This is a genomic window from Stenotrophomonas sp. FR012 (genome assembly GCF_047520565.2).
GTDB classification, from domain to species: domain Bacteria; phylum Pseudomonadota; class Gammaproteobacteria; order Xanthomonadales; family Xanthomonadaceae; genus Stenotrophomonas; species Stenotrophomonas sepilia.
The window spans coordinates 357573-412537 of sequence record NZ_JAXBQL020000002.1 but is presented as its reverse complement, the minus strand read 5'-3'; the positions used below and the strand labels follow the sequence as shown (position 1 = coordinate 412537).

The window sequence follows — 54965 nt, the reverse complement described above, 5'->3', positions numbered from 1 at the left end:
CTGGCGGCTCGCCCACCGTTGCGGGTGCCGACAGCGCCTCGGCGCAGCTGATCGCCCTGGCCGGCGGCATCAACATCGGCACCGAGGCCGGGGTGAAGAACTACTCGCAGCTGAGCAACGAGGGCGTGGTCGCGGCGGCACCGGAAGTGATCCTGGTGACCGAGCACGACCTGCAGCTGTTCGGCGGTGCCGATGGCCTGTGGAAGGCGTACCCGACGCTGAAGCAGACCCCGGCCGGGCAGGCCAACCGGGTCTGGGTGATGCCGGATGTGCAGCTGAAGTACACCAGCGTGGGTTCTGGTGCGGGCGCGCTGGCGCTGGCCAAGGCCCTGGCAGCGTTGCCGAAGGCATGAGTCCGGCGGATCGGCGCCGCCGTCGCGGGCGGGCGATGTTGATGATGGCCTTGCTGGCCCTGCTGGGGGCGGTGCTGGCGTCGTTCGCCGTGGGCCCGCTGCGGTTGCCGCCGCTGGAGGTGATGCAGGCGCTGGCGGTGAAGCTGGGCCTGCTTGATCCGCAGGCGGTCAGCAGCCGCGATCTGGCGGTGGTCTGGCAGCTGCGTATTCCGCGTGCCCTGTTGGGCGCGATGGTCGGTGCGTCGTTGGCGATGGCCGGTGCCAGCCTGCAGGGCCTGTTCGGCAATCCGTTGGCCGACCCCGGCATCGTCGGTGTCAGCCAGGGTGCTGCGCTGGGTGCAGTGGCTGCCATTGTTCTCGGCGCTGCCGGTGCCGCCGGTTGGCTGGTGCCGGTTGCCGCCTTCGTCGGTGGCGCCCTGGCCATCGGCCTGACCTATGCGCTGGCGCGGCCGGGCAAGGGCAGTGGCAATGCGACGCTGCTGCTGGTCGGTATCGCGACGGCGGCGTTCTGTTCGGCGCTGATCGGTTTTCTCACCTATATCGCAAGCGAAAGCGAACTGCAGTCGCTGGTGTTCTGGCAGATGGGCTCGCTGGCACGTGCCAACTGGGCCGATGTGGTGGCGGTGGTGCCGCTGTTTGCGATTGGCGTGTTCGCGCTGCAACGGTTGGCAACGCCGCTGGACATGCTGGCGCTGGGCGAGCGCCAGGCCCAGCACCTGGGGCTGGATGTGACCCGCACGCGGCGTCGACTGGTGGCGTTCAGCGCGCTGCTGGTGGGGGCGGCGGTGGCGTTTGCGGGCTCGATCAGCTTCGTTGGCCTGGTGGTGCCGCACGTGGCGCGCCTGCTGGTGGGTCCCGGTCATCGCTGGCTGCTGCCGTTGTCCGGCCTGCTGGGTGCACTGCTGATCGTGGTGGCGGATACGGCCGCGCGCACGCTGGATCCGCCCGCGGAGATTCCGCTGGGCCTGTTCTCGGCCGCGCTGGGTGCGCCGTTCTTCCTCTGGCTGGTGCTGCAGCAGCGCCGCAAGGCGGTGCCATGAGTGTGCTGCTGAAGCTGCACGAGGTGGTGGTGCGCCGCCAGCAACGCGAGATCCTGCACGGCATTTCCTTGGCGTTCGAACCAGGTACGGTGACCGCACTGGTGGGCCCGAACGGTGCGGGCAAGTCCACGCTGTTGGCGGTCGCGGCCGGCGACCTGCGCGCCGATGCGGGGGAGGTGAGCCTGTTGGGCATGCCGTTGGCCAGTTACAAGGCGGGGCCGCTGGCGCGCGAGCGCGCGGTGATGCCGCAGGAGCACGGCGTGCGTTTTGCCTTCAGCGTCGAAGAGGTGGTGTCGATGGGGCGATTGCCGCATCCGCCGGACCCGGTCGCCGATGACGCCCAGGTGGAAGCTGCGATCGATGCCGCTGAACTGCAGGCGTTGCGCCTGCGCGAGGTGCAGCAGCTGTCCGGTGGTGAGTCCGCCCGGACCACGTTCGCGCGCGTGCTGGCACAGGACACGCCATTGCTGCTGCTGGATGAGCCCACTGCTGCGCTGGATCTGCGCCATCAGGAGCGCACGCTGCGCAGTGTGCGTGCCTGTGCCGAAGCCGGTGCGTGCGTGATCGTGGTCCTGCACGACCTCAATCTGGCCGCAGGCTATGCCGACCGCATCGTGTTGCTGGAACAGGGTAGGGTCGCGGCCGATGGCACGCCGTTGCAGGTGCTGACCGAAGACAACCTGCGGCGCGTCTACCAGCAGGATGTGGTGGTGCTGGAGCATCCGCGGCGCGGGGTTCCGCTGGTGGTGGTGACCTGAGCGAAGGTCCACCCGGTTGCTCCGGGTATCATGGCGGCTTCGTCTTCTTCAATGGACTGACGCCATGTTCCGCACCGTTACCCGCAGCGTGCTGCTTGCCGCGATGATTGCTTCCGTTTGCGCAGCCCATGCAGCGTCGACCTCCCAGGTTTCGCTGACCAACGCGGCCGAGAATGCCTCCCTGATCGAAACCCGGCATTCCAGTGGCGACGGTGCCGCAGTGACGTCGATGAAGACGCAGTACTTTGCCAACGAGGAAATGTCGGTGAGCTGGGACGACCAGCAGGTGCTGGTGCTGTGCAGTGAAGCGGCGTACCTGCAGATTCCTGCCGCCAAGCTCAAGGCCGGAGCGTTGACTACCGAGCAGCGGCAGATGATCGTCTATCAGGCACTGATGTCCGGCCTGGGGGCTGTCGCGGGCGTTGTCGGGCCGGCAGGCGAGGTGGTGACCGTGGCGGATGACGGTAGCGAGACCCGCAGTGTTGGCGAGAACAGCTGGGCATACGGTATCGAGCGCTACGACGTGATCAGTCAGCGGCTGCCGGATGGTGCTCTTCGGGTCCGGACCCGTAAGACGGAAACCGTGAATACCACGCCGCCGGCGGGCCCGGACGACACATTCAGCACCGAGGATGATCAGGCGGCACGCCTGTCCGAGCTGGCGCCGGTGGGGAGCTGGATCGAGGTCGTGATTCATGGTGGCCCACGGCTGCCGCACGTGGACCCGGCGATTTCGTTGAAGGGCTGGATGTCGATGGGGGATGACCAGCCTGCAACAGTGGCCGAGGCGCGCAAGCTGCACGGCTGCAAGTGAGGGCTGCCAGGGGTCAGATCCCTTTGCCCCTGGCAAAGGGATCTGACCCCTATCGTTGTCGGCCTCATCGTTCCATTCATGTGCGCAATATTCACTTGCGCGCCAGATTGGCAGGTCTAGAATGCGCCCCATGAACCGGATGCCGCTCCTGAAGTTTTTCACCCTGACCCGCGCAAGCGCGGAACGGGCGTGTCTGCCTGGAGCTCCACAGGGCCGCTGAAGCGGCTATCGCTGGATCATCCACAGAGCGCCCTTCGGGGCGCTCTTTTCGTTTCTGCAGTTTCATTTCCCTAACCCGACGTACCGCAAGGAGAACGTGCCATGCACCAGATCGCCGAGACCGAACGCTAGCCGCGCACCCTGTCGCCAACCGGGGTGCGCGGCCCCCATCGTTGGCTTTGCAGGAACCTATCTCATGAACACCCAAGTCCTTTCCCGCCGTCGCAACCTTGGCATCATTGCCCACATCGACGCCGGCAAGACCACGCTGACCGAACGCCTGCTGTGGAAAAGCGGCGAGATCCATCGCGTCGGCGAAGTGCACGACGGCAATGCAACCACCGACTTCTCGGCGATCGAGCGCGAACGGGGCATCACCATTGGCGCGGCCGCCGTGCAGGCGCAGTGGGCACCGCGTGATCTGCCGCCGCATCGGCTGACCCTGATCGACACCCCCGGCCACATCGACTTCGCCATCGAAGTCGAGCGATCCCTGCGGGTACTCGACGGCGCCGTGGCGGTGTTCTCGGCCGTGGATGGCGTGCAGCCGCAGTCCGAGACGGTGTGGCGCCAGGCGCGTCGCCATCGCGTGCCGCTGATCGCTTTCGTCAACAAGATGGACCGCGTAGGCGCTTCGTTTGAGCGCGTGCTGGAGCAGCTGCAGGACAAGCTGCGCGCGCGGCCGTGGGCGCTGGGCGTGCCGTTGGGCAGCGAAAGCGGCTTCAATGGCTGGGTCGATCTGGTCGATGAGCGCGTGCTGCAGTGGCAGGAGGGCGGCGCAACCACGGTGACCCCGTGGGACGAAGCGGCGCGGGCCCAATGGCAGGCCCAGCGCGATGCGCTGGTCGAAGCTGTGGCCGATCATGACGAAGAACTGGCCGATGCCTGGCTGGAAGGTCGCGTGATCGATGCCGGGGCGCTGCGCGCGGCAATCCGCCGGGCGACGCTGGCGGGTGCAGGCGTGCCTGTGCTGGCCGGTGCTGCGTTCAAGGACAAGGGCATCGAGACGCTGCTGGATGCCGTGGTCGATTACCTGCCGTCGCCGCTGGATCGCCCTGCTGTCAGCGCCGAAAGCGATGAGGGCGAGGTGATGCTGCCGCCGGATCCGGACGGTCCACTGGCAGGCCTGCTGTTCAAGATCACCCACCAGCAGCACGGCGCGTTGAGCTTCGTGCGGCTGTACTCGGGTACCTTGAAGGTGGGCGACGCGGTGGCCAGTTCGCAGCATCCGCAAGGGCGGCGTGTCAGTCGCCTGGTGCGGGTGCAGGCCGACCAGACCCATGACATCGAGCAGGCCGTGGCCGGTGACATTGTCGCGGTACTGGGCTGGAAGGATGCGGTCAGTGGCGAGACGCTGAGCAGCCGTGCGCAGCCGCTGCGGCTGGAGAACATCCAGGCCCAGGCGCCGGTGCTGGCCTGGCGGTTGGAGCCGGCGCGTGCGGCGGACCTGATCCGGATGGCGCAGGGACTGGCCAGCCTGGCCCAGGAAGACCCCTCGTTCCGTGTGGAAACGGACCGGGAAACGGGTGAAACCCTGGTCTGGGGCATGGGCGAGCTGCACTTGGAAGTGATGGTCGAGCGCCTGCGCAGCGAATGGAAGGTCGACGTGGCCGTAGGTGCGCCACGCGTGGCCTACCAGGAGACGCCGATGCGCCCGATGACCGGTATCGTCGGGCGTCTGGTCAAGCAGACCGGTGGCCAGGGCCAGTTCGCGCACGTGGTGCTGGATGTGGCGCCGCGCGACGACGATCTTGTCGTGTTCAACGACCGCATCGTCGGTGGCGTGGTGCCGCGCAGCTTCATCGCGGCGGTGGAAAAGGGCGTGCGTGCTGCGCTGTCGGAAGGTCCGCAGGGTCATCCGGTGGTCGGCATCGAGGTCAGTCTTGTCGATGGCCAGACCCATGCCAAGGACTCTTCGGAGATGGCATTCCATCGCGCAGGCGCCGAGGCGATCAAGGCGGCGCTGGCCGAGGGTGGCACGCAGCTGCTGGAGCCGGTGATGGCGGTGACGGTGCATTCGCCGTCGGCGTCGGTGGGTGATGTGGTCGGCGACCTCAACCGGCGCCATGGCCGCATCGCCCGCATCGAGGACCAGGACGGTCGTGCCGAGGTCAGTGGTTTCGCGCCACTGGCGCAGTTGGTGGGTTACACCACCTCGCTGCGTTCGCTCAGCCAGGGGCGGGCCAGCAGTGAGGCGCACCTGCACGGCTATGAGCCAGTACGCGCGGCATAGGCAAGGTGAGGGGAGCCCGTTCGCGGGCTCCCATTTTTTTTGTCCGGGTTTCCGTATCCACGCATGGCGTGGATCTACCGGGTGACCGGGTCGCGAGCTCTGCAGTAGATCCACGCCATGCGTGGATGAGGCCGCATCGGTGCGCGAACGTTTGCATTGCGCTGCAACAAATTCGCAGAAAAAGCTGGATTAAAGTGATGCCTCACGATAAATTGCGCACCCCCCGTTGCTCGCCGCCGCCCGCACCCCTCTCATGCGTGATGACAAAGACCCCGGAACCCTGGAGCTGACCCTGCCGCGCAAGCGCGGTCGTCCGCCCAAGTTCGGGTACGCGATGAGCGATGCGCAGCGGGCGGCGCGCTATCGTGCGCGCAGGGCAGGGCAGGCCAACCATGCCGACGTGCGTTCCTGCAGTGACATGGTGCTGCTGGACAAGATCCGTGCGGCGGTCAGTGCCCGCGACACCGAGCTGGCCGGTTTCCTGGTCCACGTACTCTGGCAGCGCTACCCCCTGCAGCTGAAATAGTTCGCCGGTGGGGTGGCCGTTGTCATCGAGCTTGTTGATAATGCGGGATTCAGGTTGTTCCCGCTGGCGCGCCCGGGATGGCAGGCGCGCATGATCGAACGGTTCCCAACATGACCACCACCAGCGACACCACCACCGAAGCGGCGCCGAGCGGCGCCCCCCTGTTCTATACCCGCCCGGTGCCGCTGCAGGCCGATGTGCATGCCGATCTGCGCATCCTGCCGGGCAAGCTCGAGTTCGCCGCCGGCAACAATGCCATTCCGCTGGTGCTGGGGGAGTTCTCGCTGGCCCTGCACCACTTCCCGATCCTGTTTGCCGGCCCGAGCGCGGTTCCGATGGCTGCCGTGGGCGTGTCCGACCAGAACCTGTTCATCAAGGATGGCCTGTGGGAAGACGAGGCCTATATTCCCGCCTACCTGCGCCGCCACCCCTTCATCTTCATCGACACCGGTGCGGAGAATGATTTCCTGCTGGGCATCGACGAAAAGAGCCCACGCGTGGTCAAGGGTGGCGAAGAAGGCCAACCGCTGTTCGTTGATGGCAAGGCCACCGAGATGGTGCAGCAGGCCCTGGAATTCTGCGGCCAGTACACCCGCGAACACGAACAGACCCAGGCCTTCTCCAAGGCCCTGGTCGACAACGGCCTGCTGGTGGAGCGCAACGCCACCGTGCGTATCCCGGATGGCCGGGAGTTCAACCTCAACGGTTTCCTGGTCGTGGACGTCGAGAAGTTCGTCGCGCTGCCGGAAGCAACCGTGGTCGAGTGGCACCGCAGTGGCTGGCTGGCACTGATCCACCAGCACCTGATGTCGCTGGGTCGCTTCAATGACCTGACCCGTCGCCAGGTCGAGCGTCTGGCCGCGTGATCAAGGGGGTGGGCAGGGTTCCCGCGACGCGGGCGCCCTGTCCGGCCTGCAGTACGCCCAGCAGGCGACGTGCGTCGGTCCAGTCCGGCGTGGCGTCCTGCGCCAGATCGACCAGCTCGGCCGCGATGGCGGCGTGCTCGCATTGACCCAGCATCTGTAGCGCGCCCTGCAATCGGTGCGCGTGATGACCGAGCGCCGATGCGTCTGCATGATCGACAATCCGCTCGATCCTGCCGAGTTCATCGCAGATGTCGGCGCTGTAGGCCGCGTCCATTTCAGTCACCTGCTCAAGTGCGTCCACGCTCTCCGGCGCCGGAATGCCCAGCGCAGCGAGCAGTTCGGCGGCGCGCAGCGGCTTGGCCAGCACCGCGTCGAAACCCGAGCGGCGGCAGCGTGCGTGGTGACGTCGCCCGCTGCGGGCAGACAAGGCGATCAGACGGACCGGATGCCCGCTGCGGGCGCGCAGTTCGCGTGCCAATGCGTAGCCATCGATGCCACGCAGCCCAATGTCGATCAGCGCGGCAGGGCGGGGGTGGCGTATCTGTTCGGCCAGCGCGCTGGCCGCGTCTTCCAGGGCACATACCTCGGCGCCCCAGCGCCGCAACTGTTCGGCAATGACGTGGCGATTGAGTGCGTGGTCCTCCACCAGCAGCAGTTGCAGCCCGGCCAGTGGCGTGCCCTCCACGGGCATGTCCCGGACACTCTCGGCAGAGTCAGCAGCGCATACCGGCAGGCGCAGGATGAAGCGGCTGCCGCGACCGAGGACGCTGTGCACGGTCAGATCGCCCCCCATCGCACGTGCCAGCTCGCGTGCAATGGAAAGCCCGAGGCCACTACCGCCACGCTGATGCCCACCGCTGCCTTGATGGAAAGGCTGGAACAGTTCGGCTACCTGTGCGGGCGCGATCCCGATCCCGCTGTCGATCACCTCCATCAGCAGCTCCTGCGGCCGCGCTGCTGGAAGCAGTCGCAGGCGCAGCTCGATGCCGCCGATATCACTGAACTTCACCGCATTGGCCAGCAGATTGCTGGCAATCTGGCGTAGCGCATCAATGTCCACCAGAATGATCGGCAAAGGTTCGGCCGGGGCATCAAGATGCAGTTGCAGCCCTTTCCGTTGCGCCTGTGGCCGAATGGCCTCCAGTGCCTGCCGGCAAAGCCGGGCCGCATCACAGGCTTGTGCATGCGGCCTGAAAGCGCCGCTGGCGAGACGGGAAAAATCCAGTGCGCGATTCAACAGGCCGCGCAGGGATTGGCTGGCGCTGCTGGCAGCGGCGAGCAGATCGCGCTCGCCTTTCGGCAGTGTCGATTGTCCGAGCAGCTCGATCGATGCCAGTACCGCCTGTGCCGAATTGCGCATCTCGTGACTGATCATCCCGATGGCCTGCGCGCTGCGGCGGTGGCCCTGTACCCGCAGGTGACGGGTCATGGGCCACAGCAGCAGGGCGACCAGCAGAGGGGCCAGCAACAGCCAGCCGCGCGGGGGCGAGGCCTGCATCCAGTCCAGTGCGTTTCCCGCCGCTGCTGGCAGGGTCTGGCCTGCCCACAGGTGGAGCAGGCTCGCATGCTCCTCCAGTGTGATCTCCCGCAATGCCTGTCCGATGCGTTCAAGCAGCTGCTGGTCTTCCTGGCGGACGAGCAGGTAGAGGTCGGTGGAGAAGTCGCTGTCGAATGGCTGCAGGCGCAGGCTGCCGTTGAAATGGCGTCGAACCAGCGGGCGCAGCGTGGATTCCAGGCCAATCGCCACGTCGGCCACGCCGGATTGCACTGCCGCCAATGCTGCGTACCGATCAGGCAGGGGCTGCAGCCGGATCTGAGGGTGATGCGCGCGCAGCCAGCCGGCGTAGGGCCCGCCTTCAACCACGGCTACGACCCGGCCGTCGAGCTCGCGTATCTCCCGTGGCAGCCATTCGCCGGCGCGCCCTGCCAGCAGGGTGGCGCCACCCCGGAAGCGGCTGGACGCGGCGAGGTCGGGGCAGGGCAGCTTCTGGTGTCTCGCGCCGCCAAACACCATGACCAGGTCGGCCTCGTGATGACATACAGCGAGGATTGATGCGGCGGTCGTCGGATAGGGGTGTTCCAGGAAGCTGAGTTGGGCGTGACGCGCCACCAGGTTGGCGTAGCCATGGGCGAGCGTCGGCGGTGATGACGGATCGGCTATCGCCGCGGGCACGGGGCGTAGGGACGGAGCGGTGGAGACCCGCACGCTGCTGCCCGGCAGCCAGCGTGGTGACCGGATATCTTCCGCCGACGCGGCGGGAAGGAGAAGCAGTACCAGCAACCCCCGGATCAGCAGGCACGGACGCAATGGCGCATGGCGCCTCACGGCGACTCCAACCGTTCACGCAGCGCATAGATCTCCACATCGCTGCGCAATCCCAGCTTGCGCAGCACCGCGACCTTCTGTGTGCTGACGGTCTTGATGCTGCGGTGCCGGCGCAGCGCGATCTCCGATACGGTCAGGCCTTCCAGCAGCAGCTCCAGTACCTCCCGCTCGTTGCGGCTGAGCTCGCCACGATCGCCGGCCAGCCTGACGTCCGGCGGAATCCGGATCAGGCCTTGGAAGACGCGCACGATGGCGTCGGACAATGCCGCAAGGGGTTCGGCCTTGCTGACGAACCCACCGAGTCCGGCATCGATCAGGCTGTTGAGATTCGTGGTGGGAGAGAGCGTGGCGAAGGCCAGCATTGGTGTGCGCGGGAATTCGCGACAGAGCAGCGTAACGAGCTCGATGCCGCCCAGGTCGCCACGGGCGAGCGTGAGGTCGATGATGGCCACATCCACGGGCAAGCGGTGCAGGCTGTCGATCAGCGCACTGCTGCAACCATGGCTGGCGACGATGTCGAACCGGAGATCGCCTGACAGGTGCAGGGCGGTGCCGCGACGGACGACTTCATGGTCGTCCAGGAGCGCCAGTCGAAGCCGGCGCGGTGCAGGAAATCCATTCATGCGCGGGAGGTGGTCAGCGCCCGTGGGCGTGGCCGCCATTCTGGCGCCGCTGTCGCGTCGAACATCGAATTTGTTGCGTTTTTACGACTATTCCTAAAGATCGATGGATGAGCTCCATCGATAAGAGCTGATCCATGGGCTGGACGTATCGTCAGGTTGAAAGCCGTGTGGACGCAGTGTCCTGGTGCGCTCTCGCTGGGTACAGCTGGCCTGGGTTGCAGGGCTGCCGGCACCCTTCGAGGGGGGTATTAATGTGACGCGTCACGCTGAAGTGCCTGGTCACCCGCGAGCCGAGTGGTGGGCGGTTGGCGATCTATCGCACCGACTGAGGTACGCGCCTGAGCCTGCCGGTGTCGTAGCCCATGGCCGCGATGCGCTCCACGGCGTGCTGGTAGTCGCTGTCCGATACGTGCGGGGTACGTGCCATGTACCAGACATAGTCGCGCTTGCTGCGTGCGACGATGGTCTGGCCATAGTCGTCGTCCAGCCAGGCAATCACATACTCGGCCTGGATCGGCCAGATGAACTGCATGCCCCAGATCGCGCCATTGCCGTTCTTCTCGACCCGTCCAACCGGGTGCATGGACTTCTGCGGGGCGTCGAAACTGCCCTTGCGATAGGTGAAGGTCGTCTGGATGCGCCCGTCCGGCCGCAGCGCATAGCTCTCCACCGCGTCGAAGGCCTCGCGCTCCGGCCATGAGGGTATGTGGGCGATCACATACCAGTCGCCCATGAAGCGCGGCACGTCCACCGAGGGCGGGCGGGGCAGGGGACGGGTATCGCTGGAGCTGCAGCCGGAACCGAACAGGCTCAAGGCCAGCAGGGGAAGCAGGGAGCGCATGCGCATGTCACACCTCAACGGGGACGGAACAGATAGTGGGCAACCAGCCACTGCTGGCCATCGTCGTAGCCGAACAGCTCGGCGCAGGCCATCCAGAACATGCGCCAGCGCTGCCACCAGATCTTCGCCGCCGCTTGGCCGTAGGTTGCGACCAGTACCGGCATCACCGCCTCGCGGGCCGCATCCTGGTTGGCCAGCCAATGGTCGGCGGTGCGCTGGTAGTGGGTGCCGTCCAGCAGCCAGCGCTGATCGAGTCGCAGGTCGCGCTGGAAATGCAGCAGCGTGTCGGCGGCCGGCATCAGGCCGCCGGTGAAGAAATGGCGCCCCATCCAGTTGTCGCCGCCCTCGGTCTCGAACGGGTACATCAGCGTGCGATGGGCGAAGATGTGCACGAACAGCGCGCCGTCGGGCTTCAGCCACTGCGCGATGTGCGCCAGCAGTCGCTGGTAGTTGCGCACATGTTCGAACATTTCCACCGAGACACAGCGATCGAAGCGTGCCGTGGGCAGCTCAAGCTGGTTGACGTCGCAGGTCAGCACCTCGACGTTGTGCAGGCCCCTGGCCTGGCACTGCGCCATGATGTGCTGGCGTTGGCTGTGCGAGTTGGACACCGCAGTGATGTTGGCCTGCCGATAGCGTTCGGCCATCCACAGGGTCAGCGAACCCCAGCCACAGCCCAGTTCGAGAATCTGCTGGCCGTCGGCAAGTCCGGCGCGCTGGCCATACAGTTCCAGCATCGCTTCCTCAGCCTGGTCCAGCGTTTCGCGCCCGGTAGGGTAGTAGCAGCTGCTGTACTTCAGCCGCTTGCCCAGGCAGGCCTGGAAGAATGCCGCGGGAACTTCGTAGTGCTGGCGGTTGGCCGCGTCGGTATGCAATGCGAGCGGACTGTCGGTCAGTTCTGCGATGCAACGGCTGAAGCGCGCGGACTGTGCCTCGATACCCCCCGCCGATTCCTCGTGCAGGCGTTGCGCGCACAGGCGCCGGATGCCTGCACGCAGCGCCGCATCGGGAACCAGCCCGCGTTCGGCCCAGGCGATCAGCCCGGTTTCCGCATCTTCAGCCGGATTCAGTGACGGGATCGCGCTCATGCGGAATGCTCCTTGGAAGAACGGGGGAACCAGGGAAAGAACATCGGCGTGCTGCGCTGGTAGGCACGGTAGTCGTCGCCGCGGCTGCGCAACGCCTGCTTCTCGGTGAAGGGGATGCCGCTGAGATAGCGCAGGAACAGATACATCAGCAGCGGCCCGGCCCACGCCAGCCACCACAGGGGGGAACCGACGGCGAGCAGCACATAGGTGAACCAGTGCAGCCACTCGAAGAAGTAGTTGGGGTGGCGTGAATAACGCCAGAGCCCCTCGCGGCAAGTGCGGCCCTTGTTCGCCGGGTCGGCACGGAAACGTGCGAGCTGGCGGTCGGCCAGGCTCTCGCCGCCGACGCTCAACAGCCAGGCCAGTGCTGCGGCGACTGTCCACGGTGTCAGGCCGGCATGGGAATTGGCTGCCACCGCAACGAAGGGCAGAGCGAACAGCACGACCAGCAGCGCCTGCGCCATGAAGAAGCCAAAGATCTTGCCCTGGTGGCTCTGCCAGTGTTCGCGCAGATAACGGTAGCGCCCGTCTTCGGGTTCACTACGGACCCGGCGCCACAGGTGCAGAGCCAACCGGCTGCCCCACAGGCCGCCGAGCAGGCCCAACGCAACCCGAGGCAACATCGCGCCATCGCCGAGCAGCGCCAGCAGCAGGGCCGAGGCACCCACGCCCTTGGCCCAGAGCACGTCGACAACGCCGATGTTCTGGTGGCGGCGCTGCCAGGCCCAGCCCCAGCTCATCACCAGCACGGCATACAGCAGTACCCACAGCAGATTGATCATGACGATGCTCCGGCCAGGGAGGGCGGGGTGGTGCGAGAGCCGCGACGAGCGGTGACGCACAGCAGCGAAAGCGCGATGCTCCAGCCCGCACCCAACACCAGCAGGCCCTGCCACGTGGGTGCGGCGAAACGGACCGCATCGAAACCGCGCGCTGCGGAGAGATAGGCCAGCGGTGCCAACAGCAGGCCGAACAGAGCCGGCAAGGCCGGGTGGCGCAGCAGGAAGCGCATCGAGGTGGTCAGCGTCATCGCGAACGCGGCCCACAGCGCCATGATCCAGGGGGGCGGCACCCAGCCCAGCGGGGCGGCGGCGTAGCGCACGGTGCCGCTGGCGGCGGCGCTGGCATCGACCAGCCATGCGCAGGCCAGTGCCAACACCATCAACCGAAGGTCCAGCCGTGGTTGCGGCGACGTCAGCAGCTGGCTGCCGATGTAGAGAGAGGCTGCCAGCAACGCCGGCCACTGCCAGCCGCGCCCGGCGCCGGCTACGGCGCACAGCCAGACCAGCTGGTTGCCAAGCAGATTGGGCCAGAACCTGCGCATCTCAGCTGCCTTGGCCCGATGAGGCACCCGGGCGATGCCCCGGGCGCGCCATCAGCAGATGGGAGACCCCGATCGAGCGCTCCAGGAAGCCGCCCTCGCAGTAGGCCAGGTAGAACTCCCACAGGCGGCAGAAGCGCGTATCGAAGCCCTGCGCCTGCACGTCGGGCAAACGGGCGAGGAAGCGCTGGCGCCAGGCGCGCAGGGTCAGCGCGTAGGAGTGACCGAAGTCCTGCTGGGCGATCAGCTGCAGGTCGCTGGACCGCGTTTTGGCGGCCATGATCGCGTTGATCGACGGAATGAAGCTGCCGGGGAACACATAGCGCTTGATGTAGTCTACGCTGCGCCGGGCCTGCTCGTAGCGATGGTCCTCGATGGTGATGGCCTGCAGCAGGGCAACGCCATCAGGCTTGAGCAGGCGCTGCAGCGTGGCCATGTAGGTGTCCAGGTATTCTGCGCCGATGGCTTCGATCATCTCGATCGACACCAGCTTGTCGAACTGGCCCTGCAGGTCGCGGTAGTCCTGCATCAGCAGCGTGACCTGGTCCTGCAGGCCGGCCGCCTGCACGCGCTGGGCAGCCAGCGCGTGCTGCTCGGCGGAGATGGTGGTGGTGGTGACGTGGCAGCCGTAGTGCTGCGCCGCGTGCAGCGCAAAACCACCCCAGCCGGTGCCGATCTCCACCACGCGATCGCCCGGCTTGAGCTGGAGCTGCTGGCAGATGCGGTCCAGCTTGCGCCGGGAGGCGGATTCCAGCGACTCGTCTTTTGTGTCGAACAGGGCTGAGGAATACATCAGGTCCGGCGACAGGAACAGGGCAAAGAAGTCGTTGCCAAGGTCGTAGTGCGCGGCAATGTTGCGGCGGCTGCCTTCACGGCTGTTGCGGCGCAGGCGGTTCCAGCCGCGCAGCAGCCAGCCACCCACGCGGGCCGGGCCGCGCTCCATGCCGTCGAGCAGGTCGCGATTGCGTACCAGCAGCCGGATCAGCGCCACCAGGTCATCGCAGTGCCATTCCCCCTGTATGTAGCTTTCACCTGCGCCCACGCTGCCTTGCGCTGCAACCTTGCGGTAGAACGCCGGGTCATCGATGGTGACGGTCACCTGCAGCTCGCCATGGGCATCGCCCAGCCAGACGTCGCCGAGTGCATCACGCACGCACAGGCGGCCGTCGCGCATGGGGGCAAGCTGTTGCAGCAGGCGGCGGCGCAGGAAGGCATCCAAGGCGCCGGGACGTGGCAGGGCGACCAGGGGAGTCATCGAGTTCATCGCGGTTTCTCGGCAAGGGCAGGGTGGTCATGCACGGGGTTGCGTTTCAGCCACAGCCGCAGCGCGTGCCAGTGGATGGCGGCCATCACCTGCAGGGTCATCAAGGGATAGCAGGCCAGGACCCGGGCCAGCCCGCGGCCGTCCAGGGCGTGTCGCTGCATGGCCTGGGTGGCATCAAACTGGCGAACGCCTTGGCGCCAGACCTGCATGTGCACGCGCAGATCATCATCTGGGCGGTTGAACCGCCAGTCGTAGTGGCAATCCATCGGCATGAACGGCGAGACATGGAAGCGCTTGTCGAACCGCCAGCGCAGCGAGGCGCCTTCGTGGGTGGCCGTGGCGACTGGCAGGACATAGGCGTGCCGTTCCTTCCAGGGCGTATTGGTGATCTCGGCGACGATGCAGTCCAGGGTGCTGCCATCGGACTGGTAGCAGTAGTAGAAGCTGACCGGGTTGAATACGTGCCCGCCGAAGCGAAGGTGGGTGAGCAGGCGTACCGGGCCGGCAGGCCGATAGCCCAGGGTAGCCGCAGCATGATCGCGCACCGCATCGGCCAGCGGTTGTGCGGGATTGCCGAAGTAGTCGCTGCGGCGGAACTCGGCCAGGTTGCGGCGATTGACCGACCACAGCCAGCGCCCGGCGAACACGGTCTCCAGCTCGTCCAGATCGAGCAGCAGCTGCGCGATCGGATAGCGGAACGCGTGGGGCTGCGGATGATGCCGTCGGTGCATCACCTGCCCGAAGTAGAGTGCGCTGGCACTCACGCTGCCACCTCGCCGGGCGCAACGCTGTCAAGGTGCGCGGTGCACTCGCGCATCGCGTCCACCACGCGGCGGGCGCTGCGAATGCCGTCTTCGTGGAAGCCCCAGCCCCAGTATGCGCCGGCGAACCAGGTGTGGCGGCGGCCCTGCAGCTCTGCCCAGCGCTGCTGGGCGCGGATAGCGGCATGATCGTGCACCGGGTGGGCATAGTGCAGCCTGCGCAGCACCTTGGCCGGATCGATCGCCTCGCTGCGGTTGAGGGTCACGACCAGCGGGGTGTCACCGGGCAGGCCCTGCAGGAGGTTCATGCAATAGCTGACCGTACAGGGCGCGCCTGGATCCCTGGGCACGTGTGCATTCCATGCAGCCCATGCTTTGCGGTTGCGCGGCAGCAACGATGCATCGGTATGCAGTACTGCTTCGTTGGGCTGGTAGCGGATGGCGCCGAGTACTTCGCGCTCGACCTGATCGGCGTCATGCAGCAGGGCAAGCGCCTGGTCGCTGTGGCACGCCAGGATGACCTCGTCGAACCCCTCCACGCCGGCCGCGCTGTGCACGCGCGCGCCCCACGGCATGCGTTCGACCGAGTGAACCGGGCATTCCAGCCGCTCACGCACCCGCCAGCGGGCGCGAAGGGCATCGACATAGCGTGCCGAGCCACCGCTGACCACCCGCCAGGGTGCGCGCCCGGTCATCTGCAGCATCTGGTGGTTGGCCATGAACTGGGCCAGGTAGCGGGCCGGGAACTGCATGACCGTGGCGGTCGGTGACGACCATAGTGCCGAAGCCATCGGCAGCAGGTGCTCGTCGATGAAAGCGGTGCCGTAGCGCTGGCCGCGCAGGTACTGGCCCAGTGTCGGGCCTTCGTCTTCCGCCAGCAGCAGCGGCGCATCCCGGTAGAACCGGCGCAGGTCGGCCAGCATTCCCCAGAAACGTGGCGAAACCAGATTGCGACGTTGGCAGAACAGGCCATCCAGCGAAGTGGCGTTGTACTCGACGCCACTTCGCTCGCTGTGCATGGAGAAGCTCATGGTGGTCGGCTGCGAGGCCACACCCAGTTCTTCGAACAGTGCCGTCAGCAGTGGGTAGTGCAGGGGATTGAAGACGATGAAACCGGTATCCACCGCCATGCGCGTGCCGTCCACCTGCACGTCATGGGTGTGGGTATGCCCGCCCAGGTAATCGTTGGCCTCGAACAGCGTCACTTCGTGTTCGCCGTCCAGCCACCAGGCACTGGCCAGGCCGGCAATGCCGGAGCCGATGATCGCGATGCGCATGTCAGTACCTCGCCTTGGCCAGTACCCACTCGGGGATGGGCTTGAGCCCCCTCACCAGGCCCATGGCCGCCATTGCGCGCAGCCCGTACCAGGTCAGGTCGATCTCCCACCAGCGGAACCCTTGGCGGACGGTCCCAGGGAAGAAATGGTGGTTGTTGTGCCAGCCTTCACCGAAGGTAAGCAGAGCCAGCCAGAGGTTGTTGCGGCTGTCGTCACGGGTCTCGAAGCGCCGCCGGCCAAAACGATGGGCCAGCGAGTTGATGGTAACGGTGGCGTGGAACAACACCACGGTGGAAATGAAGAAGCCCCACACCAGCAACTGCGGGCCAGAGGTGTGCAGTCCGGGCGCCCAGCGCTCCAGGCCGGCGCCGAGTGCGTACAGCGCGGCAGCCAGCAATACCGGCACCGCCGTATCAAAGCGGTCCAGCCAGCGCAGTTCCGGGAAGCGCGCCAGGTCAGGCACGCGCGATAGATCCGTGGCGAATGCCTCGCGGGTGAGGAACCAGCCCATGTGGCTGCGCCAGAAGCCGCCTTCGCGCGGCGAGTGCGGGTCCAGCGGTTGGTCGGCATGCCGATGGTGATGGCGATGGTGGGCCGCCCACCACAGCGGCCCACGTTGCACGCTGGACGCGCCGATCACCGCGAACACGAATTGCACCGTTCGCGATGCCTGGAACGTCCGGTGCGAGAAGTAGCGGTGGTAAAAGGCGGTGATCGCAAACATGCGCACTGCGTAGAGGGCTGCGGCGACGATCACTGCCGTCCACGAGATACCTACCCAGATCACCGCGATGCAGGCCAGGTGCATCAACGCGAACGGTACGGCGCGCAGCCAGTCGATGCGTCCGGGCTCGCCAGCGGCGTGGTCTGCAGCGCTGCCGGTGTCGACCCAGCGCTTCAGGGTGCGCAGCAGGCGCCAGCGTCGGCGGGGGAGGGGCGCTACAGAGGCCATGGCGGATCTCGGCGGGTGTCGTGTCTTCCTCTACGCAGCAGTGCGCGCAATGGATGCGGCCGACTGTGGAAAATTCCGGCTTCACTTGGGCATCACGCTGCAGCGTTCGACCAGCGGTTGCGCCCAGGCCTGTTGCCATTCGCTGGCGGGCCGCTCGGCCACCGGCGAGCTGAAGCGCACCGTGACCTGTGGATAGGTGCCGCGGGTATCGCGCAGGTTGCTGGTTCCGCGGAATTCCAGCAGGCGGCGGTCGGCGCTGGCATAGACCAGCGACAGGCGCGGCGCGATGCCGCCGTACCACGTGTCCAGACTGACCTCGATGGCCTGGGCGTCGATGCCCTGCCAGCGAACAGGGCCGGTACGCCGCACCTGCACCGGGAAGAAGCGCTGCCGCCCCGGCACCAGGAAGGGCAGGCTGATGCGTTCACCTCGCAGCAGCGCTGGCCAATGCTGGCGCACCGCGGCGTCGAAGCCCGTGTCGATCACCGCATCCGGTGCCAGCTCAAGCCGACGCTGACGCAGCTCGCTGGCGGCATCTTCTTTCCAGGCGATCGACACCGACTCGCCACTGGCGTCGACGTCAGCGGTTTGCCCACTACGGCTGTCCTGCAGCGAATAGCCCCGGGCCTGCGGGCGGGCGCTGGCCGGCAGATGCTTGCGGGCGAAGGGGCGGCCATCCGGGCACTGATAGAGCACCCAGCGCTCGGCACCCTCCGATGGGCCGCGCCGCCAGTGCACTTCACGATAGAGCAGATCGCCCTGCGCCGAGGTGGCCACGCCCTCGTTGCGCAGCCAGGGCGCCGCCAGCGCGGCATGGGGCAGGCACAGCAGCAGCCAGGCAGTGCGCATGGTGTTCATCCGGTCGGGAGGCTCAGGTCATACGGCGGGCGCGGCTGCTTGGATGCACAGTGCCTGCTGCATCCAATGGCCGCCCCTGCGCGTAGAGAGGACAGACCTTCACCTGCCCGCCGCTCACGCAGATGTACCCTGACGCTGCCAGCACCCTCCTCAACTTCGATACCGCACGCACCGTGTCCAGTTCCCAGCAGCCCAGCAGCGAGCCGACGAACTGGGCCGATGACATGGACAGTGTGGCGCGGCTGCGCGACCGCGACTGTTTCATGCGGATCTATGACTACTTCATGCCGCGGCTGTGCGTGTATCTGCGTGGCCTGGGGGCACCCGACGCCGTGGCCGAGGAAATGGCGCAGGAGTGCCTGCTGCGCCTGTGGTTGCGGGCGGCCGAGTATGATGCGGCCCAAGGCGCGCTGAGTACCTGGCTGTACCGGATCGCGCGCAACCTGCATATCGACCGCATCCGTCGAGAGCGCAGCTGGATGCAGGTGCAGGCAGCGGTGGAAGACGCCGCGGCCGTGGACATGATCGAGCGCAGCAGCGCCGAGCAGTTCGCCGACCAGGCGCGCCTTCGCCAGCGCATCAACGAGCTGCCCGCCGTGCAGGCGAGGCTGGTGCGGATGTCCTATTTCGAGGCGAAGAGCCACAGCGAGATTGCCCAGGCGCTGGGCATGCCGCTTGGAACGGTAAAGTCACACCTGCGACGTGCGTTCCTGCAACTGCAGGCCAAAGTGGGAGGTGCGCTGTGAATCCGCATCACCACCTGCACGAATCCACGCTGATGAGCTATGCCGCCGGCGCGCTGCCGGCGCCGTTGAGCATCGTGGCCGGTGCCCACCTCGAGCAGTGCCCCCACTGCCGGCAGCGCCTGCGCGATGCCGAGGCGATCGGCTCGGTGCTGCTGGAGCAGACCCAACCGCCCGCGGCCGACGCGCGTCGCGAGCAGTTGCGCGAGGCCATGCTGGTGCAGCTGGCCTCGGACGCGCCGAGCGCCATCGCCGGAGCCAGGCGCCCGGTGCCGAGGGAGCGGCCCGAGGCCGATCCGGACCATCTGCCAGCCTCGTTGCATCCTTACTTCGGCGCTTCGCTCAGTGCCCTGCGCTGGCGCTGGATGGCGCCCGGCGTGCACTGCATCAGGGCTGAGCAGATGCCCTCGCTGATCATGCTGAAGATTGCCCCGGGCAAGTGCCTGCCGATGCACAGCCATGGCCGCAGCGAACTGACCCACATCCTTCGGGGCTCGTACAACGACGCGCTGGGGCTGTTCGCGCCGGGCGACGTGGCGGACCTGGACGAGGAGGTGGAGCATCAACCGGTAACTGCACCCGGTGTTCCCTGCATCTGCGTGTCAGCGCTGGACGCGCCGTTGGTGTTCAGTGGCTGGTTGGCGCGGAAGATCCAGCGTTTCGTGAAACTCTAGCGTGGGTGCGACCATGACCGGGAAAGGTGCGTTGAGGATTCTGTTGACCGGTGCTGCGGGCCTGGTGGGGCAGGGTGTTGCGCTGGCCTGCCAGCGCTCGCCGCAGGTGGCCCACCTGACTGCCCTGGTCCGCAGGCCGGGCAGCCTGAACGGGCCTGGCAGCGAACTGATCGTCCCCGATTTTCTGCATATGCAAGGCCGGCATGAGCAACTGGCCGGCTTCGACGCATGCTTCTACTGTGCCGGTGCGCCACCGGTCGGCACGGCAGAGGCCGAGTATCGACGCGTGACCCTGGACATCACGCTGGCGGTTGCACGCGCCTGGGCGGCGGCGAATCCCGAGGGGCGCTTTCTATATGTATCCGGTGCGGGTGCGGATCCGCAGAGCCGGGTAATGCCGCTGAGAGTCAAGGGCGAGACCGAAGTGGCATTGCAGGCCCTGCCGGTGCGCTCGGTGATGCTGCGCCCAGGAGGCGTTCGTCCGGTACCGGGTACCGGCACCCGTCATGCAGTGCTGAAGCCGCTGTACTTGGGCGGTGCGCCATTGATGAAACTGGTCGGCGCGGTCGCGCCTACGCTGGTGACGAGCAATCTGGCACTGGGCCAGGCGATGATTGCCTTGGCCGCCAGGGAGCATCCGCCGGGCACGGTGGAATGCGCGGACATCAACCGGATCGCGGCCGGCGGGCGCGATCCGGCGTCCTGACCTCAGTGTGGCGCTGCCTCCAGCGCGGTGCGCACGGCCATCGCCAGATCACTTCGGGTGAACGGCTTTGGCAGCAGCGCAACGGCCCGGCCCTGGCTGCCCACCTGGTCGTGGTCGCGGGGATAGCCCGACGTGAACAGCACGGCGACCTCCGGCCAGCGTTCACGGACTTCCCGCACCAGCTCCCAGCCCGACATGCCGGGCATCACCACGTCCGAGAACAGCAGGTCCACCCTGGTATCCGGGCGTTCCAGCAGCCGCAGTGCGGAAGGGCCGTCGTGGGCTTCCAATACCCGGTAGCCCAGCAGCCGCAGTGCATCCACCGTGTGGGCGCGGACATCGTCGTTGTCCTCGGTCACCAGGATGGTTTCCTCGCGCGGCGAATAGCCTGCCAGGCCGGTCTGCGGAGTGCGCGCCTCGCTGGGCAACGGCAGCAGTGAACGCGGGAACATCATGGTGATGCTGGTGCCGCCGCCTTCCACCGAATCGATCAGCACGTGGCCGCCTGACTGCTTGACGAACCCGTGCACCATCGACAGGCCCAGGCCGGTGCCACGGCCAACCTGCTTGGTGGTGAAGAAGGGCTCGAAGACCCGGGCGAGCGTCGCCGCATCCATGCCGTGGCCGTTGTCGCGCACCCGCAGCATCACGTACTCGCCCGGCGTTGCATCCGGGAACAGTGCGGCGTAGTCGTGGTCGAGGTGGCTGTTGTCGACCTCGATCACCAGTCGGCCGCCGTGCGGCATCGCATCGCGGGCATTCACCGCCAGGTTCAGTACAGAGGCCTCCAGCTGGCTGACGTCGATCTCGACACACCAGATGTCCTCGGCGCTGCGGATCTCCAACTGCACCAGCTCACCCAGCGCACGCTGCAGCATGTCGTGCATGTCCAGCAGGCGCTCGTTGAGGTTGGCGGCCTGGCTGCGCAGCGGCTGGCGGCGGGCAAACGCCAGTAGGCGCTGGGTCAGGCTGGCGGCACGGCCCACCCCCTTCAGCGCATTGTCCAGCGCACGGCCCACCAGCGCACCGGCCTCGCCAGCCCTTTCACTGAGCAGCATGGCGTACTCGACATTGCCGGAAATGACGGTCAGGATGTTGTTGAAATCATGTGCGATGCCGCCGGTGAGCTGGCCGACCGCCTCGATTTTCTGTGACTGGCGCAGCGCATGCTCAGCGTGCACGCGCGCGGTGGTTTCCACGGCCTCGGAGACCAGAGCGGTGACCACCCCTTCCGTATCGAGCAGTGGACGGAACGAGAAATCGAAGCTGCGCCGCCCGGTCGGCAGTTCCAGTTCCAGCGCATGCAGTGAACTGCGGCCCTGTACGGCTGCGGCCACGGCCCGATCGATCAGCGCGCTGATGCCCTCGGTGGTGCCGAACCAGACCGATTCGGCGAAGCGTTGGCCAACAACGTCCTTCTTGTCTGCCAGCACCGCGGCCAGTGACGCGTCATTGGCATCGACCACGCGTCCGGACAGATCCAGCAGCACCTGGTGCTGGAAACTGGATTCGAAGATCGCCTGCAGGCGCCGCTTGCTGGCGCGCAACTCGGCCGTGCGTGCCTGCACCTGCTGCTCGAGCAACTGGTTGTCTTCGCGCAGGGCCAGCTCGGCCTGCTTCAGCAGCGAAACGTCGCTGCCCAGGCAGATATACCCGGCCACGCTGCCATCGGCGGCATGCTCAGGCACGCAGTCCATCTGCACGAATCGTGATTCGCCGCTGCGATGGATCAGTTCGACCTGGAAGCGGGTGCGCTCGCCCTGCAGTACCCGTTCCAGGCTGGGCATGGCGTGCTCGAAGGCGGAAATGCCGCTGACATCCCGAGCCGACCGACCCAGCAGTTCTGCAAGGCTGAATCCATGCCAGTCCAGGAACGCCTTGTTGGCAAACCGGTAGCGATGGTCCTTGTCCAACTGGGCGATCAGCGCCGGGACGGCATCGGTCACCATCTGCAGCTGGGCCTGGCTTTCGTTCAGGGCGGCCTGCGCATTGGCCAGCTGGGTGCGCTCGTGCGCCTCCTGGCGGGCGCGTCGGATCGCATCGGGCAAGCGTTGCAGGCGTTGCTTCACCACGTAGTCGCGGGCGCCGCGCGTGAGTGCCTGTACCGCCAGTTCCTCGGTCAGGGTGCCGGAAACAAAGATGAAAGGCGTCTGCGGCACGCACTCGCGCGCCAGGGCAAGTGCTGCGTCACCATCGAAGCCTGGCAGGACATGATCGGCGAGGATCACGTCGAACGGGCGGTTTTCGATGGCCTCGATGAACGCGTTGCGGGTCCACAGGCGCTCGGCCTCGAAATCGAGGCCGGCACGCTGCAGCTGGGCGCTGATCAGCTCCGCATCAAGCGCGCTGTCCTCCAGCATGAGGATGCGTAGGCGCTCGCTGCGGCGCGATCCATCACGCATTGCGCTGCCCCGAACCGTTGGGCCGATGCGGTGGCGGCTGGTTGGTGATGCCCCAGAACATGCCCAGGCCCTGGATGGCGTCGAAGAATTCCTTGAAGTCGACCGGCTTGACCACGAATGCGTTGACGCCCAGTTCGTAACTGCGCACCAGATCCTGCTCCTCGCGCGAAGAGGTCAGCATCACAACCGGGGTGCTGCTCAGGTACGGGTCGCCACGGACCTGCTCCAGTACCTCCAAGCCATTGACTTTGGGCAGCTTCAGGTCCAGCAGCACGACCACCGGGCCGCCGTGCATGGCACCGGCGAACTTGCCTTCGCAGCGCAGGTAATCCAGCGCTTCGGCGCCGTCGCGTACATGGATGACATCGTTCAACAGCTGGCAGCGCTCAAGCGCGGCCATCGTCAGCTCTGCATCCTTGGGGCTGTCCTCTACCAGGAGGATCGGCCGCAGGTCCCTCATGGGTGTTCTCCTGTGGAGCGGGGTAGGGTGAAGTGAATGGTCGCGCCCTTGCCGGGCTCGCCCTCGGCCCAGGTACGGCCGCCATGGCGGCCGATGATGCGGCGCACGTTGGCCAGGCCGATGCCGGTGCCTTCGAACTCTTCGATGTGATGCAGGCGCTGGAACACGCCGAACAGCTTGTCGACGTAACGCATGTCGAAGCCGCAGCCGTTGTCGCGCACGAAGAAGTGATCTTCGTCGTCGCGGCGGCCGTGCCCAATCTCGATCATCGCGTGCTCGCGCTCGCGGGTGAACTTGATCGCGTTGCCCAGCAGGTTCTGCCAGACCAGGCGAAGCATCGTCGGGTCGGCTTCCACCTCCGGCAGCGGCGCGAGCGTCCACTGCACGTCGCGGCCGGCGTAATCCAGCGCCAGGCTCCGGCGCACGTCCTCGGCCAGCGCAGCCATGTCCAGACGCACCCGCCCAAGCGTGGAGCGTCCCATCTGCGAGAAGCTGAGCAGGTCGTCCACCAGTGTGCCGGCGGACTTTGCTGAATCGACGATCGTATCCAGGAAGCGGCGCTCGGTCTCGTTGAGGCGGTCGCCCGCCGAGCTGCCAAGCAGCTCCGAATAGCCCACGATGTGGCGGAAGGGGGCGCGCAGGTCGTGGCTGACCGAATAGGAAAAGGCTTCCAGTTCCTTGTTGCTGCGAAGGAGCTGCTCGTTCAGTTCCGCCATCTCCTCGGCCTTGCGCAGCACGATATCGACGATGGCCGTGCGCATCTCGTGTGCCGCATCGCAGTCGGCGTCGGTCCACGGCAGGCTGCGCTGCCGCACGGTCTCTTTCCAGGCGTCGAAGGAGCTCCGCGGGGAGAGTGCGACGCCGGGCGCTGCGGTCTTGCGGGGGTCTCCCCCCCAGCGCACGGTTCGCACCACCTCCGGCCGGAACCACATCAGGTAGCTGTCATGCAGCTGCGAAATGGACACTGCCAGCAGGCCGCTGGCTACATCGGCCAGGTGCGCGGCAGGCGACCAGTCGGCGGCAAGGTGGTCGGTGCAGTAGGTTTCCTGGCCGGGCTGCCGGGTAGCCAGCCAATCGGCCAGCGCCAGCACGTCGCTGGCGGGCGGGCACTCACCCACGCGCATGCAGTCGCCCTTGTGCACGATGGCAGCCCCGGCCGCGCCGGTCAGCGACAGCAGGCTGCCTTCGTCCTGGCGCAGGGCCGCCATGAATTCTTCGTCGCCGGCCATGCGGCCCAGCAGCTTGACCAGTATCGAGCGACGCGCGACGCGTTCTTCAATCGCGAGCGCGCGCTCCTTCAGTGCAATCTGCAGCGACAGGATCTGGCCCATGAACTCGCAGGCGGTACGCACGTGGTAGGGCAGGCGGCGTGGCTGCACGGTGTGGCAGGACACCAGGCCCCATAACCGCCCCTCATGTACCAGTGACACCGACATCGACGCCCCGGTCCCCATGTTGCGCATGTACTGAAGATGCACGGGGGACACGCTGCGCAGCACGGCCAGGCTCAGGTCGGTCGGTGGCGCCTCGCGGTGGTCTTCGGCCCGCATCAGCGGGGTAGGGGTATAGTTGTTGTCCGCGATCAGGCGCACCCGGTTCCGGCGGTACAGTTCGCGGGCCTGTGCGGGAATGTCCGACTCGGGAAAGCGCAGGTCCAGGTAGGACGGCAACAGGCCATTGCCATCTTCGGCCACCACGATGCCATTCCAGCCAGCATCGAATTGATAGACCAGGGTGCGGTCAAAGCCGGTGAGCCGCCGCATGTGCGCGGCCGCAAGCCTGCACAGGTCTTCCACCGTCGCTGCCGATTCAATGCCGGTCATCAGCTCGCGGATGGCTGGATACAGTTCTTCCAGCGAACCGGGCTGGCCGGGAACCGGCGCCTCCAGCTCGACCAGAAGATCCGTGGCGGAGCGGTGCACGAGCAGCTGATGGCGGCCGTGCCCATCCAGGTGCACGGCACCGACATGCGCGCTGCTGCCCACCGTCGCCTGTTGCAACACGCCCTGGAACGGTGCCAGCACGCCGCCCAGCACTTCACTGACGTGCTGCATCAACGGTTCGCCGAACTGTTTCAGCAGCCCGGGGTGGCTGATGGCGCGCTCGCGTACCTGCAGGGACTGCGGTTCAACGACCAGAAGCACACCGTAGGGCTGGATCGCGCCAGGGGTGTGGATCGGTTCGCGCGCGCAACGGGACAGGGCAGTGTCGTGCGCGGATTCGGTAGGAGGCGTCAAGGGCGGGACTCATGATTCGTGGATGGCTGGAACGGCCCAGCACTGCATCCGGTGTGCATGGATGGTGAAGCAAAAGCGTGCCGCCGCATACCACCACGTGAATGTGAAGGGCCTTTCATTCAAACCTGAATTCTTCATCTACGCAGCGACGGATGTACTGGAAGGCGTCTGTCGCGCCCCTGCATGCCTGCGCGCGCTCCTGGCCACTTAAAACGAGGGCATCCAGTTCCTCCCGCTCGCGTCTCCAGTATTCGGCCACACCGAGGTTGGAAGGGCGCAGGTGGCGCGCTCCGTACCCGGCATGAAGCTGCAACGCAGCGGCCATCTTCAACAGCACGGCCGCCCCCAGCGTCGAGCCCTCCGCCACGTAGCGCCAGCCCAGAACGGTCGCTTTCGAGAACACATGCGGCTGCGGTTGCCAGGCATGGGGTGCCGGCACGGAAGCGCCGAGGTCGCGAAGATCCTCCTCGATCAGCGGCAAGCGGGTCGCGCCCGGATCCTGCATCCGGTACAGCGGCGCAACAGCGCTATGGAAGTGCCATTGCACGCGCAGGAAGCAGAGGTAACGCTGGCGCGACGCGAAGATGTGTTGCTGCAACAGGTGCTGGTCGAGGCGATCGTGGGCCGCTCGGGTGTGCGCTTTCAGGGCAGCGCTGAGGGCCATGGGGTGATCGGGTTGTGCTGGCAATGTGGATGTAGGCATCGGCGCGCACCCTAGCAGATTTCGATGCAGAGACCGGTGCAGGTTTCGCGGCCAGCACATCTGCGCTGCACGCCAGCTAGACAGCGGCTGCCCTACGGTGACTGCAATTCCAACAGATGCCACGCCCGTGAACCTGCAGACCGCACCCGCGCCCCAGTACCGTATGCTCCCTGACAGCTGCCAATTTGAATTGCTGGATGTGGATGCACTGCAGGATCCAGCCAGTGGCCGGCTGCTGCACCTGTACTCGCTGGTAGCGCGTTGCCTTTCCTGCGAGACGATCTTCAAGGCAGAAGAAGGGCAGGGCCTGGTCAGCCATACTGCAGCGCGAGTGGTGCGGTGCCCCACCGGTTGCGGGCAGCAGGCGTTCAAGCCGGCCCTGCTGCGGACCTGGTGCCCACAGGCCGTGGCCCAGGCATGAACGCTGGATCCGCGTGTCACAGCAGCCCTGGATTGGCCCGCCAGACGGCGAAGTTGAGCGCCGAGGCGAACGAAATCCAGGCAAGGTAAGGAAGCAGCAGCACCGCCGCGGCCGGGCGGGTACGCGCAAACGCGACGATTGTCGCGCACACCAACACGATCAATACAAGAATGTCGGCGAAGGCAAGCGCGCCCAGCTTCCAGCCGAAGAACAGCCAGCTCCACAGTGCGTTGACGGCCAACTGCACCAGATAGAGCAGCAGCGCGGGCCGTGCGCCGCGCCAACCGCGTTCGCGCCAGACCAGCCACGCGGCAACCGCCATCATGGCGTAGAGCAGTGTCCACACCGGGCCAAAGACGCTGGCCGGTGGTGCCCATGCGGGGAGGGCAAGGCTGGCGTAGAAGCTTGCTGCGGACGTGGACGCCCACGCCCCCAGGGTTGCCGCGACGAAGGTGATCGCCACCCATCCCAGAAGTCCGGAAACCTGTGAACTCCGCTTCATACCGTGCAGCTCCCTGATGCTTGTGCTGCCTGTCTACGCACAGAGGCAGCGAATGGATGCAGGTTGCTGACCTTCAATCTGAAGAACCGACGGCACCCGCTCCCTGGCTCGCTGGCAGCAGGGAAGGTCGCTGGTCAAACCACTCCCTTGCCTTCGCCAGGTGCCATTGGCGCTGGTCACCGTCCAGCTCGATGCCCGCACCCAGCAGCCCCCAGCGCAGGTAGAGATCACCGCGCTTGCGCTGGTCGAGCAGATCCAGCCGCGCGCGTACCGAAAGCCGATCGTTCTCGGCCTGCAGTCCATCGATGATCAGATGGCCCGGGCGCCAGCGCAGCGTCGCCCGTGCCTGCACCTGGCCGGAATCCAACAGCGACAGGGTCCAGCGCGGGTAGTCGGTACGCTCTGCGAACAGTGCAAGCAACGGCCGGGCATCGCTGAGATCCAGATCCGTGGTGGCATCGACCTGGAAGGGCGACTGCGCGTCGATGCGGCCACGCTTGAAGGCCACGCGGCCTTTCCATGCGCTTGCCCGCTCTGCGCCCGCCACCTGCACATTGCGAAGTTCGACGGTGGTGCCGGACAGATCGAAATGACGCTGATTGAAGTCACCGCGGCGCAGTGTTGCCTTCACGTCGATGTCGCCGCCCATATCCAGTCCTGCCACCTTGGCACTGGCATTGCGCCCCAGCAGCCGGGCAGTGCCATGGCCGACGCGTCCATCGGTGTCGAGCGTGGCATCGCCGCTCAGGCTGCCGGTGCCACGGAGCAGTCGCACCTGCGGCGAGTCCAGGTAGCGGTTGTAGGCGGCCAGGTCGGGAATCGTTGCTTGGCTGAAGCGCAGGTGCGCGCGGACACCCTTGCGCAGCTCCTGCAGGCGACCATCACCGGTCAGGTCCAGGGCCAGATCACGGCCGTCGAACAGGCGCACATCCTTGGCATCGGTTGGCCGTGCAGTGAATCGTGGCAGCCGGACAGCCAGCTGTGCCTGGCTGGGGCTGCCGGCCTTCAATTCGCCATGGGCGCTGGCCGTGCCCGCCAGTCGCACGCCGGCGACTTCGGCCACGGCTTCGGCGGCCGGAATGTCCACGGTGCTGCCTTCGATCAGTTCGCCGTTGCGCACGCGCAGATCCGCTTTCAGCGTGCCACCGCCGTCCAGCTGCAGCCACGGCTTGCGAACGAACAGGGCAGGGATCCAGTTGAGCGAAGTGAACGTCCATTCGCCGCGCACGGTACCAGAGCTGCGTTCCAGCAGCTGGGCGGGCTGCTGGAAGGGGATGTCCCGGCCACGGACGCGCAGATCCGCATCCACTTCACTGCCTGAGCCGGGCTTGGGCGGCAGGCGGGCCTGCAGGCGCAGGTCGTTGGACACATTGAGCTGCAGGGCCAGGACGCCGCGATTGGGGGCACCATCACCCAGGTAGAGCGGCACCTGCCAGATCGCGCGGTCCCCGGGCTGCAGCTGGCCGTCGATCAGGTGCAGCGCCAGCTGCAGGCGTCCGGGCACGGGCGCGCTGGAGATCTTCGGCGTTGTGGCATCCGTGTCCATGCGCAGGCCCTGGCTGCGGGCGTCGACCTCAAGCTGGGCATGCAGCAGCTTCAACTTGGCCAGACCGGGCGCCTGGTCCCGATAGTGGCGCGGATAGCTGAAGCGCGCTGTGAGATCCATGTCGCCCAACAGCTGCACGCCGTCAAAACTGGTGTCCGCATCGCTGAACGCCACCTCGGATTCGAAGAGCTCCGACGGCCCGCCGCGCAGCTGCTTGAGGAAGCCCACCGTACCCCGGCCCTTGCCAATGATCAGCAACTTGCCAAAGCGTGCGCTGCGGATGCTGTCGCTGTGGATGGCATTGAAACGGAGCGTCCAGCCGCGGTCGCTGCGCGGCGGTGGCGGGATGGCTTCTTCGACGCGGCTGATTTCGGCGGAAACCCCCGTCGCCTGCAAGCGCGGAACCCGTACCTCGCGCTGGAACAGGGGCAGCACCGCCAACCGGGCGCTGGCGCGCTCGGCATGCAGCACGTAGACCGTGTGGTTCACGTGGCCGCGCATGTGCACGTTCCAGGCGATGACATGGCCGGGCAGCAGCGTGATGGCCGGGCCGGTGGTCATCACGAACTTGTGCGGCTTGCGGTTGGTGACCTGATCGAACAGCGGGGTATTGAGGAAGATGTTGCCGGCCAGCAGGTACAGCAGGTAGATGCCCAGCAGGACGTACGCGGGAACGCGCCACCGTCGAAGCCGGTGCGGGATGTGCACGGAAACAGGAGACATCTACTGCTCTGAGGGCCGGAATTTCCACAACTATTGCGGAGCCGATGGCGGTGGCGCGTGAAGCAGCTGCGGGGCAGGCGCTGGATTCTGGTAGTGTCCGGCCTGGTCACGACCACAGATCTGCAGGAGACGCATGGAGATCCGGCCCGCCCGTGCAGGCGATTTCGACGCGATGTGGGGCATGTTCAAGACGGCCATTGCGGCGCAGGATGCGCTGCCCTTTGCTGGCTCTTTCGCTGTCGAGACGTTTCGCACGCATTGGTTCCAGGCCCAGGCACCTCATGTAGCTGTGCTGGAGGGCCGGGTTGTGGGCATGTACAAGATGGGCCCGAATTTCCCTGACCTTGGGGCGCATGTGGCCAGCGCCACGTATGTGGTGGATGCGCCAGCACAAGGGCAAGGTGTGGGCCGGGCCCTGGTGGAACACAGCCTGGAGCGGGCGAGGGCGGAAGGATTCCTGGCCATGCAGTTCAATTACGTGGTCAGTACCAATGCCCCGGCCGTGGCGCTGTACCGGAAGCTGGGGTTCGATGTGGTGGGAACGCTACCGAAGGCGTTCCGGCATGGGACGCTGGGCTTGGTGGATGTCTTTGTGATGCACACGTACCTGTGATGCGATGCGTTGGTCGCACGTGGTCGGCGATATCCAGCCGAGGCTGGCTGCACAATTCCTGAGGATGTCCCTTGAATCCATTGGTACAGTTTTTGCTGAGTCTGCTGGCGGGCGCGTTCCTCTTTCTGTTGGCTGTGGGGCACGACTACTGGAAGCGCCTGCGTTGGCTCTTCGGATGGGATCCCAATCTGGGCCATGAATCTGCAGACAAGCTCATTTCCATCGCCAACAGGACGGTGCTGGTGACGGCCGCCTTGCTGTTGGTCTGGGCGGTGACAGGCCCATCCCCGTACCGGAGGAACTGGGAGATGGAGGTTTGGGGTTTGGCGGCCGGCACGTTGATTGCGTATGTGACGCTCATCCTCAGCGCATCGACGCGGGCCCGCGCCTAGATGGCATGGAGCTCGCCGGCATGGAACGAGCCGAATAGCGTGACGCGTCACGACCAGTGAGTGGCTACGGCTGGGGTGCCAGAACGCGCTCCTGAGGCCTCGGTTGTTGGTGCCGAATCGGCGAAAGCGCTCTTGCCAGGCTGGCGTGCAGCCACGGCAAGATCAGCGGCAAAACTACGCCCGCAAAGCCGTCTTTACCCGCCACTGTCAGATCCGCAAGATCCTTTGCCATTCGTGCAGAGGTTGAGGGAAGCCCAAAGGGCGGTTGGCAGTGATCGAATCACTGACAATCAGGCCGGCGCCTGGAGTGGATCAGGGGCGTGACTGGTGAAGCCTGGATCGGGCAATGGCGTAATGAACATAATATACATTATGCGAAATTCTGTATTGGCCTGATCCGGTTCGCCGGCACGATCCGGCAATGGCTGCGGCTTTTGGCTGGCTCTTGCCTGCCTGCTCGCTCCTCCGCCAAGGATGAGTTTGCAGCATGCGGATAGATCCAACCGGCTCCTGGGCCGGTTTGGGATTCCAAGGTGGGCACATGTTCACGCCCGAACGTCATCAGTTTGAGCCATGCGACATGGCCTGGTGGTCCCTGACCTGCAACATTGCGCGCGAATGGCGGCTGATGATGGCTGAGGCGGCTCCCCGGGCTGTAGCTGCCCGGGAAGCGTCAATTGCGGCGAAATCTAGTGTCATCTACCTAGCCGAAGCCCTCAGAATTCGCCGAGAACGACGGTTTGGCGTGGGCGATCCCGGCTCCGACGCCGGGGCGTCCAATGTGGTCTACATGAGCCGTGGGCCGAGGCCTCGCCAGCGCGTGTGAGGCGCACCCGTAGGGGCGCTGCCCCTACACCCCATTAGGCGACCGGTTTCGCAAGCGCCGCGATGAGCATCACGTCCAGCCTTCGGAAACTATCAACCGCACGCCTATGCGAAGCCCGAATTGAGTCTGTATACAACACCATGGCTTCGACGCGCTGCTGAACCTCTGCACGATTGGCCTCCGAGGGATTTCGCATAAATTCCAAGTGAGCCGCTTCATGCAGTCCGACCAATTCGTTGTTGAACCGATACGTGTCAATCAGCGATTTGGTAAGCGCGTAGCACTCTATGATCGCGGTGCGTAGCTCAACATCAGGTACGTGCCCAATATGGTCGGCGTTCTCCCGAAATACGGTGAAGTAGTCCTCGGCGATCGGATAGTGAATCTGGAGCGGTTGACCCTCGGGTAGTTGTTCAATGCGAACCGTCATAGTTAGCTCATAGAGCCTGTGCACGGTTCGGACTTCAACATGGATCGCCTGAAGCGTTGCCCTGACCAGCGACCTTGAATCATCGGCAGCTTGCATTCGCTGGAATCTAAGGGTCAACCAAGTTCCAAGCAGCGAAGCGCCACCACCAATGACGGCGCCAATAACCGCGCCAACGAAACCTTCGTTCCAGATATCCATCCCCTCCCCCTGTTTCAGCCTATTTGCGTGAATGTGCACGTTGCCTATCGCTCACGGCAACGCAGCCAGCCACCCGAAGGCGACGAAACCTGTTCCCAGCCGTTCGGCAGTCTCCGCATCGCTTGGCCACCGATACAGGCCATCCCCGAGCGTTTGGCTGCGTCAGTACCCAGCGCAGGTAGCGTCACCACCTCAGTAGATGGACTTGGGCGCCCCGCCTGCCTGGATTCCTGCTGAAGCGCATTAGCCTCAAACCCGTCACAGAGTGACTTCATGCCTGGATGCGGATGATTTGGCCAGCGATACTGCTCGCAGTTGAACGGTGTCGTGGTCTTAGTCATTGAGTTGTACGCCGCCTTGGGCGCTGCTGGTATTGGCTTTGGCGCGGGGCCTCTCGCTGAATGAATTTGCTGCGCTGACACCGCGCCTGTAACGACCAGCAACATGCATATCGCCCCGAGTCGAATGTCCATATTCCCCCTCCAGATTGGGGGGATGGTACTCGATCCCTCTGGCGTAGATTACGGTAGCCCCGGTAGATGAAACGGTCTTCTGCGCCCAGTTCATGGTGACCTGCATTAACATGCTGGCGGCGCCCAAACCCGCCGCGCCCCTCCCAGCCACACCCACGAGAAGGCCGGTATCGACTCTCCGGCGAATGGCATGGCGCATAAAGCAAACAGGCCAGCTGCTAAAAGTTGAAGTGTCGTGACGCGCCGGGCATCAACCTTGCCTGCGTAGTGCCCAATGGGAATGATCTCGCCCGCCAAGGCGAACGCACTCAGCAAAGTCCCCCGCTCGCCCCGGCTCATGCTCAGTACGCCATTGCACGGCGGAACTACTGCGCTACCGCTGCAGCTTCAGCGGCGGCCTTCTTGAGATTCAACTTTGCCATCCGAGCCCTAACCCCACCTTCTCGATCACCTAACCGCTGAAGAATCTGCCGTTCACTGAGCGTAAAGTGCTTCTTCTTCGTTAGTGCAACGTGCGCCAGCGTCGGATGATGCACAAGCGGCGCCATGTCGCCATCGAGCACGTTCGTATCCAAGAAAACAAACCTCTGCAAAGAGCACAATCGGCTAACGAACCGGACGTGATCGAGAGGCGAGCATTTCATGTACATCAGGTTGAGCAAGTGTTTGCCCCTCACCAGGTCCGCAAAACCGCGGACGTTCTTGCAGTTCTCGAAACGCAGTTCACGAAGCTCGTTTAGGTCGCCGATTGGGTCGATGCACTCCAGCTTCGGCGCGAAACCGACGAAGAGTTCGCGCAGACCTTGCATTGTTTCGAGCCCCTTCAAGCTCTGTAGCTTATTGAAGTAGAGCGAGAGCCTCTCCAGCGCGGGCAGGACGGACAATTCGGTGATGTCACCTGATGCTGGACTGAATCCGCCCAGTGCCAAGCCCTTCAAGCGTACGAGGCTTTCGTCGACGCGAAATTTCCTACTCCATGGTTGGCCTAGCGATTCGAGCTTAGTGAAGGGACTAAGGTCGTCGATGGCATTCGGCCCCGCGTTGGTGAAGAAATGCTTGAGCCACTCGGCATTTCCTCGCAGAACGGACAAATCGACTTTGTCAAAAAGCATCAAGTGAAAATCAGCCACAGGAAAGAAGGCCTCAATGAAATCGATACTCTTGAGGCCAGGATTCTCGTGATCCGAAATGCCGAGTTGCGTGTACTGCCCGGTTCTCCACAGCTCTACGCACTGGGGTACGTGCTCAGCGTCGACGTAGAGCGTGCGGCCTTGCAGTTCGGATTCGAACACTGAATCAACCACTCGTGTTCGTCCGGGCATGCCAGCTTGATCACTTTTCATGGCGATCAGCTTGCCACGACCCAGGACTTGCCGTACAGCGCGGCCAGCAATTCGCCATTGGGGCCGCCCTGGACGATGTACTTCCCACCTCCTCCGCGAATGCCAGAGCACTCAGAGGGAAGTGGCGTGAACTGCACTACCACTCTTGCGCGCTCGAGCCCATACCCCATTCACGCGTCCTTTTGGCCCCAAGCAGACACCTTCCCTACCCTCGATAAACATCCCTAATCACTTGCCTATCGGTGCACGTCTGGCAAAGTCAAGCTGCCGAGCTTGGCAGTCGCGGGCGGAGCACGCGTATCACCATCGCAGTTTGCACTGATTGAGGTGAGAGACGGTTGCTCGCGAGGTGCCTAGGCTCAATGCGCCGGTGACTTAGAGGTGCGGGACAACGTAAAGTCCAAAAGACGCTAGCGATCCTCGATAGTTGGCGGAGTTTAGATCGGCAGAGAACAACGCGAGCGGCGTCGGGGGGGCGCTCGGTACGACCGGAGTAAACCATGGCGCGCGGCTGGAGGTTGGGTGGCTGAGCATTCCCAGTTCCCGTCGTAGCCCTAACGCCTCCCGAGCATAAACTTTGTGCCATGCCCCAGCTTTACAAGATGCCGCAAATACCAACTGCTTATAGCTCGGATAAGCCGATCCTTTGAGCGGCTTATAAAGCCCTATATCGATCTCGTGCAGGTCTGAACAGCTGGGCGCCGCACCAGTCTTACCGAGCTGGTAGCTCAGCGTTGTGAACTGGACCGAAACCCAGAACTCATAGCTTTCGGACCCTGCGGCGACATGTATGCAGTCGTGACCCTTAGAGTTCGGCCGGCAAGGCGCCCCGCCGAATGTCAGGCGGGTCTTGGCTTTGGGGTGGCACGAAAGCATGTATTTGTGGGAGTGGCGAAGGTCCGCAAGCAGCCTCGAAAGCACCTTCAACTCGTACGCCTTGCCTAGTGCGTAGTTGGTTGTCGGGGACTTGTTCTTGGCGCGGTCGATGGCGGCCTGGATGGCCCTCATGACGACCGCCTTAGTAATCGTCGTCATGGGCGTGGCGTCCTCGATGGCGTGCTATTCGGTGCCGGCCCCTCGTCGCCGAATGAGATTCTGATGAACGCCTCGACTTCATCTAGTTCGTCGGGTGTCAGCTTTGCATCAGTACGGTGGGGAAGATTCTCTCGTAGAGAAAACTCGCGATAACCTTGCAGGCCCGCATCGACGTAATAGACGTCTGTAACGCCCTCCAGGCCGTCGACCAGACGTGTCAAGTCAGCGAGAATCGAGCCGAGTTCGACTTTGTCCACCCCCGATCCGTACGCGACGAGGGTCGAGAGCGCAGCAGCTGATTGTGCGTTTACATCCTCGGGGTGGTCAGCGATCGCGCCCCTCACCGATTCCAACAGCTCATGCAGTGTATCCAGCTCGTTGAGCTGAGCATGCCTGAGTTCCTGCAATATCAACTCCAGCACTTCGGTACCTTCCAGGTCTTCAGTCATGGCTTTGTCACTTGCTCTCTGATTGGGATAGCCCTTAGTGGCGGCAATTGATATTCGCTACCGCTTTGTTATCAACTTTGCTTCAGTTAGAGAATGGCTGCACTACCGACATTGCCCTGGCAATCGAACGCAATCGCTATCCGGACATTGCCACTGGGATCAATAAGGCGGGACATGCTCTCATTCAGCGCGTACCGTAGCTGAAGGTAGCTGGCCTGCTGGTCATTCCCGAGCCGGTGATAGTCGGACGTCATTGACCTCAGCTTATCCTTGCGCAACTGGAGGGTTTCACCCGAGTTCCAGAATGCCTTGCCCATCAGCGCGGACTCCTGAACAGAAACTGCGTTTCTGAACTGCTCCAGGAGGTCGCTCCAGCGGTCTTCGTCCACCGACATGCGTGAGTAATTGCGCTGCGTCGGATCGAGGTAGGCGGTCACGAAGTCCAAGGCTGAGGCAAGGTTGAGAAAGAGTGCGCGTCGTGCCAGCAGCGGCCTCACCCGCTCGATAAGGCCTTGGAGCTTTTTGAACGTGTCGCCCGTTCCAAAGGTGTCGGAGTCGGTCAGGGTCGAAATCTGCCTGATCAGCGAGGCCATGTCTTCCACCAGCTTGTTGCGCCACGCATAGGAGTCCTTGATGACGCCTTCAATGGTGTTCATCTTATGCTGGGGCAGCTCATCCGGGCAGCGGAGCTCTCGCATGTGCGAGGCAATCTCCTTGATGTAGTCGAATGCGCCCGTGATTCGGGCCTTGTCTTCGTTTTCCTGCCTTTCAATAACTTCGGCGATGGATTCCTTGATGACACCAAGACTCTTCTCGATATCTGCCAGGTGTGATTGAGCAACGGCGATGCTAACAAGCTGAAATGCTCCGCCGGCAAGCTGTTTGGCCTTCCCCCCCTGCATCAACCTGGCCTTTCCGACCAGCTTGCCGGACGTGTCGACCGCATCGGCGAGGATCTCTCCCGACTTGGTCCTCATCAGAGAGTAGGTGCCTTCCGTGAGTCCCCTCTGGATCTCGGGCTTGAATACCACCTCGACGGTCCTGCTGGGAACGCTGGCAGCCCCTTTGAACAGATCGGCTGCAAGATGCTTGACCCGTTCGATGCCACTGCCGCACGAATCGAGGGTGTGTGTTCGCGGGGGGATGCGCTCGATCTCCCTGCATTCGAGCAGGCTCATTCCGTTTTCATCAAAAAGAGCGAAGTCACAGCCGAGGTCGGTCTTCGCCTCCACCATGTTGGCCGACGGTGAATCGACGCGACTGGACTGACCGGCCTCAGCACGGACGCCGGCTGCCTTTCGGCGGATGATGATGAACGAGGCGCCTGCGATGAGTAGGGCCGAGATAGTGATAAGCAGAATGGTGTTCAAAGCTTCCTCAAAAATGTGTTCGCATGCGTTGAGCGATAGGCAGCTCGTCGAGTCACCCGGAGCGATGCCTATTTGATGGCGGCCTCAAGCAGACTGACGTAGGTATTCAGCCGCGTGCGCATAGCTACCAGCACCCAGCCCATCAGATACATCATTACCACTACAAAGATCAGCAGTCCCCCGACCAAGTTGAAATCGTAAGCGCCTGCCCAGTGCCCCCATTCCCAGTTGCGGAACTGGAGGTACAGAGCAGCCAGCACGGGTTACGGGCCCAGCTTCTGCAGCCCGCCGTAGAAAAGCCTCATGCGCTCGTTCATGTTCTGGCGGAGGCTGGTAACGAACCGCGGACGCCCTTCCAGCTCTGTTCTGCGGAAGTGCTTCAAGGACGCCACCAGCTCACGCCAGTAGTCAAACTCGCTGTCCATTTCTTCAGCGTGCGACAGGCGCGGCTTGGCGTACTGGCGCCACTCCCGCTTGGCGGTGAGCAATACGCCCACCAGGAAGCCTTCGATCTCGATCAGCAGGCAGGCGTGCGCCAGTCCGGTCGCGATCTCGACCGAGAGGAGACGGGTGGGATCTGCGGCAGAGAGTAGGCCGCCCGCGGCTGCCAGCATGCCAAGACGAAGCGCCCACTTTTCGGAGCGGGATTGCTTTGGATAGATGCTCTGCCCGGCCCCCCGCTGCACGTGCTGGTAGAGCCAGCCGTACGTCAAGATTGTAGGCTCGGCCGCGGTTGTATCGGTAGGGGCGACTTCCACCTGCATATCCATTGCGGTGACCCAAGGGTATGGAAGAGCAGACGCCCTGCCCAGGCGCGGCACATAGACCGATAGCCAATCATAGCGCTGGGAGGGCGTACTGGGATGTCGGGATCCTCCTGACTCCAGGTGCGGTAGGTCTGCGGAGCTGGGGAGTGGCGCCTCGGCCGGGCGACGGCAGGCGCCAACGAGGGGGGGTAGTTCAGCCACGCAGGCGTGGCCCCACGGGGGGGGGGGGGGCGGCTTATATGGCGCGCCGCTCTTTTTTCCTTAGCGTGTATGCTGATATCTCCCGATGTCTCCAGGATCGCCAGCCCGATCTGACGATGACAATCGCATCCTATGTGGCGGATCGCTACATCCAGATCTTTCGGGGCGACGTTGCAGCGGCGTCGGTGATTTCAGAATACGTTGCCATCACGGAGCAAACTAATGGGTGTTCATTCCGCCCGGGCGAGGAGCTTGTGGCTACGGGCGGTCACGTACCCTACCCCCGATAACGCACCCTTATCGCGAGTCGCGCGGCGCGCGCGCTCAGCAGAATTTGATTCAATTAACGTGACGCGTCACGCTCGATCGCTGCCACCCCATTGGCGCCCCACCCCTCCCCTACTATAGTTCCATCCCTCACAAGGACGAGGCGGCACACATGCCCTATATCGGAATCGGACTCCACGTACTGGCAGCCATCTACTTCGCGGTGCACGCCATCCGCTCGGGCCAGAGCCTCTACTGGCTCATCCTGCTCTTCTCGTTCCCGTTGCTCGGTAGCCTCGTCTACTTCCTGGCGATCTACTTCCCGGAAGTCCGCCACTCGCGCGGCGCCCGACAGGTCGTCCGTTCCGCCAAGCAGCTCATGGACCCGGGCCAGGACCTTCGCAATGCCCGCGCCGAACTGGCGCGCACGCCCACCGTGCAGAATCAGGTTCGCCTGGGCATGACGCTGCTGGATGCCGGCCAGGCCGAGGAAGCCAGAACCCTGCTTGAGCAGGCAGCCAGCTCGCCGCTGGGCGACGATCCCTACATCCTGACCGGTCTGGCGCGTGCCCGCCTCGATTCCGGGCAGCCCGCGCTTGCGGTGGAGACGCTGGACGGCCTGTTCGCCCGCCATCCGGACGTGCGCCGCAAGCCGGAACAGACGCTGCTTTACGCGCAGGCATTGGCGGCTACCCAAGCGCCCGGCACCCGTGCCGCGTTCGAGCGGGCCGTGGAATGCGGAAACGATGCCGCCGCACGCTGCCTCTACGCCGAATGGCTGATGGCGCAGCCGAAGCCCGACGATCGTGAGCAGGCCCGCAGCCTGTTCGCCAGCATCATCGATGATGCCCAGCACTGGTCGCGTCACGCGCGCAGCCACAATGCCCCATGGTTGGAGCGGACCAAGGCCGCGTTGAAGGGCTACTGACGCCTAGCAGCCTTTGGCAATCCTGTCGCATTCGCCTCGCCCACGGCCCCGCCGGGCGGATACCGACACTCGGCAGACTTGCACCATCGACATCGCCGATAGCATTGCAGCGCAACGCTCCAGCCTCATTGCGCCGTATGCAACGAATCTGAAAATGTTGAAAGTGGTGACGTCATCAGCCCTACTGCATTGGCATCACGCATAGGTCCGCGTATTCCTTGCCCTGCCACCGTGCATCGGTGGTCGGGATTCGAAACCCCGGTTGTGTGGATGTTGCTCGCACTTGCCAGCCGGCACTGCTTCGCGCGGTGCCGGCTGGCAATCCGTCAGTCGGCTATGGCGGGCGGTGCGTGGAGGCCTTGCGCCTGCCCGGTCATCCACACACGGGGTTTCGAACCACGCATCGTCCGCCACCTTTATCGGTGGCGGCTTCTGCATGCACGCAAGGAGCCCAGCCATGACCCAGCCCCACTCCCCTGCCCCGCACCCCATCCACGACGCGCCCGCAAACGGCACGGTGCTGGACCCGAACACCCTCATCGCCCTGCTGCACAGCATCAGCTCCGGCGCCGCCTCCGATGGTCAGCCCTGGCCGGAACGGCATCAGATGCCGGGCCGACGCATCGCCTTGGCGGATACCGATTGCTCGCTGGCCGGGCTTCGCGTGGTCCTGGAGATTCTGCTGGCCGCGCAGCGCGCCCGCGAAAATGGCGAGCTGGAGCAGTACGTTGGCCCGCGCGTAATGGAGGGGCTGATCATGGCCGGAATCGGCCTTACCGCACACGCCAGTACCCGACTGCATCCGGAGGGCTGAGTGGCCTGGTGGCGCTGGGCGGCCACCGCGCTCTGTCTTCTGGTGGTGGTTGCGGCACAGACGCAGTGGCTGGCACCGCCCAAGCCCTCGCCTATCGGTTTCCACAGCATCCCCGGCGATCGCTTTCTGCAGTTGCGCCGCCAAGCCATGCAGTTCGTGGAGGCTCGGCCACAACAGGGCTTCCAGTTCGTTGAGCGGCATCGAGATGCCGAGTTCCAGGTTCATTGCCGAGGCATACCCGTGCTGTGGCTGGAGAGGCGCTCGCACCATCTGCTGTTGAAGGCCTCACTGGACGCGAAGCAGCGGGCGCCCGCCGTTGTGCGGTTGCGGGCGCTCCTCCAATGGCAGTTGGAGCCGTTGGATTACCTGGAGCAGGTACTGGCTGGCGTGCCGGAACCTGTTCTGTTGGATCGGGTGCTGCAGATTCTTGCCAGTGATGTGCCTGATGGGGCGCGATGTGGCGTGCCGTAGTCGAGCGTGGCTCGACTCTACAGGGCTGCGAGGGTTCGGGCTCCGGCTCTACCGCTAGTCACCTGCGCGACAGGCATTGGCCCAGTGATCATGCGGGTGACCCCTCGGCATCGATCCAGCCCGCATCGCGCACACGCGCAAGATCTTCTGGCGTATCGATATCCAGGCCCAGTTCCGGTGCCTGCAGGACATGCACCGTATCGACGGGAAGTTGCCGCAGGCGCGCTCCAAAGCCGCGGTCACCGCTTGCACCCACTTGATTGAACCATGCGTGCGGCACCACTGCAGGAACGCCAAGCGCATTTCCGTGGCGGGTGCCCGCGCACCCTGACGCCGAGACGCTGGCACCCGAAAGCAGCGCCTGCAGATGGGAGCGCTCGATTGCGGGCTGGTCGCATGCCACGACCATCACCGCGGTCACCGTGGGCAGCAGGCGTGCGCCGGCAACCTGCAGACTGCTCGCCAGGCCGCGTTCCCAGTGGTGGTTGGTTACCGGAGTGGCCTCCAGCCCGGCAATGCTGGATGTCACGGCCTGTGCGTTCGCGCCGACCACGACCAGTACCTGCGCTGGCGCGAGCTCCCATGCCAACCGCACCACGCGATGTACCAGGGTCTCGCCCTGCCGGGTCAGAAGCTGCTTGGGCTGGCCAAGTCGGGTGCTCCCGCCGGCAGCCAGCACGACAACCGCATGCGCGTCAGTCACCTGCCGTGCGCGCTTCGCCATTGCTGCAGCTGCGCGGCGATGCTGAGCGAAATCGCCTCTGGCCCTCGGCCGCCGATGTCCAGGCCGACAGGTGATCGAAGTCTCGGGGAAAGGCGGTGGCGCTGATCCGGTGTCAGCAGCTTGAACAGGTCCTCGCGCCTTCGCCGCGGACCCAGCAATCCAATGAACGCGACGTTGGTATCAGCCAGGGCCACCAGCGCCTCCCGGTCCAGTTCGAAATCGTGATGCATCACCAGTGCCGCGTCGCAACGGTCGCCATGAAGGGCCTCGGCCGGGCTGGTCTGAAGATGCGCATCTGCGCACTGCCCGGCTGAGGCCCAGCGCGCTCGCCGTTCGGCCACGCTGACCCGCCACCCCAGGCCCCGCAGCAACGGAACCAGGGAGGGCGTTTCGGGACCGCCCCCCAACACCAGGGCCCGCGGAAGCCGGGGCAACGGCAAACGCCACGCACCCTCGCCAAAGGGCTGCGTACCCTCCATCGGATGCAGCTGCCACGCCTGCTCGTGATGGCCGGCACGGAAAATGACCTGCCCCGACGTGCGAAGGTCGCGCTGGAGTGACACACCCTCGCGCAACCAAGCCTCGATGACGTCGTCGATGCCGGCCATGGCACGCAATGGCAGGAGCGCAATCCGCAGCCGGCCGCGGCAGCCGAGCGCGGACCCACTCAACAGGTCGTCGTCACTGCGGGTGTCGATCTCGATCCAGTCGACTCGCCCTGCCGCGCTCACCTGCTCCGCCCGTCGCGCGAGCTCGGGCTCCAGGCATCCGCCGCTCAGCCAGCCGACCTGGCTGCCGTTGCAGAACAGCACCATGTCGCCGGCACCGGCGTAAGTGGACCCATCGGTTTCCAGCACCAGCGCGAGCACGGCGTGCTCCCCCGCGTGCACGCGCGTCAAGGCCGTCTCGAGTACGCCGCGCGGGCTGCCTTCGGCGAGGAAGCCCGGCGCTGCCGACAGGTGCTCGGCAAGATCGCAGGGCTCCCCTCCGCCTGCGACGGAGGCCTCCAGAGTGGGCGAGGCTGCGGGTCGGTCCATGCGCAAGGGTCAGCCCACGTCGGGCAAGCCGGGCAGCAGCTTGTCCAGGGTAATGGGATAGTCGCGCACGCGCACGCCGGTTGCGTTGTAGACCGCATTGGCGATCGCGGCGCCGACCCCGCAGATGCCCAGTTCACCCACACCCTTGGCCTTCATCGGCGAGATCACCGGATCCAGCGTGTCGAGGAAGACCACTTCCTGGTGCGGAATGTCGGCGTGCACGGGAACCTCGTAGCCGGCCAGGTCATGGTTGATGAACAAGCCAAGCCGTTTGTCGACCACCAGCTCCTCCATCAGGGTCGCGCCCGCACCCATCACCATCCCGCCGATGACCTGGCTGCGTGCGGAGAGCGGATTGAGGATCCGGCCGCCATCGCATACGGCAAGCATGCGGCGGATGCGCGTCTCTCCCGTGTAGGCATGCACGGCAACCTCGCAGAAATGCCCTGCATAGGTGCCGACGTCGTAGCCTTGCTTGAATTCGCCGAAGGCAATGCCGTCCTCCGCCGAGAGTGTCCCCGCTTCTGCCAGCTTGATCGTCCGACCGCCCACCTGGATGCGGCCATTGGCGAAATCTGCGGTGTCGCCGTCGAAGCCCAGTTTCTCGCCCACCTTGCGGCGCAGGCTGACGCACGCCGCGTACACGCCTGCGGTGGAGCTTGCCGCGCCCCACTGGCCGCCGGAACCGGCGGAGGCGGGATGACGGGAGTCGCCGAGGGTCACCTGGACCCGCTCCAGCGGCACGCCCATGGTCTCGGCTGCCGTCTGCGCGATGATCGTGTAGGAGCCGGTGCCAATGTCGGTCATGTCGGTCTCCACAATCACCCCGCCCTGGCCATCAAGCCGGACCCGCGCCGCGGACTTCATTGTCGGTGCGCCGCGATAGCCCGCAGACACGCCCATGCCGACCAGCCAGTCCCCTTCCCTGACCTGCGCCGGCCTGGGGTTGCGCTTGTTCCAGTTGAAGCGCTCCGCGCCTTCGCGCAGGCAGCGCACCAGGTTGCGGTCGGAGAACTTCTTGGACGGATCGCCGGGTACCACCTCGGGCTCGTTGAGGATGCGGAACGCGATCGGGTCGAGACCCAGCTTCTCGGCCATTTCGTCCATCGCCACTTCCAGCGCCATGTGGCCCGGTGCTTCGCCCGGTGCGCGCATCGCATTGCCTTCGGGCATGTCGAGCGTGGCGATGTAGTTGGCCATCAGACGGTTGGCGCCCGCATAGAGCTTCGGCGTCTGCAGAGTGCCGTTCTCGCCGTCCTCGCCGTTGATGTTGCCCGACCAGTTCTCGTGGGCGATGGCGGAGATCCGGCCATCCTTTCCGCAGCCGATCCGCACGCGCTGGAGGGTGGCGTGCCGGTGCGTGGTGTTGTTGGGCATCAACGGGCGTTGCAGCGCGATCTTCACCGGCCGCCCGACCTGCTTGGCCGCCAGCGCGGCCAGCACCGCGTCGGCACGGATGAACAGCTTGCCGCCGAAGCCGCCGCCGATATAGGGCGAGTCCACACGCACCTTGGCAGGATCGATGCCGAGGATCGCCGCCATGCCCTGCCTGGCCCAGTCGATCATCTGGTTCGCCGTCCACAGCGTGAGCGTGTCACCCTCCCAGGCGGCGATGGTGGCGTGCGGCTCCATCATCGAATGACTTTCGTCGGAGGTGTGGTAAGTCTCGTCGAGCTTGATCGCGGCGCCCGCGTAGGCAGTGTCGAAATCGCCCAGCGCCTGCCGGTCGGGCTTGCCGTCACGCCCCTTTGCCAGCGGCGCGGACGGTGCCAGTGCGGGAAAATCGAAGCGGCCCTTGCTGCGCTCGTAGCGGGTGCGGATCAGCGCCGCGGCGGCGCGGGCCTGCTCGAAGGTCTCTGCCACCACGCAGGCGATGGCCTGGTGGTAGTGGGCCACCTCGGGTCCGCCGAACAGCGGCGCATTGTTCCAGTTCGATTTGCCGACCGGCTTGGTTTCCGGTGCGGTGATGACCGCCAGTACGCCGGGCGCGGCACGTGCGCGGGAGGCATCCATCGAAATGATGCGCCCCTTGCCGATGCCCGCACCGACGATGTAGCCGTAGGCCTGGTTCGGCGCCACGTCATGGCGCTCGTAGGCATAGGGGGCGGTACCGGTGGTCTTGCGTGGACCGTCGATGCGCGGCGTCGACTTGCCGACGACCTTGGCCTTGTCGAACAGGTTGTCGCCGGCGGGGGCGTTGAATTCAAGGGGCATCAGCGCTCTCCTTCCACCAGCACCGCCGCGAGGGTGCGCTCGGCGAGCGCGATCTTGAACGCGTTCTCCCGCGTCGGACGGGCACCGGCGAACACCTGCCGGGCCGCGGCCTTTACGCCGTCGCGCAGCAGCGGTTCGGCTGCCTCGACGCGCCACGGCTTCGGCGCAACTCCACCGAAGGCGAACCGCGCCGAGCCGTCACGCTGCACGACCGCGGCGACCGACACCAGTGCGAACGCATAGGACGCGCGGTCACGCACCTTGTGGTACACGTGCCGACCGCCCAGGGGCTTCGGCAGCGTGACGTGGGTGATCAGCTCACCGCGCTGCAGCACGTTGTCCTGCTGCGGCTTGTCGCCGGGGGAACGATGGAAATCGGCAATCGGGATGCTGCGCGTACTGCCGTCACCCCTGACGGTCTGGATCGAGGCGTCCAGCACCCGCAGGGCCACCGCCATGTCGCCCGGATAGGTCGCGATGCAGCTGTCCGAGGTGCCGATCACGCCCATCTGCCGGGAGAACCCCTCGAGTGCGCCGCAGCCGGATCCGGGCAGGCGCTTGTTGCAGGGCAGATTGGGATCGTAGAAATACGGGCAGCGCGTGCGCTGCAGCAGGTTGCCGCCGGTGGTGGCTTTGTTGCGCAACTGCCCGGAAGCACCTGCCACGATCGCGCGGGTCAGCACCGCGTAGTCGCGGCGCACGCGCTCATGCGAGGCCAGTGCGGTATTGGTGACCAGCGTGCCGATGCGCAGGCCGCCTTCGTCGGTGGGTTCGATCCTGTCCAGGCCGATGTCCTGCACATCGACCAGGTGCGCTGGCGTCTCGACCTCCAGCTTCATCAGGTCGAGCAGATTGGTCCCTCCAGCCAGGAATTTCGCGCCCTCGGTACCGGCGACGGCCCTGGCGGCCTCGGCCGGGGATTTCGCGCGTTCGTAACTGAAGGCCCTCATGAGCGCCTCCCTGCAGAGGTCACGCCAGCGACCTCTGCCATCGCCTCGGCAATATTGGAATAGGCGCCGCAGCGGCAGAGGTTGCCGCTCATGCGTTCGCGCATTTCCATGTTGGTGGCCTGGGGCCGTGCGCTGACATCCGCCTGCACATGGCTGGGGACACCCCGCTTGATCTCGTCCAGTACCGCCACCGCCGAACAGATCTGCCCCGGCGTGCAATACCCGCACTGGTAGCCATCATGCTTGATGAAGGCGGCCTGCATCGGATGCAGGTCATCGGGGGTTCCGAGGCCTTCGATGGTGGTGATGGCATCGCCCTGGTGCTGCACCGCCAGGCTGAGGCAGGCATTGATGCGCTCACCGTTGACCAGCACGGTACAGGCACCGCATTGACCGTGATCGCAGCCCTTCTTGGTCCCGGTCAGCTTCAGATGTTCGCGCAGGGCATCGAGCAGCGTGGTCCGGGTGTCCAGTTCAAGTTCCCGCCGCTCGCCGTTGACGGTCAAGGCCACCGTGCTGATGACCGGCGGCCTGGGCGGCGGGGGCGCCGCCAGTTCGGCGGCGAGCGATGATGCCCCCGGTGCGGCGGACATCGCCACGGTCGTGACGCCGCCGGCGATCACCTGGCGACGCGTCAACTTCATTCCTTCATCACAACTTGGCACAGTGACCTCCTGGCGTTCGGGGAAACCCCGTGGCTGGATGGACGCGCTCACACTACCGAAGGGCCACTATGCCCATCTGCGGGGTACAGATCTGTGAAGTCGGCGAAATGTACGACCCGACCAAGGCAGTCAGCCTGCGTGCCTAGAAGAACGTGTTGTAGTAGGTCCGAAGAAATCGACTGCATCGAGCTCTTCCAAGGACACCGGGACTCATTCCCAGCCTGCAGGCCAACTACGGCGGGCTTGACTGAGTTGCCACGCTCGCTTCTCTCGTAGGTAGATGGCTTCTCTCTTCCTCTCGCTTGCTGGCACATCGCAGAGACGCCATGCGAGCCGCCTGCTCAAGTTCGGAATCCGCGGCCTTCACTCCCTTCAATGCGGCACTCTTGAGCCATGCGTATGCCTCACTGGATGACTCACAGTCCTGTTTGTCCCTCAACATGAAGAACACGTTGTACTGTGCAATCGGGTGCCCCAGCGCTGCGGCATAGGCAAGCCACATATGGGAGTTGCCGGCCACGCCTTTGCCCTCAAAGTGGCGCGAAAGTCGAAACGCCGCCTCGGCGTCGCCTGCATCTGCGCGCCCGACCAGCGTGCGTAGCTGCTTGTCATCAAGCTCCGCGCCATCATCCGTTGCGATCGACCCGTCAAGCTCAACTTTCGGCCTGTCCGGTTGAGGGGGCACCTGCGCATTGACCAACCCTGCGCCCGCCAGACACAGGAGAAGACCGGTCTTCTTGAATATGGTCATTTGACGCTGCCCTCGTTCATGAAGGTCACCCGCTCTTCAGGATGAATCCAGTGCCATTCCATTCGGGTGTTCTGTCGATGGCCCGACGCTACAAGGGCGTTGACTGGGAGGGCTCGGGCTCGTGGATGGAGGCCTCCAACAAGGCAACGTAGGTATCGAGCCTGGTGCGAAGGCCGATCAGCATCCAGCCCAGCAGGTACAGCAGCACCATGGCGAAGATGAGCAGTGCGCCTAGCAGGCCAACATCGAAAGCGCCCGCCCAGTCACCCCATTTCCATCCACGGAACTGCAGGTAGAGGGCAATCAACAGCGGGAATGGTCCCAGCCGCTGCAGGCCGCCATACATCATGCCCATGCGCTCCATCATGTTTGTGCGCAAGGTGCTGACGAACTTGAGTCGCCGCTCGCGCTGGACGCGCGGGAATCCGCGAAGCTCGGTCACCACCGCTTGCCAGTGGGCGAAGTCTTCATCCATCTCGCGGGCGTGCGAGAGCCGCGGCTGGCTGAACTGGCGAATGCCCCTGCGGGCGGCCAGGACGCCACCGACAATGAACCCTCCGATTTCGATTGCCAGGCAGGCAACCACCACCTGGAGCACTGCGCCAACAGGCAGCCATCGATCCGGAAGCTGACCAATGAGAATGCCGATGATCGCCGCACCCACGCCGATGCGGAACGCCCACGTCTCCACCCTGCCCGCCTTGGGGTAGATGCTGTGCTCAACCAGCCCCTGCACCCGCTGGTAGAGCCAGTGGAACGTGAGTTCCTGCGAATCGGTCTTCGCGGGCGGAACGAATCCGCCCCGTGCCTGCATGTCCATTGCGCCCCTGCCCACCGGCGTAGATGCCAGCCCCGGCCATCGTAGCCGAGGTTGGCAGGGGTGGCATACGGCCTTGCCGTGTAATCGTGAGGACCAGGAACTTCCCGGAGTCGAGCATGGCTCGACTCTACAGAGGCGAAGCCTGCGGGCCGACCCGCACATGCACCGCATGGCTGACGCCACGATGGAACATCTTGGCGTATGGGCAGACGCGTTCGGTGTTGCGAACGAGTTCGCAGGCCAGGTTCTCATCCATGCCGGGAAGATGTACCACGATCTCGGCCGACAGCAGGTACAGCCCATCTGCTGGATCACGGGCGAAGGTGACCGCCACTTCGATGCTGGGGTTGTGCAGCAGCAGGCCGGCGCGCGCGGCCACCAGCACCATGGCGCCGTGGAAGCAGCCGGCATAGCCCGCAGCCAGCAGCTGCTCGGGATTGGCGCCGCCGCCAGGCCCGTCGAGCTCCGGCGGCAGGCGCAGGTCCACCGCCAGTGCACCGTCGTCCGATCGCACGACGCCGGACGCCCGCCCATGCTGGGCCTGGCCTCCGCTCACCCGCACGCGGCCGGTGTACAGCGGCTTCACGTCGTCGCCGTGGTAGCGGTCCAGCATGGCGGGCGAAGGCGGCTTCAGCTCGGTCATTGGCAGGCGATCGATGGCCGCTCAGGCGGGTTGCCGCTGCAACAGGCCGGAGTGCTGCAGCCAGGCTTCGAAATCGACCTGCCCCAGCCACGCGTGCCCGATCGGCACCAGCGTGTCGATCTGCAGCGGAGCGCCGAAGTACAGCGCCTCGGTATCCGCAACGACCTGCCGGGAATCACCCGTCAGTTGCAGATACCGCCTGGCCAGATCCGCCATCGCGCTGCGCTGCGGCCCGGCGATTTCCAGCACGCCATTGGCTGGCGCCTGCTGCGCGATGCGTGCCACCGCTTCGGCAACATCCTCGGCGGCAATCGGCTGCACGTCGGCGGCCGGCAGCCGCACGGCCGTCCCGTCGCCGGCGGACTGGATGATGCCCGGCAGGAACTCGAAGAACTGCGTGGAATGGATGATGGTGTACGGCAGGCCCGAGTCGCGGATCAGCCGCTCCTGGGCGATCTTGCCGCGGAAGTAGCCACTGGCTGCCAGCTTGCCGGTGCCCACAACAGAAAGCGCGACATGGTGGCGCACGCCGGCACGGGTGGCGGCCGCAAGTATGTTGTGGCCGGCGGTCACGAAGAACGAAAGCACTGCTGCGTCTTCGAACGAGGGCGAGTTGGCCAGGTCCACCACCACGTCGACGCCGTCCATGGCGGCATCCAAGCCCTCGCCGGTCAGTACATCCACCCCGGTGGAGGGCGCTGCCACCACGACCGCATGCCCGGCGACACGCAGGCGCTCCACCACCTTGCTGCCGATGCGGCCGGTACCACCGATGACGAGGAACTTCATTGCGTGTCTCCTGGTATGTAGAGGGGCTGCCGGGTGTGGCCGGGCGCAGGAATCGTAGGCAGCGCGGGCGCGAGGCAGTAGGTCCGTGATCGGCCGCGCACTGTTGCCCGGCACGCACCAGTACGCTCAGGCCAAGGCAGGCTGTGCGCCTGGCTTCAGAGGGGTGGCCTGCTGGCGTGCTTCCCAGTGCGAGATCACATCCAGTTCGAGCGCGCGCACCCGCTGCGTGCTGAAGTCGATGAAGGCACGCACGCGCTTGGGCAGCTGGCGGCGGCTGAGGTAGCACAGGTAGTGGCCGCGATCGAGCGGCGCATGCCGATCCAGGCAGGTCACCACCCTGCCCGCCCACAGCGCTTCACGCACCTGATAGCTGGGCAGCTGGGCGATGCCCAGCCCGTCGATGACGGCCTGCAGGGCCAGGTCGGCATCGTTGAACACCAGTGCAGCAGGCGGCTGAAGGTGTACTTCGGCACCGTCGACACGGAATTCCCAGGGCTGCATGCGTCCGCCCGGCAGGCGCCGCCCGATGCAGGCATGCGTGGGCAGCGTGTCCACCGACGCGGGTAGGCCGTGCACCTGCGCGTACGCCGGTGATGCACATACGACCAGCTGCATCGGCACCAGTTGCTTGGCGATCACCTGGCTGTCTTCCAGTAGGCCGTCGCGAAACGCCACGTCGATGCGATCACCGACCAGGTCGGGGGCCTGCTCGTCCAGCAGCAGCTCCACGGATACCTGCGGGTATTCGGCACGGAAGGCTGCCAGCAAGGGCGCAATCACCCGACGGCCGAAGCCATGGCTGGCACTGATGCGCAGGTGCCCGCGCGGCGGGCCGTCGCGCAGGTCGCGCATTTCCTCCAGCGCCTGCAGGATGCAGGTCACGCCCGGGTTGCAGCCCTCGAGGAACAGCTCGCCTTCGCGGGTGAGCGTGGTCGAGCGCGTGGTGCGCAGGAACAGCCGCACGCCCAGCTGGCTTTCCAGCTTCTGCACGCTGCGGCTGACTGCCGAACGGCCGATGCCGAGGCGGTCGGCCGCGCGCGCGAAGCTGCCCTCGGACGCCACTGCAATGAAGGCCAGCACGCCGGCGTAGCTGGTGGAGAAGGACGCATTGAGCGCATCGTGGCCGTCGCTGGCCGGGCGGGGCGTTGCGGCGTTCATGGGTGGCCTGGCTCCAGGCGGGCACGTTGTGCGTGCAGGTGGCTCCGCGCCAGCGCCAACCGTTGCCTGCACGCGGCACGATCGAGCCCCAGCAGGGGCACGATGTCCTCGAATCCGGCACCCAGCACGTCGTGCAGCAACAGCACCGCACGTGCATCGGGCGGCAGTTCGCGCAATGCGGCCAGGAAGGCCTGCCAGACCTGTTCGCTGGCAGGGCGCGATGCGGTGCGCAGGTGCGATGAGGTGTCCATGCCCGGCAGACGGCCGAGCATCGGCCGCTGTGACAGGACATTGGTGTTTTTCATGCAACAGCGTGGGGTCCGCCCCCCGCCTACCGGCGTTGCAAGTGCAGGCCTAGCCTCACTGTGCCCTTCACACGCTACAGGAACACGCCATGACCGCACGCCTGGATTACGCCGCGCAATCCCCCGAACTGTTCAAGAAGCTCGGTCTGTACTCGCATGCCGCCCACACCGCCTCGATCGAAGCGGCCATCATTGATCTGGTCAACATCCGTGCATCGCAGCTCAACGGCTGTGGCTTCTGCCTGGACATGCACGTGAAGGAAGCCACCCTGCGCGGCGAGCGTCCGCTGCGCCTGCATCACCTGGCGGCATGGCGTGAATCAACGCTGTTCAGCCCGCGCGAGCGCGCCTGCCTGGCCTGGACCGAAGTACTGACCCAACTGCCGGCGCAGGGCGTGCCCGACGAGCTGTACGCACGCGTGCGCGGCCAGCTGTCCGATCAGGAAATTGTCGACCTCACCCACGCGGTGATGGCGATCAACGCCTGGAACCGCGCCAACGTTGCCTTCCGTACCACGCCCGGCACCCTGGATACGGCCTTTGGCCTGGACAAGGCCGGCCTGGCCTGATCCTTCGGCCGCTGCCCCATGCTGCGGCCCCGCTCTACCGCTTTGGAGACCTGCCATGCGTCGCTCTGTTCTGGTCCTGTTTGCGCTGCTGCCACTGTGCGGCGCTGCCGCCACCCCGCCCTCTCCTGCGCCCCAGCCCTTGGTGCGCGAGGTGATGACCCGCGCCCTGCCGGAGCAGCCCGGCAAGGAGGCGCTGATCCTTACCGTGGAGTACCCGCCGGGTGGCGCCGATCCTGTCCACCGCCACGATGCCCACGGCTTCGTCTATGTCCTGGAAGGACGGATCGTGATGGGTGTGGCCGGCGGCAAGGAAGTTACCCTTGGCCCGGGCGAGGCCTTCCATGAAGGCCCGGCCGATCTGCACACCGTAGGCCGCAACGCCAGCGCCACCGAGCCGGCGAAGTTCGTGGTGTTCCTGATCAAGGACATCGGCAAGCCGGCGGTGCTGCCGCCGCACTGATTGCACGTCCGGCGCTGGCACCAACGACAGGTTCCCGGGTGTCACAATCCGGGGACCTGTCCCGTCTACGCTGGCATGGACGAATCCACTGCGCTGTTCTCACGCCTCCGCCCACGCCTGTTCGGCGTGGCCTACCGCATGCTTGGGTCTTCGCACGAAGCCGAAGACGTGGTTCAGGATGTCTGGCTGCGCTGGCATGGCGCCGACCAGTCGCAGATCGAGAATCCGGAAGCCTGGCTGGTGGCGACCACCACCCGTCGCGCCATTGATGGCCTGCGCCTGGCCCGGCATGCGCGCGAACACTATGTGGGCATGTGGTTGCCCGAGCCGCTGCTGACCAATGACACCGCCACGCCCGAGTACGTGCTGGAAACCGCCAACGATCTGTCGGTCGCCTTCCTCAGTGTGCTGGAACGGTTGGCCCCGGATGCGCGTGCGGCTTTCCTGCTGCACGACGTGTTCGATCAGGATTACGCCGTGGTCGCGCGCACCCTGGACAAGACGGAAGCCGCCTGCCGGCAGATCGTGCATCGTGCGCGCCAGCAGCTCCGGCAGGAACGCCCGCGCTACAACGTCCCGCAGGACGTGCACCAGAAACTGCTGCGCCGCTTCGCCGAGGCCGCGTCCAGCGGGGATTTCCGCACGATGAAGGCCTTGATGGCCGAATCGGCCGAGCTGGTGGGTGACGGCGGCGGTATCGTCACCAGCTTCCCCGGGCCGATGGTCGGGGGTGCACGCATTGCCCAGCTGCTGTATGCCCCGCACCTGCGGCGCAGCGCGCAGTTGCGGATGGTGCCGGCCATGCTCAACGGACGGTTGGGACTGCTGCGCTATTTCGATGGCGAGCTGGAGGCGGCGATGGCCTTCGAGACCGATGGCGAGCGGATCACGCAGATCCTGGTGCAGCGCAATCCGCACAAGCTGCAACGTTTGGCCCACCCCACCGCCATCCAGTAGATCCACGCCAGGCGTGGATGGCGTCCGTTGTTGGCCTCGCCCTCGCGGGATTCGAGCGGGGCGCCGATGCGCCCCGTCGAAAACCCTTGCTTGCGCTGTATCCGCAGGATCCGATCAGAAGTCCCAGAACACCGGCACCCAGCGGAACGTCTCGCCCTCCAGCGACACCCGGCCCACTGACGGGAACGGAAGATGCGTGGCCACCAGCATTTCGCCGGTACCGGCCAGTTCCTTCAGCAGAGCGATGCGTACGCGTGCGGATTCCTCCGGATCGTGCTCGAAGCCGTTGTGCCAGTTCGGCTGGTCGAAGCCGACCGCGAACACCGCGTCACCGGCAAAGGTCAGGGCCTGCCCCGCGGACGCTACGCGCACCACGCAGTGGCCCGGGGTATGCCCACCGGTACGGCGGGCCGTCACGCCCGGCGCGATCTGCTGTTCGTCCTGGAAGGTGTGCACATAGCTGCTGTACTCGGCCCAGAAGTGCTTGGCCGTGGCGCGCAGTGCATCGGGGAAGCCCTGCGGCATGTTGGTACGGCTGAAGTCCGGCGACATCCAGAACTCCACTTCCGCGGCTGCGACGTGGATTTTCAGGTCCGGGCGCAGCCGTTCCCTTACGCCTTCAACCAGCAGGCCGCCGACGTGGTCCATGTGCATGTGGGTAATCACCACGTCGGTGATTTCGCCCAGGTTGATACCGGCAGCACCGAGGCGGCGGATCAGCTGGCCGGCGCGCGGCAGCTGCAGGTCGGGGTCCATGCCCAGACCGGCATCGATGAGGATGGTGCGATCACCGCTGTGCACCACCATCACGTTCAATGCCCAGTCGAAGGCATCCTGGGGCAGGTACATCTCTTCGAACCATTGGGCACGGTCGGCGGCCGGCACGTTGTGGCCGAGCATCTGGGTGGGCAACGGCAGGACGCCATCGCTGATCACCAGCACCTCGACGTCGCCCACTTTCAGGGCGTAGCGCGAGGGCACCAGTTCATCGAGGGCGGGAGCAATGGGCGCGGCGGTGTTTTCCATACTGAACATGAGGGATCTCCACGATGAGGCGTTGGGCGGGCAGCAATGCAAGGCTGGCGCGCACGAATCCGGGCGCTTGCCCATGGCGCAGGCCGTGACATTGCCAGGGCACGGTTGCCTGGCAGGCCAGCGCTGCGGAGTTCATGGGAAGACGGGCCACTGCGCGGGCAATGGGCCCGGAACACGGCAGGTGCCGTGTGGGATCAGCCTAGGCAGCACGCCGCAGGTGCGGTAGCGCCGTGAAGGGGTACGTCATGTTGCGTTCCGGGAAGCAATGCGGAACCGGCTGCAATGCCACCATTGCAAGCGCCTCTGGCTCGTTCGGTAGTGCGCAGGCCCAGGTCGGGCAGCTTCGGATGATCATCCAGTCGACCCCACTGTGGATCCGTGCACTCAGGACGCTCTATCAAGAAATCCGGACAGTTCATCACTCGGACGCCTGATTGCAGGCGCAAAGTACGTCTCACCACCCACCCATGAGAGTTCCCGCATGAACACCTTCGCCCGTACCCTGGCCGTTGCCACCCTCGCCCTCTCGGTCCAGGCCGGCCTGTCCGCGCAGGCCGCCGAACCGGCCAGGCCGGCGGCAGTCACCAGCATCGCGCGCACCGCCAGCTACATCACCACCGCCGATGGCGTGCAGCTGTACTACAAGGACTGGGGCCCGAAGAACGGCCCGGTCGTGACCTTCAGCCACGGCTGGCCGTTGAACTCGGACAGCTGGGAATCGCAGATGATCTTCCTGGCCAACCACGGCTACCGCGTCATTGCCCATGACCGTCGCGGCCACGGCCGTTCCAGCCAGCCGTGGGATGGCAACGACATGGATCACTACGCTGATGACCTGGCCACGGTGATCAATACGCTGGACCTGCATGATGTGACCCTGGTGGGCTTCTCCACCGGTGGCGGCGAAGTGGCGCGCTACATCGGCCGGCATGGCACCGGACGGGTGAAAAAGGCCGTGCTGATCAGCTCGGTACCGCCGTTCATGCTGAAGACCGCCGACAACCCGAACGGCCTGCCGATCGAAGTGTTCGATGGCATCCGCAAGGCACAGATGGATAACCGCGCGCAGCTGTACAAGGACATTCCGTCGGGCCCGTTCTATGGCTTCAACCGCCCGGGCGCGAAGGTGTCGCAGGGGCTGATCGATGCGTGGTGGGCACAGGGCATGCAGGGCGGCCACAAGAACACCTACGACTCGATCGCTGCGTTCTCGGCCACCGATTTCCGCGCCGACCTGAAGAAATTCGATGTGCCCACCCTGGTCATCCATGGTGACGACGACCAGATCGTGCCGATCGATATCTCAGGCCGCCAATCGGCGAAGCTCATCAAGGGCGCAAAGCTGATTGTCTACCCGGGTGCGCCGCACGGCCTGACCGACACCCACAAGGACAAGGTCAACCAGGATCTGCTGGCGTTCCTGCAGGAAAAGTGAGTGTACGGGGCTCCGTCGTGACGGCGGAGCCCTTCCTGCCCAGAGGCAGGGCCGGCACCGGACGAGCGCCGGCTGCCACGTCAGTGCACGATTGCGGCCGTGGGATTTCAGGCCAGTCATGGCGCGCGGTGTGCACCTTGATGAAGGGTTAACCTCCAACAAAGCACACTGCGCTCTCACGGCTCTTCTCCGGCGCAGAATCCTTTGCTCCCGTGTCCAGCCCCAGACGACACGGCCATGCATCCTCCCAATGCCTTCCGGATCCACGCGATCCAGCCCCTTCTCGCGCGCAATGGCGCCATCGTTCGCCTCGATCAGTTGCGATCGACCTGCAAGAGCTGCGGCTTGCGCTCATCAATGACTCAGGACGAGGGCCTCAAGACGAGTCCATTGGGCACGACGCTCACGTGCCCCGCGTGCGGTGCCACGGGGCTGATGGACGAGGTGGAGGTATGGCACCACTGGCTCGAACAGTGCCGGCGGGAACGGATGCTGGCGCTCTTCGATCCCGCACCTGACGAACCTCTGGAGCCTGATGGCCCCGAATGAGAGCGACACATGGACTGTCCGGCCGGCGCCTCAGCGCCGCGCCTCAACCGTCGCCGGGGTGACGCCCTGCCAGGCTACCCATCGTGAAGG

The 54965-nt window shown here is 65.3% G+C and carries 58 protein-coding genes (2 of these 58 cut by a window edge); 22 read left to right on the top strand and 36 right to left on the bottom strand.

Translation table 11 applies throughout. From position 1 onward, the window contains the following. The 7 genes from ACM0O9_RS06050 to ACM0O9_RS06020 form a co-directional block, all read left to right on the top strand. Positions 1 to 353 carry the end of a heme/hemin ABC transporter substrate-binding protein gene (locus ACM0O9_RS06050; RefSeq protein WP_065178574.1) on the top strand. Its footprint begins 694 nt before the window's first position, so only the last 353 of its 1047 coding nucleotides appear in the window; its start codon lies beyond the left edge, outside the window; the stop codon is at positions 351 to 353. Next, positions 350 to 1393 (top strand): FecCD family ABC transporter permease, encoded by a 1044-nt coding sequence (locus ACM0O9_RS06045; RefSeq protein WP_235649579.1) that lies wholly within the window; start codon positions 350 to 352, stop codon positions 1391 to 1393. The genes ACM0O9_RS06050 and ACM0O9_RS06045 overlap by 4 nt, the downstream gene beginning before the upstream one ends. Beyond that, positions 1390 to 2151 (top strand): heme ABC transporter ATP-binding protein, encoded by a 762-nt coding sequence (locus ACM0O9_RS06040; protein ID WP_414603704.1) that lies wholly within the window; start codon positions 1390 to 1392, stop codon positions 2149 to 2151. The genes ACM0O9_RS06045 and ACM0O9_RS06040 overlap by 4 nt, the downstream gene beginning before the upstream one ends. A gap of 64 nt (positions 2152 to 2215) precedes the next feature. Next, positions 2216 to 2965: a hypothetical protein gene (locus tag ACM0O9_RS06035; RefSeq protein ID WP_065178577.1), complete on the top strand. Its 750-nt coding sequence runs from the start codon at positions 2216 to 2218 to the stop codon at positions 2963 to 2965. A 415-nt stretch (positions 2966 to 3380) separates the two neighbouring features. Next, positions 3381 to 5417, top strand: a complete 2037-nt coding sequence (gene fusA / locus ACM0O9_RS06030; RefSeq protein WP_414603705.1) for an elongation factor G — start codon at positions 3381 to 3383, stop codon at positions 5415 to 5417. A gap of 253 nt (positions 5418 to 5670) precedes the next feature. Then, positions 5671 to 5943: a hypothetical protein gene (locus ACM0O9_RS06025; protein WP_005409616.1), complete on the top strand. Its 273-nt coding sequence runs from the start codon at positions 5671 to 5673 to the stop codon at positions 5941 to 5943. Positions 5944 to 6053: 110 nt separating this feature from the next. Next, positions 6054 to 6809, top strand: a complete 756-nt coding sequence (locus ACM0O9_RS06020) for a SapC family protein (protein ID WP_334271232.1) — start codon at positions 6054 to 6056, stop codon at positions 6807 to 6809. Here the strand turns inward: ACM0O9_RS06020 and ACM0O9_RS06015 are convergent. The 11 genes from ACM0O9_RS06015 to ACM0O9_RS05965 all read right to left on the bottom strand — a co-directional run bounded on the left by ACM0O9_RS06015 (position 6766) and on the right by ACM0O9_RS05965 (position 18111). After that, a complete protein-coding gene (locus tag ACM0O9_RS06015) occupies positions 6766 to 8577 on the bottom strand; it encodes an ATP-binding protein (protein ID WP_414603764.1) in 1812 nt (603 codons plus the stop codon). The two genes, ACM0O9_RS06020 and ACM0O9_RS06015, sit on opposite strands and share 44 nt — an antisense overlap. A 554-nt stretch (positions 8578 to 9131) precedes the next feature. Next, positions 9132 to 9758, bottom strand: coding sequence for a response regulator transcription factor (locus ACM0O9_RS06010; protein ID WP_072166996.1), 627 nt, complete (start codon positions 9756 to 9758; stop codon positions 9132 to 9134). A gap of 313 nt (positions 9759 to 10071) precedes the next feature. Then, positions 10072 to 10605: a lipocalin family protein gene (locus tag ACM0O9_RS06005; RefSeq protein ID WP_072166997.1), complete on the bottom strand. Its 534-nt coding sequence runs from the start codon at positions 10603 to 10605 to the stop codon at positions 10072 to 10074. 8 nt (positions 10606 to 10613) lie between these two features. After that, positions 10614 to 11687 carry an SAM-dependent methyltransferase gene (locus ACM0O9_RS06000; protein WP_072166998.1) on the bottom strand — a complete coding sequence of 358 codons (1074 nt, stop codon included), beginning with the start codon at positions 11685 to 11687 and terminating at the stop codon, positions 10614 to 10616. Next, positions 11684 to 12469, bottom strand: coding sequence for a DUF1295 domain-containing protein (locus ACM0O9_RS05995; protein ID WP_414603707.1), 786 nt, complete (start codon positions 12467 to 12469; stop codon positions 11684 to 11686). Before ACM0O9_RS05995 ends, ACM0O9_RS06000 begins: the two co-directional genes overlap by 4 nt. Continuing rightward, complete coding sequence (locus ACM0O9_RS05990; protein WP_088497489.1) at positions 12466 to 13011, bottom strand: DUF2878 domain-containing protein; 546 nt, start codon at positions 13009 to 13011, stop codon at positions 12466 to 12468. The genes ACM0O9_RS05995 and ACM0O9_RS05990 overlap by 4 nt, the downstream gene beginning before the upstream one ends. 1 nt (position 13012) lies before the next feature. Further along, positions 13013 to 14272 (bottom strand): class I SAM-dependent methyltransferase, encoded by a 1260-nt coding sequence (locus tag ACM0O9_RS05985; protein ID WP_414603708.1) that lies wholly within the window; start codon positions 14270 to 14272, stop codon positions 13013 to 13015. Next, positions 14269 to 15036, bottom strand: coding sequence for a DUF1365 domain-containing protein (locus ACM0O9_RS05980; RefSeq protein ID WP_088497487.1), 768 nt, complete (start codon positions 15034 to 15036; stop codon positions 14269 to 14271). The genes ACM0O9_RS05985 and ACM0O9_RS05980 overlap by 4 nt, the downstream gene beginning before the upstream one ends. Continuing rightward, complete coding sequence (locus ACM0O9_RS05975; RefSeq protein WP_072167003.1) at positions 15033 to 16310, bottom strand: NAD(P)/FAD-dependent oxidoreductase; 1278 nt, start codon at positions 16308 to 16310, stop codon at positions 15033 to 15035. The genes ACM0O9_RS05980 and ACM0O9_RS05975 overlap by 4 nt, the downstream gene beginning before the upstream one ends. Position 16311: 1 nt before the next feature. Next, positions 16312 to 17262 carry an acyl-CoA desaturase gene (locus tag ACM0O9_RS05970; protein ID WP_065178583.1) on the bottom strand — a complete coding sequence of 317 codons (951 nt, stop codon included), beginning with the start codon at positions 17260 to 17262 and terminating at the stop codon, positions 16312 to 16314. A gap of 81 nt (positions 17263 to 17343) precedes the next feature. Beyond that, on the bottom strand, positions 17344 to 18111 hold the full coding sequence (locus ACM0O9_RS05965; protein WP_235649583.1) for a hypothetical protein: 768 nt from the start codon (positions 18109 to 18111) through the stop codon (positions 17344 to 17346). Positions 18112 to 18242: 131 nt separating this feature from the next. On the opposite strand from ACM0O9_RS05965, the gene ACM0O9_RS05960 reads away from it, so the two are divergent. Genes ACM0O9_RS05960 through ACM0O9_RS05950 form a run of 3 tightly spaced genes read left to right on the top strand, consistent with a single transcriptional unit; the run spans position 18243 to position 20243 of the window. After that, positions 18243 to 18866 (top strand): sigma-70 family RNA polymerase sigma factor, encoded by a 624-nt coding sequence (locus ACM0O9_RS05960; RefSeq protein ID WP_049414756.1) that lies wholly within the window; start codon positions 18243 to 18245, stop codon positions 18864 to 18866. After that, the gene (locus tag ACM0O9_RS05955) at positions 18863 to 19537 is read left to right on the top strand and encodes a ChrR family anti-sigma-E factor (RefSeq protein WP_065178584.1); all 675 of its coding nucleotides are present in this window, start codon (positions 18863 to 18865) and stop codon (positions 19535 to 19537) included. Before ACM0O9_RS05960 ends, ACM0O9_RS05955 begins: the two co-directional genes overlap by 4 nt. Positions 19538 to 19550: 13 nt before the next feature. Next, positions 19551 to 20243 (top strand): NAD-dependent epimerase/dehydratase family protein, encoded by a 693-nt coding sequence (locus ACM0O9_RS05950; RefSeq protein WP_235649649.1) that lies wholly within the window; start codon positions 19551 to 19553, stop codon positions 20241 to 20243. Positions 20244 to 20245: 2 nt separating this feature from the next. Here the strand turns inward: ACM0O9_RS05950 and ACM0O9_RS05945 are convergent, their stop codons facing one another. The 4 genes from ACM0O9_RS05945 to ACM0O9_RS05930 form a co-directional block, all read right to left on the bottom strand. After that, entirely contained in the window at positions 20246 to 22645 is a 2400-nt protein-coding gene (locus tag ACM0O9_RS05945) for a PAS domain-containing protein (protein ID WP_414603709.1), read from the bottom strand. Further along, positions 22638 to 23105 carry a response regulator gene (locus ACM0O9_RS05940; protein WP_005416517.1) on the bottom strand — a complete coding sequence of 156 codons (468 nt, stop codon included), beginning with the start codon at positions 23103 to 23105 and terminating at the stop codon, positions 22638 to 22640. Before ACM0O9_RS05940 ends, ACM0O9_RS05945 begins: the two co-directional genes overlap by 8 nt. Then, a complete protein-coding gene (locus ACM0O9_RS05935) occupies positions 23102 to 25342 on the bottom strand; it encodes an ATP-binding protein (protein WP_414603710.1) in 2241 nt (746 codons plus the stop codon). Before ACM0O9_RS05935 ends, ACM0O9_RS05940 begins: the two co-directional genes overlap by 4 nt. 115 nt (positions 25343 to 25457) lie before the next feature. Further along, a complete protein-coding gene (locus ACM0O9_RS05930; protein WP_414603711.1) occupies positions 25458 to 26006 on the bottom strand; it encodes a biliverdin-producing heme oxygenase in 549 nt (182 codons plus the stop codon). 166 nt (positions 26007 to 26172) lie between these two features. Here ACM0O9_RS05930 and ACM0O9_RS05925 point away from each other — a divergent pair, with 166 nt between their 5' ends. Further along, entirely contained in the window at positions 26173 to 26466 is a 294-nt protein-coding gene (locus tag ACM0O9_RS05925) for a hypothetical protein (protein ID WP_088497482.1), read from the top strand. Positions 26467 to 26482: 16 nt separating this feature from the next. Here the strand turns inward: ACM0O9_RS05925 and ACM0O9_RS05920 are convergent, their stop codons facing one another. Both ACM0O9_RS05920 and ACM0O9_RS05915 read right to left on the bottom strand, forming a co-directional pair. Then, the gene (locus tag ACM0O9_RS05920; protein WP_414603712.1) at positions 26483 to 26968 is read right to left on the bottom strand and encodes a TspO/MBR family protein; all 486 of its coding nucleotides are present in this window, start codon (positions 26966 to 26968) and stop codon (positions 26483 to 26485) included. Between the two features lie 73 nt (positions 26969 to 27041). Beyond that, a complete protein-coding gene (locus tag ACM0O9_RS05915) occupies positions 27042 to 29237 on the bottom strand; it encodes an AsmA family protein (RefSeq protein ID WP_414603713.1) in 2196 nt (731 codons plus the stop codon). Between the two features lie 133 nt (positions 29238 to 29370). Between ACM0O9_RS05915 and ACM0O9_RS05910 the strand changes: the two genes are divergently transcribed. From ACM0O9_RS05910 to ACM0O9_RS05900, 3 genes are all read left to right on the top strand, one after another. Next, positions 29371 to 29850: a GNAT family N-acetyltransferase gene (locus tag ACM0O9_RS05910; RefSeq protein ID WP_414603714.1), complete on the top strand. Its 480-nt coding sequence runs from the start codon at positions 29371 to 29373 to the stop codon at positions 29848 to 29850. Between the two features lie 71 nt (positions 29851 to 29921). Continuing rightward, the gene (locus ACM0O9_RS05905; protein ID WP_206620807.1) at positions 29922 to 30242 is read left to right on the top strand and encodes a hypothetical protein; all 321 of its coding nucleotides are present in this window, start codon (positions 29922 to 29924) and stop codon (positions 30240 to 30242) included. A 541-nt stretch (positions 30243 to 30783) separates the two neighbouring features. Further along, a complete protein-coding gene (locus ACM0O9_RS05900) occupies positions 30784 to 31068 on the top strand; it encodes a hypothetical protein (protein ID WP_414603715.1) in 285 nt (94 codons plus the stop codon). 34 nt (positions 31069 to 31102) lie between these two features. Here the strand turns inward: ACM0O9_RS05900 and ACM0O9_RS05895 are convergent, their stop codons facing one another. From ACM0O9_RS05895 to ACM0O9_RS05870, 6 genes are all read right to left on the bottom strand, one after another. Next, positions 31103 to 31696: a hypothetical protein gene (locus ACM0O9_RS05895; protein WP_414603716.1), complete on the bottom strand. Its 594-nt coding sequence runs from the start codon at positions 31694 to 31696 to the stop codon at positions 31103 to 31105. Positions 31697 to 32534: 838 nt separating this feature from the next. After that, positions 32535 to 33512 carry a leucine-rich repeat domain-containing protein gene (locus tag ACM0O9_RS05890; protein WP_414603717.1) on the bottom strand — a complete coding sequence of 326 codons (978 nt, stop codon included), beginning with the start codon at positions 33510 to 33512 and terminating at the stop codon, positions 32535 to 32537. 1031 nt (positions 33513 to 34543) lie between these two features. Continuing rightward, a complete protein-coding gene (locus tag ACM0O9_RS05885) occupies positions 34544 to 34996 on the bottom strand; it encodes a hypothetical protein (protein ID WP_126412189.1) in 453 nt (150 codons plus the stop codon). Positions 34997 to 35082: 86 nt separating this feature from the next. Continuing rightward, positions 35083 to 36366: a hypothetical protein gene (locus tag ACM0O9_RS05880; protein WP_262220034.1), complete on the bottom strand. Its 1284-nt coding sequence runs from the start codon at positions 36364 to 36366 to the stop codon at positions 35083 to 35085. 68 nt (positions 36367 to 36434) lie between these two features. Next, positions 36435 to 36626, bottom strand: coding sequence for a hypothetical protein (locus ACM0O9_RS05875; protein ID WP_262220033.1), 192 nt, complete (start codon positions 36624 to 36626; stop codon positions 36435 to 36437). A gap of 3 nt (positions 36627 to 36629) precedes the next feature. Next, entirely contained in the window at positions 36630 to 37136 is a 507-nt protein-coding gene (locus tag ACM0O9_RS05870; RefSeq protein ID WP_414603718.1) for a hypothetical protein, read from the bottom strand. Between the two features lie 637 nt (positions 37137 to 37773). On the opposite strand from ACM0O9_RS05870, the gene ACM0O9_RS05865 reads away from it, so the two are divergent. From ACM0O9_RS05865 to ACM0O9_RS05855, 3 genes are all read left to right on the top strand, one after another. Further along, positions 37774 to 38529, top strand: coding sequence for a tetratricopeptide repeat protein (locus tag ACM0O9_RS05865; protein ID WP_262220031.1), 756 nt, complete (start codon positions 37774 to 37776; stop codon positions 38527 to 38529). A gap of 457 nt (positions 38530 to 38986) precedes the next feature. Continuing rightward, complete coding sequence (locus ACM0O9_RS05860; RefSeq protein WP_235649593.1) at positions 38987 to 39343, top strand: hypothetical protein; 357 nt, start codon at positions 38987 to 38989, stop codon at positions 39341 to 39343. After that, a complete protein-coding gene (locus tag ACM0O9_RS05855; protein ID WP_235649594.1) occupies positions 39344 to 39814 on the top strand; it encodes a hypothetical protein in 471 nt (156 codons plus the stop codon). 88 nt (positions 39815 to 39902) lie between these two features. On the opposite strand, the gene ACM0O9_RS05850 is transcribed toward ACM0O9_RS05855, so the two are convergent. The 11 genes from ACM0O9_RS05850 to ACM0O9_RS05800 all read right to left on the bottom strand — a co-directional run bounded on the left by ACM0O9_RS05850 (position 39903) and on the right by ACM0O9_RS05800 (position 49870). Next, the gene (locus ACM0O9_RS05850; RefSeq protein ID WP_414603719.1) at positions 39903 to 40538 is read right to left on the bottom strand and encodes a nucleotidyltransferase family protein; all 636 of its coding nucleotides are present in this window, start codon (positions 40536 to 40538) and stop codon (positions 39903 to 39905) included. Beyond that, positions 40514 to 41575 (bottom strand): XdhC family protein, encoded by a 1062-nt coding sequence (locus ACM0O9_RS05845; protein ID WP_414603720.1) that lies wholly within the window; start codon positions 41573 to 41575, stop codon positions 40514 to 40516. Before ACM0O9_RS05845 ends, ACM0O9_RS05850 begins: the two co-directional genes overlap by 25 nt. 9 nt (positions 41576 to 41584) lie before the next feature. After that, positions 41585 to 43789 (bottom strand): aldehyde oxidoreductase molybdenum-binding subunit PaoC, encoded by a 2205-nt coding sequence (gene paoC, locus ACM0O9_RS05840; RefSeq protein ID WP_414603721.1) that lies wholly within the window; start codon positions 43787 to 43789, stop codon positions 41585 to 41587. Next, complete coding sequence (locus tag ACM0O9_RS05835; protein ID WP_188238595.1) at positions 43789 to 44739, bottom strand: FAD binding domain-containing protein; 951 nt, start codon at positions 44737 to 44739, stop codon at positions 43789 to 43791. The genes paoC and ACM0O9_RS05835 overlap by 1 nt, the downstream gene beginning before the upstream one ends. Then, complete coding sequence (gene paoA, locus ACM0O9_RS05830) at positions 44736 to 45383, bottom strand: aldehyde dehydrogenase iron-sulfur subunit PaoA (RefSeq protein ID WP_019336581.1); 648 nt, start codon at positions 45381 to 45383, stop codon at positions 44736 to 44738. The genes ACM0O9_RS05835 and paoA overlap by 4 nt, the downstream gene beginning before the upstream one ends. A 253-nt stretch (positions 45384 to 45636) precedes the next feature. After that, on the bottom strand, positions 45637 to 46155 hold the full coding sequence (locus tag ACM0O9_RS05825) for an SEL1-like repeat protein (protein ID WP_134729285.1): 519 nt from the start codon (positions 46153 to 46155) through the stop codon (positions 45637 to 45639). A gap of 88 nt (positions 46156 to 46243) precedes the next feature. Next, positions 46244 to 46975 (bottom strand): hypothetical protein, encoded by a 732-nt coding sequence (locus ACM0O9_RS05820; protein ID WP_414603722.1) that lies wholly within the window; start codon positions 46973 to 46975, stop codon positions 46244 to 46246. 127 nt (positions 46976 to 47102) lie between these two features. After that, on the bottom strand, positions 47103 to 47618 hold the full coding sequence (locus ACM0O9_RS05815) for an Ohr family peroxiredoxin (protein WP_414603723.1): 516 nt from the start codon (positions 47616 to 47618) through the stop codon (positions 47103 to 47105). Positions 47619 to 47639: 21 nt separating this feature from the next. Next, the gene (locus tag ACM0O9_RS05810; protein ID WP_414603724.1) at positions 47640 to 48407 is read right to left on the bottom strand and encodes an SDR family oxidoreductase; all 768 of its coding nucleotides are present in this window, start codon (positions 48405 to 48407) and stop codon (positions 47640 to 47642) included. 126 nt (positions 48408 to 48533) lie between these two features. Further along, complete coding sequence (locus ACM0O9_RS05805) at positions 48534 to 49565, bottom strand: LysR family transcriptional regulator (RefSeq protein WP_414603725.1); 1032 nt, start codon at positions 49563 to 49565, stop codon at positions 48534 to 48536. Then, positions 49562 to 49870, bottom strand: a complete 309-nt coding sequence (locus tag ACM0O9_RS05800) for a sigma factor-like helix-turn-helix DNA-binding protein (RefSeq protein ID WP_414603726.1) — start codon at positions 49868 to 49870, stop codon at positions 49562 to 49564. The genes ACM0O9_RS05805 and ACM0O9_RS05800 overlap by 4 nt, the downstream gene beginning before the upstream one ends. 89 nt (positions 49871 to 49959) lie before the next feature. On the opposite strand from ACM0O9_RS05800, the gene ACM0O9_RS05795 reads away from it, so the two are divergent. The 3 genes from ACM0O9_RS05795 to ACM0O9_RS05785 all read left to right on the top strand — a co-directional run bounded on the left by ACM0O9_RS05795 (position 49960) and on the right by ACM0O9_RS05785 (position 51856). Beyond that, on the top strand, positions 49960 to 50439 hold the full coding sequence (locus tag ACM0O9_RS05795; protein ID WP_139727109.1) for a carboxymuconolactone decarboxylase family protein: 480 nt from the start codon (positions 49960 to 49962) through the stop codon (positions 50437 to 50439). 55 nt (positions 50440 to 50494) lie between these two features. Next, positions 50495 to 50899: a cupin domain-containing protein gene (locus ACM0O9_RS05790; protein ID WP_125436986.1), complete on the top strand. Its 405-nt coding sequence runs from the start codon at positions 50495 to 50497 to the stop codon at positions 50897 to 50899. 75 nt (positions 50900 to 50974) lie between these two features. Next, positions 50975 to 51856 (top strand): RNA polymerase sigma-70 factor, encoded by an 882-nt coding sequence (locus tag ACM0O9_RS05785; RefSeq protein WP_414603727.1) that lies wholly within the window; start codon positions 50975 to 50977, stop codon positions 51854 to 51856. A 114-nt stretch (positions 51857 to 51970) separates the two neighbouring features. On the opposite strand, the gene ACM0O9_RS05780 is transcribed toward ACM0O9_RS05785, so the two are convergent. After that, complete coding sequence (locus ACM0O9_RS05780; RefSeq protein WP_414603728.1) at positions 51971 to 52891, bottom strand: MBL fold metallo-hydrolase; 921 nt, start codon at positions 52889 to 52891, stop codon at positions 51971 to 51973. A gap of 481 nt (positions 52892 to 53372) precedes the next feature. On the opposite strand from ACM0O9_RS05780, the gene ACM0O9_RS05775 reads away from it, so the two are divergent. Next, a complete protein-coding gene (locus ACM0O9_RS05775) occupies positions 53373 to 54326 on the top strand; it encodes an alpha/beta fold hydrolase (RefSeq protein WP_069138527.1) in 954 nt (317 codons plus the stop codon). A 237-nt stretch (positions 54327 to 54563) separates the two neighbouring features. Beyond that, positions 54564 to 54875: a hypothetical protein gene (locus ACM0O9_RS05770; RefSeq protein ID WP_414603729.1), complete on the top strand. Its 312-nt coding sequence runs from the start codon at positions 54564 to 54566 to the stop codon at positions 54873 to 54875. Between the two features lie 43 nt (positions 54876 to 54918). Here the strand turns inward: ACM0O9_RS05770 and ACM0O9_RS05765 are convergent, their stop codons facing one another. After that, positions 54919 to 54965: the final stretch of a hypothetical protein gene (locus tag ACM0O9_RS05765; protein ID WP_414603730.1), read on the bottom strand. The gene runs 235 nt beyond the window's last position; 47 of the gene's 282 nt are visible here — the last part of the coding sequence; its start codon lies beyond the right edge, outside the window; the stop codon is at positions 54919 to 54921.

Excerpts from the sequence above, each read along its gene's own strand:
- paoC (WP_414603721.1), bottom strand. The coding sequence starts at position 43,789 with ATGCCCCTTGAATTCAACGCCCCCGCCGGCGACAACCTGTTCGACAAG.
- ACM0O9_RS05775 (WP_069138527.1), top strand. The coding sequence starts at position 53,373 with ATGAACACCTTCGCCCGTACCCTGGCCGTTGCCACCCTCGCCCTCTCG.
- ACM0O9_RS05915 (WP_414603713.1), bottom strand. The coding sequence starts at position 29,237 with ATGTCTCCTGTTTCCGTGCACATCCCGCACCGGCTTCGACGGTGGCGC.
- ACM0O9_RS05805 (WP_414603725.1), bottom strand. The coding sequence starts at position 49,565 with ATGAACGCCGCAACGCCCCGCCCGGCCAGCGACGGCCACGATGCGCTC.
- ACM0O9_RS05825 (WP_134729285.1), bottom strand. The coding sequence starts at position 46,155 with ATGACCATATTCAAGAAGACCGGTCTTCTCCTGTGTCTGGCGGGCGCA.
- ACM0O9_RS05920 (WP_414603712.1), bottom strand. The coding sequence starts at position 26,968 with ATGAAGCGGAGTTCACAGGTTTCCGGACTTCTGGGATGGGTGGCGATC.
- ACM0O9_RS05965 (WP_235649583.1), bottom strand. The coding sequence starts at position 18,111 with ATGCGCACTGCCTGGCTGCTGCTGTGCCTGCCCCATGCCGCGCTGGCG.
- ACM0O9_RS05780 (WP_414603728.1), bottom strand. The coding sequence starts at position 52,891 with ATGTTCAGTATGGAAAACACCGCCGCGCCCATTGCTCCCGCCCTCGAT.
- ACM0O9_RS05820 (WP_414603722.1), bottom strand. The coding sequence starts at position 46,975 with ATGGACATGCAGGCACGGGGCGGATTCGTTCCGCCCGCGAAGACCGAT.
- ACM0O9_RS05990 (WP_088497489.1), bottom strand. The coding sequence starts at position 13,011 with ATGCGCAGGTTCTGGCCCAATCTGCTTGGCAACCAGCTGGTCTGGCTG.
- ACM0O9_RS05860 (WP_235649593.1), top strand. The coding sequence starts at position 38,987 with ATGACCCAGCCCCACTCCCCTGCCCCGCACCCCATCCACGACGCGCCC.
- ACM0O9_RS05945 (WP_414603709.1), bottom strand. The coding sequence starts at position 22,645 with ATGCGTGATGGATCGCGCCGCAGCGAGCGCCTACGCATCCTCATGCTG.
- ACM0O9_RS05810 (WP_414603724.1), bottom strand. The coding sequence starts at position 48,407 with ATGAAGTTCCTCGTCATCGGTGGTACCGGCCGCATCGGCAGCAAGGTG.
- ACM0O9_RS05970 (WP_065178583.1), bottom strand. The coding sequence starts at position 17,262 with ATGGCCTCTGTAGCGCCCCTCCCCCGCCGACGCTGGCGCCTGCTGCGC.
- ACM0O9_RS05850 (WP_414603719.1), bottom strand. The coding sequence starts at position 40,538 with ATGGCGAAGCGCGCACGGCAGGTGACTGACGCGCATGCGGTTGTCGTG.
- ACM0O9_RS06045 (WP_235649579.1), top strand. The coding sequence starts at position 350 with ATGAGTCCGGCGGATCGGCGCCGCCGTCGCGGGCGGGCGATGTTGATG.
- ACM0O9_RS05835 (WP_188238595.1), bottom strand. The coding sequence starts at position 44,739 with ATGAGGGCCTTCAGTTACGAACGCGCGAAATCCCCGGCCGAGGCCGCC.
- ACM0O9_RS05800 (WP_414603726.1), bottom strand. The coding sequence starts at position 49,870 with ATGAAAAACACCAATGTCCTGTCACAGCGGCCGATGCTCGGCCGTCTG.
- ACM0O9_RS05785 (WP_414603727.1), top strand. The coding sequence starts at position 50,975 with ATGGACGAATCCACTGCGCTGTTCTCACGCCTCCGCCCACGCCTGTTC.
- ACM0O9_RS05885 (WP_126412189.1), bottom strand. The coding sequence starts at position 34,996 with ATGACTGAAGACCTGGAAGGTACCGAAGTGCTGGAGTTGATATTGCAG.
- ACM0O9_RS06020 (WP_334271232.1), top strand. The coding sequence starts at position 6,054 with ATGACCACCACCAGCGACACCACCACCGAAGCGGCGCCGAGCGGCGCC.
- ACM0O9_RS05815 (WP_414603723.1), bottom strand. The coding sequence starts at position 47,618 with ATGACCGAGCTGAAGCCGCCTTCGCCCGCCATGCTGGACCGCTACCAC.
- ACM0O9_RS05950 (WP_235649649.1), top strand. The coding sequence starts at position 19,551 with ATGACCGGGAAAGGTGCGTTGAGGATTCTGTTGACCGGTGCTGCGGGC.
- ACM0O9_RS06035 (WP_065178577.1), top strand. The coding sequence starts at position 2,216 with ATGTTCCGCACCGTTACCCGCAGCGTGCTGCTTGCCGCGATGATTGCT.
- ACM0O9_RS05895 (WP_414603716.1), bottom strand. The coding sequence starts at position 31,696 with ATGGATATCTGGAACGAAGGTTTCGTTGGCGCGGTTATTGGCGCCGTC.
- ACM0O9_RS05890 (WP_414603717.1), bottom strand. The coding sequence starts at position 33,512 with ATGAAAAGTGATCAAGCTGGCATGCCCGGACGAACACGAGTGGTTGAT.
- ACM0O9_RS06005 (WP_072166997.1), bottom strand. The coding sequence starts at position 10,605 with ATGCGCATGCGCTCCCTGCTTCCCCTGCTGGCCTTGAGCCTGTTCGGT.
- ACM0O9_RS05910 (WP_414603714.1), top strand. The coding sequence starts at position 29,371 with ATGGAGATCCGGCCCGCCCGTGCAGGCGATTTCGACGCGATGTGGGGC.
- ACM0O9_RS06040 (WP_414603704.1), top strand. The coding sequence starts at position 1,390 with ATGAGTGTGCTGCTGAAGCTGCACGAGGTGGTGGTGCGCCGCCAGCAA.
- ACM0O9_RS05790 (WP_125436986.1), top strand. The coding sequence starts at position 50,495 with ATGCGTCGCTCTGTTCTGGTCCTGTTTGCGCTGCTGCCACTGTGCGGC.
- ACM0O9_RS06010 (WP_072166996.1), bottom strand. The coding sequence starts at position 9,758 with ATGAATGGATTTCCTGCACCGCGCCGGCTTCGACTGGCGCTCCTGGAC.
- ACM0O9_RS05870 (WP_414603718.1), bottom strand. The coding sequence starts at position 37,136 with ATGGATATGCAGGTGGAAGTCGCCCCTACCGATACAACCGCGGCCGAG.
- paoA (WP_019336581.1), bottom strand. The coding sequence starts at position 45,383 with ATGAAGTTGACGCGTCGCCAGGTGATCGCCGGCGGCGTCACGACCGTG.
- ACM0O9_RS05940 (WP_005416517.1), bottom strand. The coding sequence starts at position 23,105 with ATGAGGGACCTGCGGCCGATCCTCCTGGTAGAGGACAGCCCCAAGGAT.
- ACM0O9_RS06000 (WP_072166998.1), bottom strand. The coding sequence starts at position 11,687 with ATGAGCGCGATCCCGTCACTGAATCCGGCTGAAGATGCGGAAACCGGG.
- ACM0O9_RS06025 (WP_005409616.1), top strand. The coding sequence starts at position 5,671 with ATGCGTGATGACAAAGACCCCGGAACCCTGGAGCTGACCCTGCCGCGC.
- ACM0O9_RS05900 (WP_414603715.1), top strand. The coding sequence starts at position 30,784 with ATGTTCACGCCCGAACGTCATCAGTTTGAGCCATGCGACATGGCCTGG.
- fusA (WP_414603705.1), top strand. The coding sequence starts at position 3,381 with ATGAACACCCAAGTCCTTTCCCGCCGTCGCAACCTTGGCATCATTGCC.
- ACM0O9_RS05975 (WP_072167003.1), bottom strand. The coding sequence starts at position 16,310 with ATGCGCATCGCGATCATCGGCTCCGGCATTGCCGGCCTGGCCAGTGCC.
- ACM0O9_RS05770 (WP_414603729.1), top strand. The coding sequence starts at position 54,564 with ATGCATCCTCCCAATGCCTTCCGGATCCACGCGATCCAGCCCCTTCTC.
- ACM0O9_RS05795 (WP_139727109.1), top strand. The coding sequence starts at position 49,960 with ATGACCGCACGCCTGGATTACGCCGCGCAATCCCCCGAACTGTTCAAG.
- ACM0O9_RS05845 (WP_414603720.1), bottom strand. The coding sequence starts at position 41,575 with ATGGACCGACCCGCAGCCTCGCCCACTCTGGAGGCCTCCGTCGCAGGC.
- ACM0O9_RS05985 (WP_414603708.1), bottom strand. The coding sequence starts at position 14,272 with ATGAACTCGATGACTCCCCTGGTCGCCCTGCCACGTCCCGGCGCCTTG.
- ACM0O9_RS05930 (WP_414603711.1), bottom strand. The coding sequence starts at position 26,006 with ATGGCCCTCAGCGCTGCCCTGAAAGCGCACACCCGAGCGGCCCACGAT.
- ACM0O9_RS05865 (WP_262220031.1), top strand. The coding sequence starts at position 37,774 with ATGCCCTATATCGGAATCGGACTCCACGTACTGGCAGCCATCTACTTC.
- ACM0O9_RS05995 (WP_414603707.1), bottom strand. The coding sequence starts at position 12,469 with ATGATCAATCTGCTGTGGGTACTGCTGTATGCCGTGCTGGTGATGAGC.
- ACM0O9_RS05960 (WP_049414756.1), top strand. The coding sequence starts at position 18,243 with ATGTACCCTGACGCTGCCAGCACCCTCCTCAACTTCGATACCGCACGC.